At 34.7% G+C, this 57671-nt stretch carries 31 protein-coding genes (1 of these 31 only partly in view); 5 read left to right on the top strand and 26 right to left on the bottom strand.

Going from position 1 to position 57671, the window contains the following annotated elements; all coding sequences use genetic code 11:
* Window positions 1-7 precede the first annotated feature (7 nt).
* From OZP12_RS08890 to OZP12_RS08880, 3 genes are all read left to right on the top strand, one after another.
* Window positions 8-3376: a beta strand repeat-containing protein gene (locus OZP12_RS08890; protein ID WP_281228735.1), complete on the top strand. Its 3369-nt coding sequence runs from the start codon at window positions 8-10 to the stop codon at window positions 3374-3376.
* Window positions 3377-3472: 96 nt separating this feature from the next.
* Window positions 3473-4126 (top strand): hypothetical protein, encoded by a 654-nt coding sequence (locus tag OZP12_RS08885; protein WP_281228734.1) that lies wholly within the window; start codon window positions 3473-3475, stop codon window positions 4124-4126.
* 168 nt (window positions 4127-4294) lie between these two features.
* Complete coding sequence (locus OZP12_RS08880) at window positions 4295-4537, top strand: hypothetical protein (RefSeq protein WP_281228733.1); 243 nt, start codon at window positions 4295-4297, stop codon at window positions 4535-4537.
* A 385-nt stretch (window positions 4538-4922) separates the two neighbouring features.
* Here OZP12_RS08880 and OZP12_RS08875 read toward each other — a convergent pair whose 3' ends face one another.
* The 7 genes from OZP12_RS08875 to OZP12_RS08845 all read right to left on the bottom strand — a co-directional run bounded on the left by OZP12_RS08875 (window position 4923) and on the right by OZP12_RS08845 (window position 18651).
* The gene (locus tag OZP12_RS08875) at window positions 4923-5516 is read right to left on the bottom strand and encodes an imm11 family protein (RefSeq protein ID WP_281228732.1); all 594 of its coding nucleotides are present in this window, start codon (window positions 5514-5516) and stop codon (window positions 4923-4925) included.
* On the bottom strand, window positions 5516-6427 hold the full coding sequence (locus OZP12_RS08870) for an RHS repeat-associated core domain-containing protein (RefSeq protein WP_281229044.1): 912 nt from the start codon (window positions 6425-6427) through the stop codon (window positions 5516-5518). Before OZP12_RS08870 ends, OZP12_RS08875 begins: the two co-directional genes overlap by 1 nt.
* Window positions 6428-6860: 433 nt before the next feature.
* Window positions 6861-7376: a hypothetical protein gene (locus tag OZP12_RS08865; RefSeq protein ID WP_281228731.1), complete on the bottom strand. Its 516-nt coding sequence runs from the start codon at window positions 7374-7376 to the stop codon at window positions 6861-6863.
* A complete protein-coding gene (locus tag OZP12_RS08860; RefSeq protein WP_281228729.1) occupies window positions 7373-12094 on the bottom strand; it encodes an RHS repeat domain-containing protein in 4722 nt (1573 codons plus the stop codon). The genes OZP12_RS08865 and OZP12_RS08860 overlap by 4 nt, the downstream gene beginning before the upstream one ends.
* A 38-nt stretch (window positions 12095-12132) precedes the next feature.
* The gene (locus OZP12_RS08855) at window positions 12133-17517 is read right to left on the bottom strand and encodes a porin family protein (RefSeq protein WP_281228727.1); all 5385 of its coding nucleotides are present in this window, start codon (window positions 17515-17517) and stop codon (window positions 12133-12135) included.
* An 8-nt stretch (window positions 17518-17525) separates the two neighbouring features.
* Window positions 17526-18140, bottom strand: a complete 615-nt coding sequence (locus OZP12_RS08850; RefSeq protein WP_281228725.1) for a hypothetical protein — start codon at window positions 18138-18140, stop codon at window positions 17526-17528.
* Window positions 18118-18651, bottom strand: coding sequence for an OmpH/Skp family outer membrane protein (locus OZP12_RS08845; RefSeq protein WP_281228723.1), 534 nt, complete (start codon window positions 18649-18651; stop codon window positions 18118-18120). The genes OZP12_RS08850 and OZP12_RS08845 overlap by 23 nt, the downstream gene beginning before the upstream one ends.
* 631 nt (window positions 18652-19282) lie before the next feature.
* Here OZP12_RS08845 and OZP12_RS08840 point away from each other — a divergent pair.
* Window positions 19283-19549, top strand: coding sequence for a DNA-binding protein (locus OZP12_RS08840; protein ID WP_281228721.1), 267 nt, complete (start codon window positions 19283-19285; stop codon window positions 19547-19549).
* An 829-nt stretch (window positions 19550-20378) separates the two neighbouring features.
* On the opposite strand, the gene OZP12_RS08835 is transcribed toward OZP12_RS08840, so the two are convergent.
* The 3 genes from OZP12_RS08835 to OZP12_RS08825 form a co-directional block, all read right to left on the bottom strand.
* Window positions 20379-20660, bottom strand: coding sequence for a helix-turn-helix domain-containing protein (locus OZP12_RS08835; RefSeq protein ID WP_281228719.1), 282 nt, complete (start codon window positions 20658-20660; stop codon window positions 20379-20381).
* Between the two features lie 319 nt (window positions 20661-20979).
* On the bottom strand, window positions 20980-23001 hold the full coding sequence (locus tag OZP12_RS08830; RefSeq protein ID WP_281228717.1) for a tetratricopeptide repeat-containing sensor histidine kinase: 2022 nt from the start codon (window positions 22999-23001) through the stop codon (window positions 20980-20982).
* Between the two features lie 79 nt (window positions 23002-23080).
* Window positions 23081-23305, bottom strand: coding sequence for a hypothetical protein (locus OZP12_RS08825; RefSeq protein WP_281228716.1), 225 nt, complete (start codon window positions 23303-23305; stop codon window positions 23081-23083).
* Window positions 23306-23815: 510 nt separating this feature from the next.
* On the opposite strand from OZP12_RS08825, the gene OZP12_RS08820 reads away from it, so the two are divergent.
* Window positions 23816-24472: a response regulator gene (locus OZP12_RS08820; protein WP_281228714.1), complete on the top strand. Its 657-nt coding sequence runs from the start codon at window positions 23816-23818 to the stop codon at window positions 24470-24472.
* 156 nt (window positions 24473-24628) lie between these two features.
* Here the strand turns inward: OZP12_RS08820 and OZP12_RS08815 are convergent, their stop codons facing one another.
* The 16 genes from OZP12_RS08815 to lacZ all read right to left on the bottom strand — a co-directional run.
* Window positions 24629-26362 (bottom strand): PQQ-dependent sugar dehydrogenase, encoded by a 1734-nt coding sequence (locus tag OZP12_RS08815; protein ID WP_281228713.1) that lies wholly within the window; start codon window positions 26360-26362, stop codon window positions 24629-24631.
* Window positions 26363-26450: 88 nt separating this feature from the next.
* Window positions 26451-26660, bottom strand: a complete 210-nt coding sequence (locus OZP12_RS08810) for a hypothetical protein (protein WP_281228712.1) — start codon at window positions 26658-26660, stop codon at window positions 26451-26453.
* 77 nt (window positions 26661-26737) lie between these two features.
* The gene (locus OZP12_RS08805; RefSeq protein WP_281228710.1) at window positions 26738-27301 is read right to left on the bottom strand and encodes a helix-turn-helix domain-containing protein; all 564 of its coding nucleotides are present in this window, start codon (window positions 27299-27301) and stop codon (window positions 26738-26740) included.
* 196 nt (window positions 27302-27497) lie between these two features.
* Complete coding sequence (locus OZP12_RS08800) at window positions 27498-32186, bottom strand: glycosyl hydrolase (RefSeq protein WP_281228709.1); 4689 nt, start codon at window positions 32184-32186, stop codon at window positions 27498-27500.
* A gap of 456 nt (window positions 32187-32642) precedes the next feature.
* On the bottom strand, window positions 32643-34859 hold the full coding sequence (locus OZP12_RS08795; protein ID WP_281228707.1) for a glycoside hydrolase family 43 protein: 2217 nt from the start codon (window positions 34857-34859) through the stop codon (window positions 32643-32645).
* 66 nt (window positions 34860-34925) lie between these two features.
* Window positions 34926-37025: a beta-galactosidase gene (locus OZP12_RS08790; protein WP_281228705.1), complete on the bottom strand. Its 2100-nt coding sequence runs from the start codon at window positions 37023-37025 to the stop codon at window positions 34926-34928.
* An 18-nt stretch (window positions 37026-37043) separates the two neighbouring features.
* Window positions 37044-39059 (bottom strand): DUF2264 domain-containing protein, encoded by a 2016-nt coding sequence (locus OZP12_RS08785; protein ID WP_281228703.1) that lies wholly within the window; start codon window positions 39057-39059, stop codon window positions 37044-37046.
* 28 nt (window positions 39060-39087) lie between these two features.
* On the bottom strand, window positions 39088-41523 hold the full coding sequence (locus tag OZP12_RS08780) for a glycoside hydrolase family 2 TIM barrel-domain containing protein (protein ID WP_281228701.1): 2436 nt from the start codon (window positions 41521-41523) through the stop codon (window positions 39088-39090).
* Window positions 41524-41748: 225 nt separating this feature from the next.
* A complete protein-coding gene (locus OZP12_RS08775) occupies window positions 41749-42774 on the bottom strand; it encodes a glycoside hydrolase family 43 protein (protein ID WP_281228699.1) in 1026 nt (341 codons plus the stop codon).
* 315 nt (window positions 42775-43089) lie between these two features.
* On the bottom strand, window positions 43090-44214 hold the full coding sequence (locus OZP12_RS08770) for a glycoside hydrolase family 43 protein (RefSeq protein ID WP_281228697.1): 1125 nt from the start codon (window positions 44212-44214) through the stop codon (window positions 43090-43092).
* Window position 44215: 1 nt separating this feature from the next.
* Window positions 44216-45070, bottom strand: coding sequence for a glycoside hydrolase family 16 protein (locus OZP12_RS08765; protein ID WP_281228696.1), 855 nt, complete (start codon window positions 45068-45070; stop codon window positions 44216-44218).
* 341 nt (window positions 45071-45411) lie between these two features.
* Window positions 45412-47394, bottom strand: a complete 1983-nt coding sequence (locus OZP12_RS08760) for a RagB/SusD family nutrient uptake outer membrane protein (protein WP_281228695.1) — start codon at window positions 47392-47394, stop codon at window positions 45412-45414.
* Window positions 47395-47405: 11 nt separating this feature from the next.
* Complete coding sequence (locus tag OZP12_RS08755; protein ID WP_281228694.1) at window positions 47406-50738, bottom strand: SusC/RagA family TonB-linked outer membrane protein; 3333 nt, start codon at window positions 50736-50738, stop codon at window positions 47406-47408.
* 632 nt (window positions 50739-51370) lie between these two features.
* A complete protein-coding gene (locus OZP12_RS08750; protein WP_281228692.1) occupies window positions 51371-52525 on the bottom strand; it encodes a glycoside hydrolase family 88/105 protein in 1155 nt (384 codons plus the stop codon).
* Between the two features lie 18 nt (window positions 52526-52543).
* Window positions 52544-56638 carry a hybrid sensor histidine kinase/response regulator transcription factor gene (locus tag OZP12_RS08745; RefSeq protein WP_281228691.1) on the bottom strand — a complete coding sequence of 1365 codons (4095 nt, stop codon included), beginning with the start codon at window positions 56636-56638 and terminating at the stop codon, window positions 52544-52546.
* 109 nt (window positions 56639-56747) lie between these two features.
* Window positions 56748-57671, bottom strand: the end of a protein-coding gene (gene lacZ / locus OZP12_RS08740) for a beta-galactosidase, LacZ type (RefSeq protein WP_281228690.1). It continues 2193 nt past the right edge of the window; the window shows 924 of its 3117 coding nt (coding positions 2194-3117); its start codon lies off the right edge, out of view — the gene reads right to left on this strand; its stop codon occupies window positions 56748-56750.

Raw genomic sequence — 57671 nt, 5'->3', positions numbered from 1 at the left:
TATTAACATGAAAAATCTATTAAAATTATTCCTTATATTATTATTACTTTTAAATGCAATTAATACAAATGCACAAAACAATAATGGTAATGGAGCGAATCACCCCTCTGGCGGATTAAGCACAGGTTGGGGTGGTCCAACTGTTATTTTTGCTAACTCACCAACTTCAAATACTAATGTCGGAATTGGAACAACAAACCCTACAGCAAGACTTGAGGTTGTGGGAGACGTAAAAACAGGTCCTTTTACTTCTACAGGTGAAATAAAGGCTAATTCTATCATTTCAATAGGTGACTTCACATCAAAGAATGGTTTTTTTACAAATAGTGTAGGTATTGGAACAAATACACCTACTGCAAAACTTGAAGTGATTGGAAATATAAAAGCAGGCCCAATTACATCTACAGGTTTATTGCAAGCAAATTCTATAACTTCAATCGGTGACTTTAATTCTAACAATGGTTTTTTCATTGGTAATGTGGGGATTGGAACTACTACCCCTACAGCAAAACTAGAGGTAATTGGTGATGTAAAAACAGGTGCAATTACATCTAGTGGTCCAATAAAAGGAAATTCAATTACATCGACAGGATTAATTCAAGGTAGTTCTATCACTTCTGAAGGATTGATTCAAGCTGGTTCTATAAATTCTACCGGAAATATCAATGCTAGCAACGGTCTATTTACAAACAATGTTGGAATTGGGACAGCTACTCCTACTGCTAAATTGGAAGTAGTCGGTGACCTAAAAACTGGACCAATAACTTCAACAGGATTAATACAAGGAAAATCCATTGCTATGGATGGTGACATAAAATCAGATAATGGTTTTTTTATTGGTAGTGTAGGAATTGGGACTACTACTCCTACAGCAAAACTGGAAGTAGTTGGTGATGTCAAGACTGGTGCAATTACATCTACTGGTGCAATACAAGGAAATTCGATTACGTCTACAGGATTAATTCAGGCCGGATCCATTAATTCTACTGGAAATATTAATGCAAATAATGGTTTATTTGCAAACAATGTAGGAATCGGAACTATTACCCCTACTGCTAAGCTTGAAGTCGCTGGAGACCTTAAAGCGGGACAAATTACATCTACAGGATTAATTCAGGGAAAATCTATTGCAATGGAAGGTGATATTAAATCAGATAATGGTTTTTTTACCAATAATGTGGGAATCGGAACTACGACTCCAACAGCTAAATTAGAAGTTGTTGGGGATATAAAAGCTGGTCCAATTACTTCAAGCGGAACAATACTAGCAAATTCAATCACTTCTACAGGATCAATTCAGGCTAGTTCCGTTACTTCATCTGGTTTAATCCAAGCTAGTTCTATTACTTCTGAAGGATTGGTTCAAGCAGGTTCAATCAATTCTACAGGAAATATCAATGCTAATAATGGTTTGTTTGCAAATAATGTTGGAATTGGAACAGCTAATCCTACTGCTAAGCTAGAAGTAGCTGGCGACCTAAAAGCAGGACAAATTACATCTACAGGATTAATTCAAGGAAAATCAATCGCTATGGAAGGCGATATAAAATCGGACAATGGTTTTTTTACCAATAATGTCGGAATCGGAACCACTACTCCAACCGCAAAATTAGAAGTAGTGGGAGATTTAAAAGCAGGTCCAATTACATCTAGTGGAGCTATACAAGCAAATTCAATTTCTTCTACAGGATTAATTCAAGCTAGTTCCATTAATTCATCTGGTTTAATCCAAGCTAGTTCTATAACTTCTGAAGGAACAATTCAAGCCGGTTCAATCAATTCAGTTGGAAATATAACAACTACTGGAACAATACTAGCTAAATCCATTGCAATGGATGGAGACATTAACTCAAAAAATGGTTTTTTTACCAATAATGTGGGAATCGGAACTACGACTCCAACCGCAAAATTAGAAGTAGTTGGTGATTTAAAAGTGGGGCCAATTACATCTACAGGAGCAATACAAGCAAATTCAGTCACTTCTACAGGATTAATCCAAGCCAATTCAATTACATCATCGGGAACAATACAAGGTAACTCTATTACAGCCGAAGGATTGATTCAAGCCGGTTCCATTAATTCTACGGGAAACATCAATGCCAACAATGGTTTATTTGCAAATAATGTTGGTATTGGAACAACTACCCCTAATGCTAAGCTTGACGTGGCTGGAGACCTAAAAGCGGGACAAATTACATCTACAGGATTAATTCAAGGAAAATCAATCGCTATGGAAGGCGATATAAAATCGGACAATGGTTTTTTCGCCAATAATGTCGGAATCGGAACCACTACTCCAACGGCAAAATTAGAAGTAGTTGGTGATTTAAAAGCAGGTCCAATTACATCTAGTGGAGCTATACAAGCAAATTCAATTACTTCTACTGGACTAATTCAGGCTAGTTCCCTTACTTCATCTGGTTTAATCCAAGCTAGTTCTATTACTTCTGAAGGGACAATTCAAGCTGGTTCGATCAATTCAGTTGGAAATATTACAACAGCTGGAACAATACAAGCTAAATCCATAGCAATGGATGGTGACATTAATTCAAAAAATGGTTTTTTTACCAATAATGTTGGTATTGGTACAGCAACGCCAACCGCAAAACTTGAAGTAGTTGGAGATTTTAAATCTGGTGCAATAACATCAACTGGATCAATACAAGCAACCGCTATTAATTCTACAGGTGATATTAATGGTAGCAATGGACTATTTACAAACAATGTAGGAGTAGGAACTACTACACCTTCAGCAAAACTTGAAGTAGTTGGCGATTTGAAATCCGGACCGATAACATCAACGGGGCTGATACAAGCAAATTCTATTACCTCTGCCGGAGACATCTCGGGTAATAATGGACTATTCGCAAACAATGTAGGAATCGGTACTTCTACACCTTCCGCAAAACTTGAAGTAGTTGGAGATTTTAAGTCAGGTGCAATTACATCAACTGGATTAATACAAGGAAATTCAATTACCTCTACTGGTGATATTAATGGTACAAATGGCTTATTTACAACTAGCATCGGAATTGGAACCTCTAATTTTGCCGACGGTGCTGACACTTATAAACTATCTGTAAAAGGAAAAGTAAGAGCTGAAGAAATTAAAGTATATAATACCTGGGCCGATTATGTTTTTGCAGTTGATTACAAATTACCAACTTTAAAAGAAGTTGAGGCTTATATTAAAGAAAATGGTCATTTACAAAACGTTCCTTCTGCTAAAGAAGTGACCGAAAAAGGATTAGCTCTTGGAGAAATGGCAAAAATCCAACAAGAAAAAATTGAGGAATTGACATTATATGTAATCCAACAAAACAAAGAAATAGAGGAATTAAAACTACAGGTTAAAGCTCTATTAAACAAAAAATAGAATAAATATAAAAAAAACAATATCTCGATCTGATTAAAGCCCAATATTGAATTACTTATGATGTATTGGGCTAAACTCAGATAGTGAAAAGCTATAATGAAAAAAAACATACTAACTATACTATTACTTTCTTCCTTAAATCTTGTTTTTTCACAAAAAAAGGAATTAAATAATGTTGTTAAAATTAATTCAGTTACTATTTTTTCTAAGGTGTATGATTTTCAATATGAGAGAATACTTAATGACAAAAATTCAATTCAATTTGGATTAGGTGTTGGGAATAATAACGTTAGCGACGTCCAAGAATTCCAAGATTTATATAGAAAGAATTTCGGAAGAACATTAAACAACCCAACAAATACCTCTTATAATGAAAAGACATTTTCATTGAATATTGATTACAAATATTACTATTTGAAAACTACGACTGCACCAAGAGGTCTTTATTTAAGCCCATCATTTCAATATTTTAAATATCAAGAAGAATTTAATGCTATGGAACAAGGTGAATGGGACAATTGGTCTCAAAGCTTTAATTACACAAAAAGAGCCTATAAAAAAGAGCAAAGTTTAATTAATTTGAGAGCTTTAGTTGGGTGTCAACTAATAATTGCAAACTGTGTCTCATTAAATCCTTATTTCGGGCCAGGTTTTGCTTTTGGTAGTGCCAAAGATTTTTATGGCCACACAGATGATGATGAAAAAGGCTTTATACTGAATTATGGTGTTTATGCTGGATTTTCATTCTAATCTAACGACATCTTATTTATAAAAACAAGAAAACAGGTATATCACGCCTGTTTTCTTGTTTTACACAGTTGTCATCGCAAAGTTACAAACCTTTGCCTGGCTCACACGATAATTTTCGACATTCATAAGAGCGTTTTGTCGAAGTACCATTCAACAAATGAACCTGATATGCTGGCTCGAATTTATCGAGATAAAAACGAGCATGGTCATAAGGTTACCTCTCAAAAGATGTTTGCCGTTGAGGTGGATATTATGAGCGCAGTTATAAAGGATTTGAACGCTAAAGGCGTTTATGTACTGTACGTGTATGATGCGCTTTTATGTGAGGAGAAGGATTGTGATCTGGTTGCAAAAACCATGAACAAGATTGTTCTAGAGCATGGTGTAAAAACGACTACAAAGCTAGACTGAATATATTAATCTTATAAAGTTCAAAAAGGTAATAAACAATAAAAACCAAAAGCCACTCCGATTGAAGTGGCTTTTTTTTATTTTAGACTGTTTGTTCTAACACTCATGTTTATTAAGAATTACTTACATGGAACTCTTTTTATAAAAGTGCCGTTCGAAAAGCAGTGGAATACCAAGTATGGTTTGAAGCCATTTTTTTCAGTTTAAGACATTATAAAATAAAAAAAACAACCCGAAAAGTTGTTTTAATTTTTATGCGATATTACTGTAAAACTTTGATTATCTGCAAATGTGTGATGAAATATTTAGCCACCAACACATCTGATACATTACCTAAGCTGTGTGACTTATCGTTCTGGAGATATATCCAAGCTAATCGTTTTTTTTATACTACAGATATTTCTTCAAAATCTACACCAGTTAACTTTTCTTTTTGGATTGCTTTTTTAATCACTTCACTAACATAAATTCCTGATGTGATTTCCCAAAATAATTGTGGTTTGTGAAATATATTATAATTCATAATTTTTTCATATGAAAAGACAGGTTTAACAATATGCTTTGTTCCTTGCGCAAATATAGTTTTTTGTTCATCTAATACATCCATTTTTTTTTCAAACCGTGGAATAAAATAAACTCTTTTTTCCTTCTCTGACTTTACATTTACCTTCATCCAAACAATAGCTTCTTCTCCTGTCATATTATCACAAACTACATTCTTCATTTTTTCTGACATTAAAGGCCATGCAAGATTATTAGGTTGATAATCCAGCCATAAATATTTTAAGTCTGACAAATCATTACTCACTTGCAATTTAGCTTTACCAAAGACAACTTTCTTTAAAATTAAATCAAATGGCAATTCTAATTTTGTTTTTAACTCAGGAACTAACTCATGAGACAAAGGAGTTTCATCTTCTGTGTATGCAAAAGCAGTACCTCTCTTTACTTTATCCGCTAAAAAAAAATATTCTTTCATTACTTCCAACCTGTTTTGTTTACTATATCTGGGTTTTTTATAAGTGGCTGTATTACATATTCATCATACAGCTCTAGGAACTTAGTTACATTTCCTTCAGCTCCCGCCTCAGCGGCTTGCATACCTTCTAATACAAATTGATGATATTGTTTTGGATGCCTTGAATAATGGCGCACATCTGTAATTAGAATTTTATTCCAAGCTGCATCAAGCTTTAGTCCAAGTTTACTAGCAATAGCTTCATATTGGGGAGTAAATTTAGAAAGATGTTTATTAGATGCAATATGATGCAAGATATATTTCCCTTCTGGTAATAACTTTCCAATCTTAATAAAAGGTACAACAGCCATAGCTCCTTCAAATGTTGCCCCACCTTTGCCCATTTCATTACCAAACATATCATGACCTTCTGTAAATCCTTTATAGGCATTTAATAAGCCCACTCCAGGATGTAAAGAGCCAATTAATTGTCCAAAACCTTGCCCAAATTTATCTGCTAGAATGTCAAATTTATTGCCATATTTATAAAAGTCATACTCTAAGTCTCCTAATGAATAACTCTTAGGTTTCCCTTGAATTACAACTTCATTTAATTGTGCAATATCAGTTGATGAATTCTTATAGGCGCTATTCATATCCCCACAAGGAACAGAATTACCATTCGCATCAGTACAATTCCCACCATCAGGGTCAATCATACTTATTGGATTATTCCCCATTCCCATATATGGCGAATAATTTTGACCATACGGGTCAGGATTCAACCACCTTCCAATCCTTCCATCCCAGAGCCTCAGTTGAAACGCCTCCATTCCTGTTTCCTTATCGAGCTCTTGTCCTTGGAAAGCGTATCTGTAATTTCCTTGGGAATTCCTTCCTGGAAGCTGCTCTCCAAAAGGATAACCTCTTATACACTATTTTGAATCAGGTTTTATTTTTAAGAACGTGAAGCGAATATAAACAAAAAAACCACCTAGTTTGAACATGCCCCAAATAGTGTCTAACTTTTTGGGGCATGTTCAGTAATAGAAGTGGCTTTTTTTATTTTAGGTTAATAGTTCAAACCTTCATGTTAATTGAGAATTCCTTATATGGGACTCTTTTTTATAAAAGTATCGCGCGAAAAGCAGTGCAACACCAAGTCTGGCTTAAAGCCATTTTATTCAATTTAAGACATTATAAACAAAAAAAACAACCCGAAAGGTTGTTTTAATTTTTATGCGATATTACTATAAATTCTTGATTCTCTACAAATGTAGGATGGAAAAATTGACCATCAACACATCTTATACATTACTAGCCTTGATAAAATGAATAATCAAAAAATGCCATTTAACTATATTCCTAGTTTGTCAATTTTGACTTATCCCAAACCTTAAGATACCCAATTGAGTCCCATTTTTTTGAGGAATACTTATAAATTCCTATTTTTAAAGTATCCTTTAAATATGGTTTTTTCAAAAATACCGTTACATTATCAGTTGAATCATATCTGCTTTTATTTAATATTTCATATGAAATCATGTTTACAGAATCTAAAAACTTGTATGAAAGCTGATATGGATACCTATTATTTGTTAGTAATCTGGTATCTTTTGCACTATGGTATCCATATTTATACCCCCTCTCAATAAAAATATGAAAGCTATCTATATCAATACTTGAATAAAATTCTAAATCTTTTATAAAAACCTTTCTTTTAACAGATTCAATTTTGTTTCCAAAAGTCACTCTTCTATATTTCCACTTTTCATAACCATACCAGCCAAAGTATGAATTCATCAACACCAACCCCAAATATAATATCATACACCCTAATAATGTAATGAAAATAATCTTATAATTTGATTTCATTCTCATTTTTCTGTTATTGGTCCGACAATAATATTATATTTAGGAACATTATTATATTGAAATTTATTCACCTGCAAATCGGAATTTATATTTCTCATAAAAAAATTGAAATTATTAAACCATTGGTTAGGTATGAGCATATTAAATCCATACCCCCCTCTATCAAAGAAACTAACTCGATTATTCCAAAAAAACGGGTCTTTACCTGACTGTATATTTAATCTGTGTGCTACAACACGTTCAAGAGCTTCTTGCGGTACATCAATACAAGATGACCCCAATATATTATAATTAGCTCCACTAGCTTGCTTCTTCGCTGCTTGATACGCTATACCATCTTCAAAAGTGGAGGTTTTAATTCTAATTGCTCTGTTATAATTATGGCTTTCATTTTTATTTGAATTATTAACTATTTCCATAACTTGATGTGCTGTTAATTTAGTTCCTCTAAAATCATTACCAAAACCATTTCTATATGGGATATCACCAAGGTCAGCATTTCTACTTCCTCCCGATGGAGCCGCTCCTTCTCCAGTTCCATTCATTGACAAATATCTCCAACCATCGTGGTCATTACCAATTAATACGGCAGCATGTCCAAAATACCCTAGGCCACCAGGTACAGGAACTGAGGTTGATGCATTTAAATAAATTATATCTCCTCCATTAGGGTCTATCGCTCCAATTGGAGTATTTCCCATGCCAAGATAGGGACTATGAAATTCGCCCATTGGGTCAGGACTCAACCATCTTCCCAATCTACCATCCCAAAGCCTTAACTGAAACGCTTCCATATTGGTTTCCTTGTCGAGCTCCTGCCCCTGAAAAGCGTACCTGTAATTTCCTTGGGAATTCCTTCCTGGAAGCTGCTCTCCAAAAGGATAGTAATCGGCAAAAGACTGCATTACAGGACTGCCGCTCACTTTCTGGATTACGGCTCTGACATTGCCTAAATGATCCGTAATTTCATAAGAACTTGTTGCGCTCGCCCTATTGTAAACGCCTAATCTACTAAGGCCAAAGATAGACAAATCAGTTTGAACTATACCGCCTCCAGTGGGTAAATTATAAACGGCAAGAGTGTTTCCGGATAAATCCAAGGCATAAAAAGTGGTACTTTGTAAAGCACCTGTGCTGCTATTATAACTTTCCTTTCTAATACGTTGGCCTCTCTCGTTGTAAAAGAACTTCACCAAGATGCTCGAGCCTTTTTTTACTTCGCTAACTAACCCCTGAGTGTTGTAAAAGTAATATAAATTTTCGGAAATATTTTGTGTTAATTGCCCAATGGCATCATAAACATAGTTATTAGGGTTTTGGTTTTCTATATCAGTTATGTCTGCAGTTGCCGCAGCACTATCGCTTACACTGTTTAATTGGTTTTTTCCTGCATTGGTGTAATTATAAGTCAAATTATCCACTACCGCACCATTTTCATCGGTTCGTTGTAGGCTTTTGATATTTCCATTGGCATCATAGGTCAAACCGGTTTCCTTGTATTTAGAAAGCGGGCTTATCTCAGCGGTGGATTTATTTGCATCACCAAAAGTGGCTCCCGTAAGCCAGTTGTTGCGGTCATAATTGTATAAATAAGCTTTTGGGTTAATGGTCGAACCACTTAAATCCATACTGCTATCTTTGTTCGCCCATCTTGCCGCCTTAATATTACCGTTATAATCAGCTCCGGCAGAAGGAGAAGACATGATGTTTCGACCTGTCCTTAAATAATCTCCCTCGTAATAATCCAGTGTGATTCCAAATACATCAGGCTTTACAAATGCATTTGGAGAGCCTATCAATCCGTCAAGCCCAGGATCTTTTGCTGAGTCTAGACTAGGGTGGTTGATGCTTTTAAGCTGTCCGCCCAAAGTATAAACATAGTCCAAACCTTGCAGTCCCTGTGCAATATTCACACGCTTGAGTTCGCCTGTCTGGTAATAAGAATAATCGGCATGGGTGATAAAAGGAGTTCCATATGTGGCCGTTTCCACTTTGATCAATACCGAATTGGCATCATAGGTGTATCTATGGATAAATTGCTCTGCGTTTTTATCTTTTTGAAATACTACCGAAGTCACATTTCCTTTATGATCGTAATAATAATGAATCGTTTTAGCTCCAATGCCTTCATTATATTGTACCATCCATTCAATTCTGCCATAAATATCATAGCTGTACCAGCTTATGGCTGTAATTGTTGTAGCGGGTTTTGTGAACGTAACAGCAACATTGCCGGAGAGGTTCTGCTGCATGTAATTTGTAGCTGAAATTCCTGCAGAGGCTAAAACATTTTCTAATGTCAGATTGGAAGGCAACTCTTCTACATAGTTAGCGTAATTTTGAGGATAATCATAAACTGTAAAAGTTTGTTCTTTATGAACCACTGTTTCAAACTCATCACTTCTTGATTGCCAATCTGTTTTAGCAACCCCTGAGGCAACAGGTCTTGCCAAATCATCATATTTGGTATATGACACCTCCTTGTTTTGGAGCTGTAAAGCACTTTGCGAAAAACTAATCTGTCCGTCATCCCTGTAATCAAACCTACTAGTTCCTTCATCGACACTTGTCGCTTCTATTAATTGTCCCAACCCATCATATTTAAAAGTAGATGCAAAATTATTATTGGTGGTCTTCATATGGTCAGGTGTTCCTACAATAGTAGTATTGGCAACATAACCGTTGGGCTGTATCGATTTTATGAGTTGGCCTGTTTTGTTATATACATTTACGGCATAATCGTAATAGTTTACACTATATGATATTCCCAGCGCACCTGAATCATAGGTAGGGGCTCCATTAGAAATATAGACTTTGGGATCTGTCACAGGAGGGTTATATGCTTCAATACGATAAGCGTTCCCTCCCGTTAAAGGTCTATTTGCATACGTTCCTGTTTTGAGATCAAATATTTTATACAAAGAGATATCCCCTATCAATGAAATTTGGTCTGAAGAAATTCCAGCTGGAATATGTACATCTATAAACCCTTGAGTTCCGATTAGTGACACAACCGGATAAGTTAATGCCCCACCGGAACGGGCAGTCGCCAATACTTTGCCTTCGGCATCTGAAAAAGAAACGTTTTCCACTCCATTAGCATCAACAATAACCGTTTTAAAGAATTTCGAGATCACTTCCTCTCCGCTTTCAGTGATATTTCCGTCATAGAAATCTGAACCAAACACATAGTACAATTCCTGAGCCGCTGGAACAATATAAGAATAACCTGTTTTCCATTGCCCGTTAATTCTATTTCCTCCCACAACGTTGATGACATTATTGGGATTAAGGATATCATAGTTGGTTTGGGTATAAGCCTGATCGGCAGTTGCCTGATAAGGCTCCATGGTGTTATTATCGGAATAATAACTAAAAAACGGAGAATCGGAAGAGGATGTACTACTAGTCGTTTTTTTTGCGATAGCCGTAAAAGTCCCGCCTGAAGCTCCGCTAACACTAAAACCGTTGCCCAAAATTATACTATTCGCCTCAAAAGTGACATTTAGTCCAGGACTTATGCTTCCGGTGGCCGTAACGGTATATCCAGCCTGAACATTCTGACTGCTAGTGATGTTATCAACGGATTGATTAACAGGAATAGTTGATGTTTCCGGAGTTGGGTAAACAGGATTAAGAAAAGAAACTCTGCTAAAGTTTGTCAAATTTGACGGTGCTATAAAAGAGGACTTGTCTGGTCTTCCAAAATTATCATAGCCAATCTCAGTTCCCCAAATTTTTTTTGAAACCATATCTTTTGATAGAACAACGGTAGATTTCCCAAAGTCGTCAAAAAAGGCTCTAGAAGCACTGGTAAGATTACCATCTATATCATAAGAAACTTCATGGATCCAATGACTTCGATCGTCTGTTACGGGTACATAATTAGCATCAGGCTTTATGCAAGAGCTAACATAAGTTGGCGTTCCATCAAGATCTGAAATTATTCCATCTCCATTGACATCAAGCGCCCAACTAGCAGTTCCATGTACGGAAGGATCAGTATCATCACAGTCAGTATTATTAAGGGCATAACTAGTATCCCCTGGTTTAGTGCACGAGTCAACATATCCAGTAGAACCATAACCATCATTATCATTGTCAAAATACCAACGCCGGTACACTACAGTTGCATTAGAATCATCACAATCAGAATTATTGGATACATAACCATTTGGTTTAAAACAATCAAAAATAGGAGTTTGATTTGGATCACCATAGCCATCCTGATCACTGTCTGCATACCAGTTTGTAGCACAATTTAAATCAATCTCGAAACCTAAATAAAAAGTATTAAAATAAGTACTACTGTTCGGAGTTAATGTATAAATCACTAATTTATTGTCTTCAATTTTAGCAAAATAACCTGATTCTGCGTTATTACCATAAATTTGACCTAATTCCATATTAGGTAGTGCCGGATATATGTTAAGAGAAGCAATTACCCCGGTCACAAAACTTTGGTTGTACGTCCAAGAAGCATCAAAATTAACAGACAAATAATTATTGGTCACCTTAATTGTTCCTATTGCGCCATCCGAAGTCCAGTCAGTTGAACCCACCAAAAAACGTGATTCTATTGATTGATAGTAATCAGGGTATTGTTGAGGATTTGTTATAGTTTTATGACAGCCTGTTTTAGGATGCTTGTTTGTTTTTGGGTGTCCGTATCCAAAAACAAATATTGGCACTAACACTAAAAGATAAAGTATATTTTTCATCATTTCATCTGCATTGGTTTATTAATAAAGCAGTACTCATTTTAATTTATAAATCTATTATGATAAGTATTTGTTTTTATTAACTTGAAACCTCCTTTATAATCGTCAGGACATTCACAGACAGAAGAGTCATCAATTACTTCGGTGTAAGTTTTTTCTAGTCTTCCCGCCTTATCGTATATGAATTTGGTAGCTAGACCGTTATTTCCAACGATATAAGTCAACTCATCCCATTCATTGTATACATAACCCTTAATTGAAGATGAAACAGGCCTAATCATTAAGTCGTCATAATAAACTGGACTTGAACTACGTGAATTTAGATATATAGTACAAAGTCCTGCTGGGACATCTACATAAGCAGATTTTAGAACCCAACCATCAACTGGAATACTCTCTGTAAAAGATACGTTGTTGTTGTTTACTTTAAGGAGAGCATCTGGAGCACTATTAGCTTTTACCCATACTGATAATTTATATTTACCCCCCCTATGTTTACCACTTTGCATTTCTACACCAAACTGAGAACTAGAATTTGTTGCTATACATTGTTTTCCTGTATGAAAATCAGTTTGAGTGAGGGAAGCATTTATTAATCTAATTTCAGGCTCAAGAAAGTCTATGCCATTAATCCCTGTCAAACCATTTTCTGCACTAGTATAAAACATTTCATGATAACCTGCATTTGCAGTTGCAATTACTTTAGAATTGTTGTCTCCCATTTTAGTTACCACATAATTGTTATTAATATCTTTCAGCTCTAATGGATTTGAGAAATGATCGTAAAGTCTTATTTCAGAGGTTTGTTTCCACTGTGGTAATTGCGTAATATTTAAACCAATACCCGAAACTTTCCAATTAAACCCATCATCATCAATACCATAGTTTACAAAAATACCATTGGCATCTCTTTGTCCCTTCCAAACAAAATTTTTGTGTTTTCGCCATATCTTTTGATTCGAAACAGATGGACTTGAAGTATTCCCCGCCATATCAATATATTCCCATTCATTTTTCCAAGTTGTAATTCCAACACCTGTTTTTTTCCAATCACCATTATCAAAAATATAAGAGTAGTCAACAGCTGTTTGAGACAACATGTTTTTATTATTAATATTATCTACTTTACTTCCCATGGCGGAATATTTAGTATAAGCAGGAACTCTTTCTTCACGCGTCTTAACACCATTAGACAATGTTTTTTCTACAACTAGGAAGGCGCCCGTTTGAGGGTCTGTTTGGCTATATTCCTCTATATTTTTACCATGAGGCCCTGTTGTAATAATGCTTTCCAAAACACTGGAGTATTCTTCTTTACTTGAAATAGAAAGCAACCTGTTTTTTAATACTGGATTCTCATCCGAAGAATTGGTAGTAAAAACTGATTTCATTGATTGAAACGATTCAGTCATACTTCCTCTGTTGATTCCTGATTGTTTAAGATTTACCCCACTTTTGTATTTTCTTTCAACTTTTGATAATAATTGTCCTTTGCTGTTAAATTCTTCAATAGATTTAAATTGACCAATAAGAGAGGTGTTTACGTCCAATTTAATTGACTTAGCTTGAATTTTATTACCTTGGTTTAAATAACCTCCTTCCGAATTATGATTAACAACATTTGCTTTGAAAATTACGGTTCCATCCACATCTTTCATTTCTATATTTTCATTAAAAATATCAAAAACAGGTTTAAGCACATAAAAGTGATATCTGGTTTGTCCCAGTGTTTCTAAACTCTCATTTTGGGACTCCATAGTCACATATTCATACATCACTCCAGGACTTGGTAATTCTGACTGAAAGGGAACATACTGGGTACCCCTTACTGGACTATATGAAGTTATACCTGAAGAAATATAGTTCCCTTTATTTTTTTCTTTTGTAGTACCAGGTACATTGTAATAATAATTTGTTTTATAGTGATGATTGCTTTCATCATTTAATGTTATCGATTTAACACGTATTCCGCCTCCACTTTTGGCAGTCGGTACCTTGTTGGCTAGTATTTTATATTTAATCCCCCAATGATCAGGACAATGAATACCTGCAACACAATTCGGAACATCTGGAAACTGTCCCCTTTGTACCACATCATATGATTTAGAACAAGAAGAACCTCCCAAAGATGCACTGAAAAAACAATTTTGTACATAATCAGGATGTAAATCTTTATATGCAGCTGGGATGGATGATACTACTTCGTAATGTATTACACCGTTAACATCTACCGTTTGTTTAGTTTCTATTGGAAAAGGTATTTTACTTGCTAAAATCTTCACACTAGTTGCGGTAACTTCATAAACTTTACAATAGGTATTGGAATTAACATCCAAACCTCCTCTTCTAGAAGTGTCTCCTCCTTTTGTCCTAGCAATCCATAAATCCATATAAACCCTTTCATTAGGTCTAAAATAGTCTCTAAAATCATTTACACCTAAACCAGCTACTAATCCATCTTGATTTTGTATCTCAATTAAAACATCATTCGCAAGATCAGTTGTGCTAAATTTTAGATTAGTATTCCAGAAACGTCTGGAAAAAGCCTCCTGATCAAAATCATCTTCTTCATGTTCAAAATCAATGGATGAACCCGTAGGCGTAATAATTCGGGTCATAGTCCAAGCTGCTGCTCTTACTTCAGATTCTTGATTAGGTAAATCTTTTAGAAAACCCCATTCGTCTTTTGCCCTTATATCGGCTATTGGAATTGCCGTGTTACTTGGATAATTAATATATTTACCGCTAAAATTCTTTATATGAACTCCATCATCCAATTTTTGTACTAAAGCATTTGCCGGATACATAATATAATTAGATTGAGGACCCAAATATTCGCCTTTGTATTGAAACTGGTACGGAGGCATGTAATAAAAATTATTCCTTCCTAGAAAAGTCACACTTTTCAAACATAATTTACCTGCATTTGGATTTTGTGAACAAGAAATTGTTCCAGGGCTTCCAGTAGCTAAATTGTAATTATAATCTAAATTAACAACTTTAATCGCATTGTTGTAATTAAAATTACTGAAATCTTCTTGGTCGTAAACACCACTCTCATTATTAAGGGTTATATTAGGCTGACCTCCATTTTCTTCATAAAACCCACCTGTGCTAGCAAATGGAAGTTGGTAACTTTTTATTAAATCATCAGAACTTGGATAACTGAGTTTTAAGTTATCCGAAGTATTTCCTTTCGATACGGTTGCGTTTTCATTTTTTACTAAAATTATTTTTTTGAGCATTAACTGCATCTGTCTTTTATAAATAAAATCCTCTTTTGGATTCACGGTATTTCCTGCAAATGAATTATTTGGATTAGTAGTTCCATCATTTGTCATGGTAATATCAGGGTTAAATTCATAGTGCAAATCAGAACCAACAGAATCATACCTTAGGTCTTTTACGAAATAGGCCGTATGAGTAGCAGATACAATTCGATCCAAATAATACAATTGTTTACGACCAAATTGATACGTACCGAACTCTTTTTCCCCAATATCCCCTTCTAAATTAGAATTATAATCTTTAAGATTTTTATCCGTAGGATTGCGCCATACATATCCATCAGACCATTTACCATAATCCATTCTAACCCAGTATCCATAATCGGCTGCATCAGCAATGTTATTATTATTCACATCTATAAAATCTGGGCCTGTTATTGCAGTAAGCAACCAGTGAGTCGCATAAGCCGTATATTGACGTTTCTCACTAACATTATTTTCCGAAACATCTTTTAGTACAGTTCTTTCTACTTCTTCAAAATGATAAACAGGTTGAGAAAAATGATAAACCTTGCCATCAGGAGCGGTAATTTTATAGCCACCTATACCGTCGCTTTGATATTCTGAGGTATTCCGATTTAGCGCTTCTAAACTCAGACCATTTGATGTAGGACTTAATGGTGATAATAACCCGTCTGCTTGATTATTCTTTATTTGTCTATTTGTAAAAACCTCTACATAATTTCCTTGTCTCAATCTTTGATTATTTAAAACCTGCCTTGTACTCAATATACCTTGCAAAGAAGTATTACTGTTTGACAACGGCGTTACGCTAGGTATTAATGTATTTTGTGTAAATTGTCCATTAAAGTAGAATTCAATATCATTTGCTGTATTTTTCCCAAAAGTTTTGTCTGTTGTCAACGAATTATGGCTATATATTCTCATTTTCCCATCGGAACTTTTCGGATCATTTCCTTTATAACCTAATCCAAAAATTGTTGCATTTTGTAATATTCTGGGATTCATCACTCCAGACACTCCAGTTGCATTTACCTCAAAAGAATCATATCCTGCGAAGGAAAAATTTAATTTTTCCCTGTCTGCATCACTATCTGCAACAAATTCTTCTTCTGGCTGAGGTAAAGTTTGCTCATAAGCATCCATATATCTATACCTGTTTTGATAATCTGTAAATTGAGAATCTATTCCATTATCATTTTCCACTACATCATTATTTGTATTATCTAAATTTGAATATAAAACACCAAATCCTTTTTTATTATAAGCTTTAGCAAGGTTATAGGTGATTTTTTGTTTCCCAAAACTAAATGAAATAAAATAGATTTGAATTGGCACAAACCATCCTTTACTGCTAATATCCCAATCCCCTGCTGAAAAACTATTCATTGAAATTGACGCTGATCCAGCTTGTCCTTTTGCTTCTAAACCAGCATCTTTTACACCTGAAAACCCTAATGAAGCGGATAACCCTCCATCTAGACTTGTACCTAATCCAACACTCATTCCACTGGAAGACCTGTAATTAACGCCAAATCCAACACTAGTTTTCCCTCCATTAATGTTTCCGGATACACCAACACCAGCACTGAAGCCACCTGATTTTTCTCCACCTGCACCAACTCCTAATGAATAGTTTCCATTTGTGTCAATACTACCTGAGACTGATGCTACTCCTTTTATACCAAGACTTGCAAATACAGATCCTGACATGCCTTTATTCGACCCCCATGATGCTCCAACTCCAACTTCAGCAACTTTACAGATTCCTACACCAACGTTTACGTTATAAATTGTTTCTGAATCTCTATAACGAATAAAATCTAATGAATTTCCACCATTCCAATCATCGGGAGTTGCATTTAATCCTCTGTTAATGGCACCTGTATTAAGGTTCCAACCTAGACCTGTCCACGTTGATTCCAAATCCATTGGAATTCCACCGTGATATGAAAGTGAGACCGGAAAACCTCCCACATCCATTAAGGGAAGAACATAAGCCATATCACCACTAGACAGATTAACCATATCTGTTGCATTTACGGATTCAAAACCAGATGCTTCCGGAGCATTAGGCCCATTATTTGAAGCATAAATAATATTTAAGGGAAATATACTCGGAATAAAAATAATCAAAAAGAATGTTGCAATTATTCTAGTACGTATGAGTTTGTTCATAAAAACAATTATTTTAATTTAAAGTTTTTTTGATTTATTATGCTTGTTGTATATTTAAACTTAACATCTCCAGTTTGTAATCCTATATCAGCTAGATTAAAATAAATTTCTTTACTTCCATTAAAGTCTTTATTCTTTTCAAATATGAGAAGTATGTTCGTCGATCTTGCGAAACCATAAGTACGAGAAAAGTTAGAATCAATAAAAGGAATCGTATCCTGAGAATTATTTGTTAACGTCACCTTGTCATTCATTTCAAATGTCAATGTATTTTGAATTGAGTTAAATTCTTCTCTACTTTGAGGTATTGTAGATAATATCTCCTTATCATCTTTGCTATAACTTAATAAAAAATATAAATATTTGTTATAATTTTTCTTTATTGAGTCTTTTCTTTTCTCAGAATAATTTGAATTTTTAAATTCATTAATAGCTACTACTTCTGACGGTTTATAAGTAAGATTTATTTTGATCCCATTTATTATTTTTGTCTGAGAGAATCCATGATTTGCATCCTTAATATAATCATTGATTTCCTCCACAGCATCAAATTTTTTATCACAAGAAGACACAAACAATACTAAAAGAAATACTACAAGGCTATTTTTCACCATATTCTGCATTCAATCCCTTTAAAACTTCTTCAGTTAAATCTGTGGATTCGTCGGCATACATGATATTACCCCCTCCACTGGCACCAAAAATTATTTTGTAATTATGATCTTTGCCGTACTCTTTGATATAATCGTTAATATCATTAATCACAGTTTGAGTTACCCTTTTGTCTTCTTCTTGGATTTTTTTCTGGATCGCTTCCTGGTATCCATTAATTTGCTGCTGCTTGTTAGTCAACAGTTCCTGCTTCAACTTTAATTCCTTTGGCGAAAACGTTGTTCTCTCCTTTTCGTAATTTTTCAGTTCCTTTTGCCAATTAGCTACCAACGAATCCACATTTGATCGCATTAAATTGGCTTTTTTATCGAATTCCGCTTTGGCTACTTTGGTTTTCTCATAACCCGTAATCAATTTATTTACATCAACATAGACCAACTGAGAACTTGACTTGGCATAATAAATCGCTAAAACACTTAAAACAACAGCCGCAACAGCAACTAACATAGGGGGATTTTTCATTTTTTTCTTACACTAAATTTCGTGCAATTTTAAACATTTAATCTTTATTTAACAAGTTATTTTATGTTATTTTTAAAATTAAAAAGTAACAATAAGTAATTCAAAACACTAACCTCTTTATAATAAAAAAATAAGATAATAATATAACTATTTATCCAGATAAGCATACGTAAATTAAAGCACTATTGTGACAAAAAATATTGAGACTGATCAAATAATTCCAATTTTAATAGATCAATAAAAATTAAGAATCAACACATTTTCAAAATCATTTTATCACCATAAAAAATCAATCAATTACAATTAGGCTTCTATTAAAAACTATACTAGAATTAAATGGTCAATTTAAATTGGAATTAGGGGATCAATGACACTGGAGTTTACAAACTACACTTCAAAACCATCTAAAAATATCAAAAGTAGCATCAAGTGTTCGACTGTAATACCTCTTAGCCCGCTAAGAGGGTCTTCATTGGAATTAGGTGATCAATGACACTGGAATTTGCACTTTAGAATGCTACAAACGGACTTCGGATGCCAAACAATACCTCAGACAACACTTTTAAGTAGCAAAAACAATTAAACAATAGCTTAGCTATTTATTTAATAATAAAGAATAGGAGGCGCGAAGATGGACGATAATATAACAAAGGACGATTTAAGGCAATTTGGGGTATTCCTAGTTGAGCAGTTCAAACAAATCATAGACAACAATAAAGAAGAAAACAGCTTAAATCCGGAATGGCTTAAAAGCCGTATTGTCAAAAAATTGATGGATATGTCTGCTGCATCGTTACAGAATCTCCGGATATCGGGGAAAGTGCGCTCCAAAAAAGTTTTAGGATCTTATTATTACAACAAATCGGATTTAATGAATCTATTCAACGATAAAAACTAATATGAGTCTGCAAAAACTTTCAAAACATCTTTCCATCTTAGAGAAGGATCCCAGACTTAATGTTTGGCACTTCGCTCTTTTAAGTGCTATTCTTTGTCTAGGGTACAGACAAGGGCAAAAAAAGATAATTAACGTAAGTCGCAGCAAAATAATGTCCCTTTCGCATATCAATACCTTACCAACCTACCATAAATACTTTAAAGAGTTGCAGAAAATGGGGCATATTATTTACCGTCCATCTTACCATCCAGGATATCGAAGTCAAGTGGAAATAACGATAAAACCATACAAATATTCGTAATTTTTTCTATGATAAATATTCTACTACTTAGACTGCAAGTAGAAATAACAGATATGATTTAAATGCACTAATTTATTTTCAACAACTTTATTCGTGAAGAAATAATGTTTATTTTTGTTATAATAGTAATGAATTATGTCGTTCTTATAAAGTCAATCTGTTTAGTGCAGGAAATATAAAAGTATAAAGATTCGGATATCTTTTGAACTTCTGGCAAAATCATGGCACACCTTATTTTATAAAATAAAATATCGGTAATAATGCTGTTTTTTGGCTTAGGTTCGATTCCCGGCGATTCCACTGAGACAGTTTAAAGCCAACTTTACAAAGTTGTCAAAAACGCAAAAAATGTCTCGAAATCCTTTAAAAGCCAGCAAATTTTTGAATTTGCAGGCTTTTTTATTTTTCCTTCAACTTTCAAAGTTTTCAAAAGTGCTCCAAATTGATTTACAACATGTAAACCAACTTAACATCTTGACTAAAAAACGACATAATTATCTTAATTAATTATTTGCTGTTATTCACTTTTTAATATTCATTGAAACCAGTGAAAAATTCTTCCAGTGTAACATTCATCAACTTCAAAATTCTTATAAGTGTATTTAACTGAATATTTGCTCCAGCCTCATATTTGCCATATTGCGGTCTACTTATTTTTTTATCATAAGCAAAGGTGTCAGAGTTTGTGTAGCCAGCCTCCTTTCTAAAATATCTTAATCTTTCTCCTATTTTTTTTAGATAGATTGATTCTGCGTTTTTTTCTGATTGATTCTTATTGACAAATCCAAAAAAACAAAAAAAGGTGTTCAACAGCCGAACACCTTAAGGAATTTTATAAATTATATTTTCACATTTATTGTGAAAATATTTCAAAAGCTAGATGAAATTACAGCTCAAAATAAGTTAAAAATTTTAAATGTACTTCGACTTTATCTTTAAATTTAAATACTTTAAGAGCCTGTTTAAATTTTATTTTTGAGATTTATTATTAGAGGATTTTTGAGTGAAACGAGGCAAATTTTTATAAAACAACAGAGCTATTGTATAAAAATTTAACGAAGTTGTAGCCAAAAATCGTCATAAAAGAGTCAATAAATAAAACTTAAACAGGCTCTAAGAACAATGCCTTTTAAAACACAACTTCTATCGTTGTTCCTTTTCCTATTTCGGAAGTTATTTTTAATTCTCCATTCAATGCATTTGTTCTTTCTTTCATATTCCTAAGTCCAATACCTCTTCTCGCCTTTTCGGTATTGAACCCAACTCCATTGTCCCAAATGCGAATAGTTATTTTATTTTCTGTTTTCAGTATTATAATGAGACACCTTTTTGCTTTGGAGTATTTATTGCAATTCTGTATTGCTTCTTGAATAATGCGATAAATATGCATTTTATTGGCACTTGAAACTAATGGCCACTCTATAAATTTGTCAAGCGATAAATCAAATTTTGTATTGCTCTGATTTTGCTGGGATTTCAAAAGATCAGTTAGCATTTCAGTGAAGCTTTTATCTTCAAAAAGTGAGTTTTTACTTAAATCATGAGAAACTCTTCTGATTTCGATTTCAGCTTTTTCCAGCTCTTTAATCAACAACTCTTTTCTTTCTTTTTCGTTAGAATCCAATTGCATTAAATTAAAACGAGTAGCAAAAACACTATTAATTACACCGTCATGTAATTCCATAGCAATTCTATTCCTTTCTTCATTACGAACACGCTCTGTCTCTGATTGTTGCTTTAACAGTAATTGATATATTTTTTCGTTGGCTTCTTGCTGCTCTTTAATAAGAAATAGTTCTTTGTTTCTGGTTTTAAGTCGGTAAATAATTAGAAACCCGAAGGAAAACAATAATATTAATGACGCAACAACAATAATTCCCGCATTCTGTTTGGATAGTGTATGGTTTTCTTCTTCAACCAAATCAGTCTCATAGGCAATACGGGCAAACTTATCCCTCGTTTCTCTTTCAACTTTTTGCAAACTGTCAGAAATCCTTAAATATTCATTGGTAAAATAGTTTTTATCTTTACTATCATTACTCATTAATAATTTTAATGATTCTAAAGTCAATTCGCTATACTTTATCTTTTTGGATAACGCCAATCCTTCTTTTATAGTACTTAAGGCCCTTACGGTATCTTTTTTATAAAGATAATAGCGCCCTATATTATTTTTCAAAGATGCCGAAATAGACTTTGCATCTATACTATCGCTTACTTTTAATGATTCGGTCAATATTTTATATACGTCACGGTAATCTCCCATTTTCATTTTGGAATAGCAAAGATTATCGTGCAGCATTACATAATACCTTGGCAATTCATTTTTTAAATTTTGGGTTTGTAACCCTTTCTTATAAAATTGTATCGCCACAGGAAAATCTTCCATTTTTTCATATATCCTCCCAATATTATTGATACAGGTCAGCCTACTGATAAGTATTTTATTTTTATCATATTTCGCTTTCTCAAGGACATCCAATCGATTTAAAGCCAAATCATAATAACTCAATGCTTTTTTATAGTTTTCTAAACCTTTCAAAGCACAAGCTAGCTGGAAGTAGCAATGGTATTTTAAATCATTTCTATTAATTTTTGAAAAGAATCTTAAAGCTTTAATCGCCTCAGTTTCCGTCTCAGCATAATTTCCATTCTCAAAAAGGACAGATGATTTCAAAAGTGCCATAGTTCCCAACATTAAGGAATCTTTCAAAGCAACATATAATTTTTCAGATTTAACGTAATAGCTGAAAGAACTATCGTATCGTGATTTATCATAGTAATAATTACCGATATAGCATAATGATTTTGCTATATGCGAGCTGTCTTTTTTTAGATTTGACAGCTCCAAAGCTTTTTTAGATGCTTTCTTGTATTTTTCAAGTTCACCCAAAAAATAATATTTATTGGCTGTTTTAAAAAGCAAATTTCTGTTGACAGAATCATTTTCATGTTTTAACAGATAACGATTGAGAGTGTCCAATGCAATTATCTTATCAGAATCTTTTATATCTAAAGTATCTATCTTATTTAAAAGATTGACAACTCCTTTTTTATATGCATGTTTATCCTCTAAATCAACATCTTTTTGACAACTTATCGTCAATAAGAAGAAAATTAGAGACCAAAGTATTTGATATTTTATTTTCAATTTTTTGATAAATTAATTTATCAAAAATAAATATTTAAAACCAGATAATACCTATTATCTGGTTTTAACTTATTTTACATTAAGGCCTAATAGGATTTCCTCCATCAATTGGTGCATCATCCATTTGCTGTATACTATTATTAGTGATAGTATCTTGAAGCACTGTGGTTGTAGTCGCAGATGGAGAAATTTGATTTTTACTTACTGCATTTTCTTTTTTTACATCATCTAAACTGTCATCAGAACAGGAAGAAACAAGAATCATAGCTGTAATGAAGCTGATAGCAAATAATAGTTTTTTCATAAAAATTAAAATTAAATAATTAGACAATAGTTTTATTTTGGCTTCTCAACTTAGAGTTACCTTTTCTTTTAATAAAGTCAGTAATTAACTTTTCAGAATTACTAAAAATGGATCTTTCAAAGTCTGGCTGTATTACATCAAGAGCCTAATTCCCAGAAAATGTTAAACAAATCAAATTAAAGAACGCATTTCAAAAACTTAAATAACACAGATATAATTTTGAAAAAAGTAGTAGCATCATTACTTTTACCAATAAACTTGAACAATTACCAATTGTAGATTAACTTTTATAATTTAATTTATAGCCGTTTAGACATCATTGTTCGCTCAAGTAAAAAAAAGAAAATTCTTAAAAAGTTATATTTTTAATTGACTAAATTGTTGTCGGTAATAAAAAAGAAAACTGGATAAAATTATCCTTTGAACATTACAGTTATGCAATGTAATTAGATCGCTTTTTTTTCTGTTGCAGAAAAACTGCCTATTTTGTTAAAGTTAAATTATGTTTAAATGAATATACTCGTAGTTGATGACCATCCAATGACTGTAGAAGGCTATATTAATACGCTTTCAAATGCTCCTTTTGGATTAAATTCACCCATTTTCTCAAGAGCACATAATTGTAAGGAAGCCTACTTAAAAATATTGAATTACAGAGCTATAAAAAAGTCATTTGACATTGCTATCATTGATAAAAATTTGCCAGCATATGAAGAAAATGAGATTTTATCTGGAAGTGATTTGGCTCATTTTATAAGAGAAATGATGCCTGATTGCAAAATCATCATGATTACAGCACACACCGAAATTATTATTGTTTATGAAATTTTCAAAAACATAAAGCCAGATGGATTTTTCATAAAAAATGACATTACTCCTGAGAAATTGCAAGAAGGTCTTATGGAAATCATTAAGGGTGAACCGTACCAAAGCCCTATGGTAAAAAGCTGTATTAATGAGATATGGAAAAAAAAGCTGATGGTTGACGACTACAATCGGCAAATTTTAATCTATTTATCTAAAGGTTTTAAGATAAAAGAGTTAGAAGATATTATTACTCTAACAACAAGCGCTATCCAAAAACGTATCATCCGAATGAAAGATGTCTTTGAGGTTTCTGACGACTCAAGCCTTGTAAAAGAAGCAATTAAGCAGGGTTTCATATAAAATTTATCGCCTTCCATATAAAATGTTGTGACAAAGCAATAAGAAAATATGTTATTCTATAGTTTCGCGCTAACTCCAAAATAATAATTTCTTCCAGGAGCCGCATTATAAAAACGATTTCCAGCTGCATTAATATCATTTCCTAAACTATACTTTTCATTCGTATTTTTTCTTAGTCCTTGCGCTTTTAACTTGTTCAGCGGTAACAGCACTGGCTTTATTACCAAAACTATTTCTCACATAGGTTAACACATCAGCTATCTGCTTATCTGTAAAATAACTGAATGAAGGCATTACATTACTGTATATTTCACCGTCAATGGCTTGCTTAGACATTCCTTTTAACAAAACATTTATAAGACGGGAAGAAGAACCTAAAACATAAGTCGTTTTTGCAAGAGGCGGGTTTAAACTTTGCACACCTCCACCATCAGCCATGTGACAGGTTACACATGATTGGTTATATATAGTTTTCCCAGAAGCGATTGATTTTGCAAGAGAGTTTGGCACTCCAGCTTTTACAACTGGCTTTAGTGCAACTGTTTTTGCTGGAACTTTTACGACAGTTGATTGCTTTTTAACATCATTCGTAACAATAGCTTTTGATTCTGGCTGCTTTTTAGATTCTACATTTGCACCTTCATTATAAGAAATCTTAAATATTCCTCCTTTTGCATCATCACAAACATATAAGGCTCCATCTGGTCCTTGAGCCAAACCACAAGGTCTTCGTTCTGCCCTGCCTATAGCTGCCTTCTCTGCTGATCCTGCAAAATTATCAGCGAAGATTTCCCAATCCCCATAAGGTTTACCATCTTTAAAAGGCTGAAATACTACAAAATACCCCTTTTGAGGTTCTGGAGCACGATTCCAAGAACCATGAAACGCTATAAAAGCACCATTTTTATAACGAGCCGGAAACTGATCTCCCGAATAAAACAATAAAGCATTGGGTGCCAAATGCCCCGGAAATGCGACAACCGGATCTATATATTTGGATGAACCTTCTTTTTTACCATCACCACCATATTCAGGAGCCTGAATTTTCTTCTTTTGAATTTGATCATAATAAATATAAGGCCAACCGGCATCATCATTTTTATTCAAAGCAAACATACACTCTGCAGGTAATTCTGCATTTTGTTTCGAAGTATAAAGTTCTGGGAATATAGTATTAAGTTGGTCCCTGCCATGCTGCATCACATAAAGCTGGTTATTTTGTTTATTCCAGTCTACTCCAACTACATTTCGTAAACCCGTGGCATAACGAATTCCATCATCATAGGTTTGATTTAACTTATCACTGCGAAACATCCACACACCACCGGAATTTTTCAACAAGGGACAATCCGGAATACCCATTGAACCCATCTGGCGATCCTGTTCCTGACAGGAATTGGACGGACAACCAATTGGAATATACATATTTCCGGCATCATCAATTGCAATTGATTTTGTTTCGTGGGTCCCTTTATCCACAAGACCTGTTACCAACTTTTCGGGATTATCAGGTGCTATTACCTCAAACCGCTCATTTAACTTGTAACGAAAAATTTCACTGTTGGAAGCGGTGTACAGGTAGCCGTTTTTAAGAAATACTCCCGTTCCTCCGAAATTACCAAACTTGGCTTTAACAGTTGCTTTTGAATCCTTTTGTTCAAGATATAAAGTTCCTACACCGTCTTTTAATCGGGCTAAACGAACATAAATTCCATTCGAAGGAGTTATCACCAGATGACGTGTCCGCCCAAGATTATCGGCTATTAACTCTGCTTTGAATTTATCCGGAAGTATTAATCCTGCATTCGGCTTTACTTCAATTTCCTGAGCAAAAGAATGATTTGCCAGAATTGTTAACAATATTATTTTACAAATATTACGTCTTAACATCGTTTCTATTTTTATTAGTCTGTTTTTTTTTGTCTAAAAATGAATTATTTCTAAAATCTAAATTAGCTAAAAAATTACTTCATTTTTTTTACCAGTCCAATTTAACAAGTGCTACTGCCTGTCTTTTTAATTCAAGAGGTACAACAGTTTTCCCAGCCGAAATCTTGATTTTCTTATTCGTAATCTGGCTCAACTGACCAGCCTTTTCAAGAGCGGTGATCTGATCTTCTGTTGGATTTTGTGGTGATCCCTTTTTTTTCCAAACCTCATACGAATTGCTATTTTCGTCATCAATCAAAAATATGTTTTAAAAAGACAATTTTTTATAAAACCGACTCTCAATTCAATTTGGTTTTCCAAATAATCATAGCCTTTTTAAACAAAAATATCTATATAAGTAACCTCATCTGAAACAGGCATTATACCATGACGTTGTGTTGAATTAAAATACAAACTGTCCCCTGTTTTCAACAGATATTCTGAGTCTCCAACCTGCATTTTCATAGCGCCATCAACTACAAAAACAAATTCTTCTCCATCATGGGAAAGTAAATGAGGAATTACTTCATCCTTTTTTACCACAAAGAGAAACGGCTGCATTTTCTTTCCATGAAACTCCGAAGCATATGGAAATATAGAATATCCTTTTTCTGTTTTTACCAATCCTCCTTCAGCTTCAATCCTGGGAGTTACAATAGCTTTTGACCAACCTTCCTGCTCCAGTAAATTTGACACATTTGTTCCAAGGACTTTGGCGATTTTGACAAGAGTTGCAACTGATGGTATAGTCTTATTATTTTCTATTTTAGAAATCATACTTTTTGAAAGCTCACAAGCATCTGCAACTTCCTGCATAGTTCTGTTTTGTGCTGCTCTCAAAATTTTAATGCGGTCTCCTACGCCCAAAACCCCACCCTGTGTTTCGTTATTATTATCCATGATTCTAATTCTAGATTCAACATTACTAAACAATCCTTTTAATTGACCTTACAAACAAAAATTCAATTATTCAATATTGTTGAATAAAAATAAACTTAGTTTTTCTATAACTCCAACTGCTCTAACTGATATAATACCAAATAAAAAATCGACTCTTGTTTTCACAAGAGCCGATTTTCTTTAACTAATTTACAACCTATTTTTTGACAATCATCTTCTCAATAATATCGTTTCCATTTGTAATATGTAACGAATACGATCCCAAAGGCAAGCCTTCCAAAGACATTGTTTGCAAAGTATTTGCCAATGTTTGAGTACGCACTTTCATTCCCAAGATATTGTACAATTCCAGTTTTGCACCCGAATATACTTCATTCACTTTTACATACAATGTGCTCGAAACAGGATTTGGGTAAACTACTACATCACAATCTTCTTTACTTGTAGCACCAGCCATACTACAGGATCCTAATTTATCACCATGATTCAAATGTGCCTGAACCGCATTAGAACTCACGCAAATCGTTTGACCATTATGACAAATTGTAACCTTATCTCCAGAATTTCCACATTGTACATTTACTAAATTAACAACAATAAAAGCTGTTGATTGACAACCTTTAGCATCGGTGATTATTACTGTATAAGTTCCTGTACCGGACACAGATATTGTTTGTGATGTCTCATTAGAATTCCACAGATAATTATATGGTGCTGTACCTCCTGATGGAATTGCTGTTATGTTTAAGAAAGGAGATCCGTAACCAATATAAATCGTATTCTTCTCACTAGCTGTGGTGCTTAATGCATGAACATCTGGAATCGTCACTGATAACTGAACAGGGTTTGTATCATCACAATCCGTATTGTTTTCAACTCCGCAAGCTACCGCTGGACCTGCACCCAAACCATCACCATCAAAATCAGCATATAATAGTTTACCATCATCACAATCAGTATTATTAGTAACGTATCCTTCAGGAGCTTCGTCCACCGGAAATAGCGAAACTGCAGCTACCCCAAATCCATCACCATCTCTATCTGCATAGTATTCTTTATTTACCGTTAGCGATTGTGTCATCGAAGGCGCTTCAACGTATATCTCATCTCCAGACTGTGAAGCCGTAATTGTTGTAGTACCCACAGCAACAATATGAACTTTACCATCCACAATAGTGGCCACATCAGTATTCGAACTGGTATAAGTAATAAGAAGTCCAGAGCTTACTTTTGCAGGAGAAAAATCTACCTCGTTAATCACTTTTTGAGAATCCGAACTAAGCGTTATAGTTTGGCTTAATTTAGTTTTTACAGCAATTGCATCAGAATCACTACTTTCTCCTCCTGTATTTACGGCCGAAACTTTATAATAATAGGTTGTTCCTTCAGTTAAACCTGTATCAGAATAAGTTGTTCCTTTAGTAAATGCAGCTATTTTTTTATAAGCACCATCTACGGCATTTGCTCTTTTCAAATTATACGAATTAGCATTACTCACTGCTGACCACGCTAAATCAATAACTGATGTAGATTTTGCAACACCAGAAAGATCAGTTGGAGCTGCCGGCACAGGATCTTGCGTAAAAGTAAGTATAGCAGAATATGTTGATTCAACATTATCTTTTCCAACCACTTTCATTCTATACTCCGCAGAGGAATGCACGACATCATTAACTTCTAAAGCAGTGTAATCTGAAGATTCGTAAAAAACCGAGAAATTTGCTTCACCTGCAAGCCTTCTTTCAACAACATACTTATTTACCAAATCATCATTGTTTCCAGTCCATTTCAAAGTAATACTATCAGAAGCTTGTGTAACAACATAACTTAAGGTTTCTACCTTTGGAGTCCAGGTAGGAATATATTCTCTAGCAGGATTAAACGCCTTTTTGGAAGCGTTACTTGCATAATATTGACCAGCCGGAGTAAGAACAGTATAATCAGTTGCTGTGTTTGAAATCACCGGTGCTGTTTTAAGCCAAACGTAATTTGCCCAATCTGGATTTCTAGTTTTAAAAGCATCATTTATCGTAACGTACATCGCTCTTGAATCTTGCACCCAATTGTAAATCGAATAACGCTCTACATAATCGGTATTATCCAAAACTTTCAATACAGCTGCCAAATCATTTTTATGCTTGGTCGCATTTGCATCCGTTAGCTTATCAGGACCGTCAGGAAATGAATTCCCTGTCCAGTTTGCTCCAACATTCCACTCGGTTATCCAAATTGGCCTATGATATTTGTTGTAAATACTTTGCAAATCACTAGCCCATTGTGTCGCAGATTTATACCAGTAACAATGAAGTGCCATGTAATCAACTCTATAATTTTTGGCTTCTGCCTGAGTCATAAAATTCCCCAACCAAGAATTAAATGGGTCTGATGTGGCGGGTGATCCCAACCTTAAACCAGATTGCATAAGAGAAGGCCATACACCAAGAGCTGTTTCAACTGTCATATTAGACTGATCCGGACGATCCGGCTCATTAAACCCTAATTGATGAGTGTAGCCTTCTTTAGTATTTGCAGGTCCAAAACTAGGCCAATATGCTGTTTGTCTAATTGGCACATACTCTACATTAGACGTCGTAGTTCCTCCAGTATTCCAGTTGTAATACCATGAAATATTTGTCGCATCCATAGCTGATGTAGCTCCACCAGCAAGCCCTTTTTTACTAACTTCATGCCATCTCATCGTTCTGACAAACGAAATAGTTCCTTTCAAATAAGGTGGCAAAACCGGTATTTCTATATCTTGATTTTCGGCTATAAAAACCCTACTATAACCTGTACCGTTCGAATTGGAAGCAAACGTAGCCATATATCCTTTTTTCAGTTTAAAGGATTTGATTTTGTTATCCAATCCTCCTAAATTGCTGTATGGGGTAACAATATCAAATTGTTGAGCAGTACCTCCAAAATTTTCTTCAGTAAATACTTCTAACGGTTTAAAGTCGTTTGTTTGCAATACAACAACAGAACCGGAACCATAATTAGACACATAAACATTTACATTATTACTAGCAGGCACACCATTAACAGTAACAAATTGCAAATAGGAGTCAATAACCACAGAAGGCTTGACCGCATCAAAATAAAGTCGGGCGTCAGCAGAATTTAATTCGACTTTGCTATTAATTAACGGATTAAAACCACTTGTAAGATGCAAAGACACTCCCGAGTTCAAAACCACATTTGATTTAGAATAGGCACCAACAGAAACCTCCGGATTTGTAATAGTTACATTTACAGTTGATGGCGAATCAATTTTAATCGGTGCGTAAGCTGCATCTTCATAAGTCACCGAACTAACACTCATATCTACTGCACCATTGACATAATTTTTCCCAATAACAATTCTTGAAAATCGCTGTCCCTTCAGTTTCAAATCTCCAATACCAAAAAGCGCCCGATCTCCAGTTATTGTCACATAATAGGTACCTGCGTTTTGAGAATGAAAAGAGAAATCACCTTTTCTTAATTGATTTATAGCACCAGTAACAAAATTTTTAGCCCCAATCACTGTTCCCGTACCATCAGCTGAAGTATTAATACTCACCGTCATTCGATTTCCCGGATTACCGTTAGATATGTAATCATAAATCCATGAAAATTGATAATCCTTAGAAGCTTCTAATTGTACTGGAAAAGAATAGACTGAATTCTCAACTGTGCTACTATCCCATCTGATATACATTAGCCTTCCCGAATAATTCGAACCATCTGCTTCAAATGTATGACCTGTTGTTACATCCATATATCGGGAACCGCTAGTACTATTTGCAGTATTAAAAACAGTAGCTGCACCGGGATTAATCCAGCCGTAGTCCGATGGTTTTCCAGCACTATTTTCAGGCATACCATCCCAAGTATTAATCAAATTTGTTGACTTCAGTTTTAATTCCCCAATACCAAAAAGCGCCCAATCACCGGTAATTGTAACGTAATAAGTTCCCTCAGAATCCGACAGAAAAGACATATTCCCTCTTCGCAATTTAAACGCATTTCCAGAAGTAAAAGTCTTCGAAATTATTGCACCAGATCCATCCGATCCAGATGAGATCGCTACATTCATTTTTACACCAGGCGAAGCATTTGCAACAAGCTCATAAATCCATGAAAATTCATATTGAAGCCCTTTTTCCAACTTTATAGGAAAGCTGTAAGTAGATCCCGAAATACTATTATTATCCCAACGAATATAAAGTAACCGACCTTTATAAGTTGATCCGTTATCCTCAAAAGTATGTCCTGAAGTTACATCCAAATACCTTACTCCACTTCCGCTATTAGCTGTATTGAAAATTGTGGAAGCGGCAGGATTTGCCCAACCATAATCTGATGGTTTTCCAGAAGTATTACCAACAATACCAGCCCATTTACCTACTGCATTGTCAGCACCATAGACTATTGGCTGATTCGCCGAATTCTCATCAGCCACATAATCAAGTGCTTTGGATGTTAAATAATGTCCATCCTGATAAATATGTGCATATCCGTCTTTTACGGCATATCTATACGTTTGTTCCTGAGCATTGTCTGCCGAAGCACTTAAATTTTCCACCAAAGGCAAAAGCGTTGTATTATTGAAAGTTGTCTTGTCTAAAGAAGTTCTAAACCCAACTCCATTCTTATCAGACGCCTGAACATCAAGTCCTCTTCCTGAAGCAGAATTAATCTTAGCCTGTACTTCAAGTGTAAATTCATTTGTCCCAGAATAAGGCAAAACTATTGTATCCAAGGCCGTGGAGCCTGTAAATGTCCTATTGCCACTTAAACTAGTGGCAAGACCTACTTTTGTAGGCAGATTTGGAGCCTGTGCATAGATTTGGCTTGCAAAGACTGCTAAAAACAATAATAAAATTGTGTAATTTTTTTTCATCTTTAAATCATTTTTAATAATTATAAAACTTCACTCATTTACTCATCTACAATATTGACAATAAGAGAAATACATCCTACATCAGCAGAAATTCCGCTATCAATAAATAGTAAACATTCCAAAATTACCTTAACATTTTTTGTAGGAAGGGGGAGATTATAATATTAAAGAAGGGTCATATTAGCATTTAAACAATTAAAAACACTATTTTTTACACCATACACAAATAAAACCTAAATAATATACAAACATTCAAATTATTTAACTTTTAAACAAAGTAACATTCCATTAAAGAGTGTTATAAAAAAACAGCAATTGCAGCCATTTAATCAAAATAAAAAAGCTGCTCCTTATAAAAGAAACAGCCTTTACTGACTAATTTAAAAACTAATTTTCGAGCTTGCTAAAATGACTTCAATCATTACTGCAAACAATACATTTTTGCTATTGAGAATATTATTTTTTCAAAGGTTTAATTCCCTCGTGTGTAGGTTTCACCGTTAGGATATTCCCTTCTTTGTCAAACTCCATTTTATCGATGCAAACTTCTCTGTTGAATCCAGCAGGTCTTCCCATTGTAATTCCCTTTGGATAATTGAAACGGTGATACACAATGTACCATTCGTCTTTGCCCGGTATTTGAATTATCGAATTATGACCTGTTGCATAAATCTCAGCTTCTTTGTCTTTGGCTATGACCAAATTATTTTCAGGGATGCTGATTTTTCCGGTAGGAGAATCAGAAGTTCCGTAACGTACTTTATAATTCTCACTTCGGGTATCATCTTCTGACCATAAAAAGTAATATTTTCCGTTTCTGAAAAAGACAGTTGTACCTTCGCGGAAAGTCTTATCCGGTGTTATCACTTTGACAGTTTCCTCATTGATGGAAATCATATCGGGGTTAATTTCGGCGCAAGCCATATAATTATTACCCCAGTACAAGTAGTTTTTCCCGGTTTTTGGATCGGTGAAAACATCGGGATCTATTTGTTGTCCACCTGTAACTCCATTTGGATATTTTTCCACCAATGGTTTTCCGGAGTCCACAAAAGGGCCTTTTGGACTATCGGCAACAGCCACACCTATTTTCTGTCCTGCGGTAAAATAAAAGTAATACTTGTAGCTGTCACCCACTTTTTTCTCCAAAATACAAGGAGCCCAGGCATTTTTCTTTGCCCAACTTACGTCTTTTTCCAAATCAAGAATAACTCCTTCATCAGTCCAGTTTACCAAATCGGTTGAGGAAAATGTTTTAAAATAAGTCCCAGACCAATTGTCAAAACCATCGCTCGTTGGATAGATATAGTATTTCGAATCTTTTTCGGAATACAAAATATCCGGGTCAGCATAAAGACCGTTCAAAACAGGATTGTTTGCCACCGAAGCGATAACAGACCAGGTTTCTGATGGCTGCCCATTTATTGCAACAGTATATTTTACAGCTCCTTTGGTAAAATTCTGAGGCGTTTTTGGTTCAATCGTTACACCTGCATATTTTGTAAAATCAGGTTTGAATGATGAAAGATTGGTTCCCTGTTTTACCGGTAAATGAACTTGTTTTAAAGTTTCATCCGCTTTGACATTCGTTTTCTTAACTTCTATTGCTTCAGGCGAACTCATAATATCTTTTGCGGTTCCCCATTTGCTTTCTAATCTTGCAACTTCTTCAGCAGTAATTGGCATTACGGTTCCGTGTCTCGGGTGAAAGTTCATCGAAACCGCATTGTCAATAACCGAGAAATTTTCTAAATCACTGGTTCTCGTAAACTGATATTTCCCTTTTGTATAAAGATCATACATCAGTATATAATCATTCGAGTTATTCAGTTTGAAAACTCCTGCTCCTTCTACCGGATATTTGGTTTGCTGTACATATTTGTCCCTCAAAACATAACCTTCGGTCAATTTATCGGAAACGGCGATTTTTATACCCGCTCCTTCCCCTTCTGTCTTAAAGAAAAGATGATATTTTCCATCTTTAAAAATAATATCCCCGTCGATACAAGATCCATTCGTCGGACTGAAAAACAATTGTTTCGGCTCGGTTTCCAAATCCGTGAAATCTTTATTGGCGTAAGCGTAATAAATAATATCAGGGTTATTGCCATTTTTCATGGACCAATAAATCATATACTTCCCTTTTTGGACATCGTAAATCGTTTGTGGCGCCCAAACCCGTTTTAAATCTTCATTTCCGGGAAATCTTTTTTGAATGTTAATTTTACTGGAAGTCCAATGAATTAAATCGGAGGATTTCAATAAAGTCATTGCTCTATTGGAATCCCAACCTTTGGCCGAAACCATATCGGTTACCACCATATAAAATGTTTTCCCATCAGCTCCGCGCAAAATATGAGGATCTCTCACACCGCCAGTTTCACTAATATCAGCAGAATTAATAATCGGTTTATTGTCGTTTAATGCCCTGAAATTATAACCGTCATTACTGATCGCAAAGCGAATCGCTTCTTCATCATTGGAATTCCCTGTGAAATAGGCAAATAAATAAGCTGATGTTTTTAAATTGGAATTCTTAGTTTCCGATTTTGGTAATTTCTTTTTCGAAACCTGCTGTGCATTGGCCGTGCCAAAAAAAGACAAGGCAACCGCCAAAACAGCCAACTTGCAAATCTGCTTTTTGGGAGTAAATAATATTAAATTCGAATTCATTATTTATAGTTTAGATTAGTTATAGACTTTGTGATTCTACTATTTTACAAATAGCTTTCTATAGCATTAATATTTCCAGACAAGTACATCGGCGGTTTTTATTGATTGGGTTCCGATAAGAATCTTAGCGCTTTTTGGTAAATCCATATTGAAGACTTTATCAGAATAATTGACAGCGATTCCAAATCCGTCACGATATTCTACCATCACGCCTTCCGGATAATTTTCTATTGGAATATTTTGCTGTTGGTATAATTTCGTCAATACTTGTTTTTCAAGATCTCCATTTTTTGAATCCAAACCAATATAAGTTACAGTCCCCTTACCTAATTTATGCGAAATAACAGCAGGAGTTCCCGAATAAAAATCACCTTCGTAAGTTCCCCAAATTTCTGTTTCCTTATTTGGCTTTAACAAATCTCCCCAACTGATCCACTCATATTCCTTATCGTTAAACTTAATTATTCCCGGCGAATGTGGCATTAACAAATCATAGGAATCAACTTTGGAACCTATTAAATTCCACATTGGTTCATAAAATTTAGCTTCCCAAAGATGACCTTTCCTGTTTTGAATTCCTGATCGGCAACTTAGTACTAAATTCCCCCCATTTTTTGCATACAAAGTCAGTTTGTCAATCATTTTTTGGTCAATCATTTGATAAGCAGGCACGATTAAGACTGGATAATTTGAGAAATTAGTAGTATCACGAACAAAATCAACAGGTGCGCCAAAAGATTTTGCTGCTTTATAATATTTTAGGAAATGACCGATTGTATTCCATTCTTTTGTTTGCTTGTTTAGATCAATCCCCATGACATTATCGCCATTAAACAGTATGCCAGTTTTTCGCTTTAGATAATAATCCGGTAGTGTTGCCTTTGCATCATATTTTGTTCGCAACATACCAATTTCTTTAATGAACTGGCTAAACTCCATACCACCAGGAGTAGGTGTTACGCCATCTGTACCAACGATTCCATAATGAAATTGCTCATAACCATATAAAGGCGCACGGTAGCGATATGTACAAGTGAATTTGCTGCCTCCGGCAAAAACATGCCATAACCACATACGAATACTTCCCGGCAATGGCTGCGGATTAATACTTCCCCAGTTTACCTGACCCGGCTGCAGTTCCATAACACCATACATGCCTTTTGTAGGACGAAAAAAATCATTAGCCATAGCAATATTTGAATAATCGCCTACGCGATAACCTTTCGGACCTATTCCCAGACTTCCTCCGTAAACCATATAACGTGTGTAACAATCAAAATCTAATTCTTTGCTCATACCAACATAACTTACATTGTAGTTTGGTATGTAATTAGAAGTAATCCATTGATCTTTGGTTGCAAACTTGCGTATTGTTAACGCCTGTTCATCCAAAAAGGTTGCAGTTTCCTGATCAGCGAATCTAAAATGATCTAATTGAGAATGCAGGTTCATCCCCCATTCTTTATGCAGCGGAATATTAATTTGGTCAAAACTAGTATAAATTCCGCTCCAGAAATTGTTTCCCCAAGCTTCATTTAAGGTGTCAATGTTTTTATATTTTTCCTTTAGCCAATCGCGGTAGCGCTGCTGTGCATCGGCGCCATAATCAAGAAAACGACTTGGTTCATTATCTACCTGCCAACCCATTATACGTTTGTCATTGCCGTATCTTTTTGCCAATTGTTCAACCATTTTCATAGAATAGGTTCGATAGTAATTACTCGAAAAAGATGCGTGCTGTCTAGAACCATGATCTGTTTTGGTTCCATCCTCATAAGTCTCAAGTACATCAGGATACTTGCGGACTAACCACACGGGAGGCGTCGCAGTCGAAGTACACATAATAACTTTTAAATTATATTTTGCAGCAATTTCTATAGCTTTATCAAGCCATTTAAAATCATATACTCCTTCCTGTGGTTCAAGCTGAGCCCATGCGAATTCAGCAAAATGGGTAAATTCAAAACCCATTGCAGCTATATTTTTCAAGTCGCGATCCCATTGATTGGGATCCCAATGTTCAGGATAATAATATACTCCCACTCTTGTAAGGTCTTTTTTGGGAAAATATTTTTCGATTTTTTGAGCAGCCGAATTTATGCTAATAAGTATTCCAAATAGGGCAAATATTATTCTCAAAACGTGTTTTTTTTCTTTCTGTTTCATTACATGCTGTATTACAGATTATTGTTTATCAAAATCAATCAGTTTCTTTGTGCCGTCATTAAATTCAATTACAACTGTATTCTCTTTTTGCTCTAGTTTTTTTACTGGAACAAGTTCATTTTTCTTCCATTTTTCACCCGTTTTTTTCCAAAGCATCAACGTTGCATAAATCCCCGACTTATTTGTTTTTGAATCGCTCATAACATCAATTACAGTGCTTTCATTACTTTCGGGATGTAATCCTTTTGCACTCACAGTTTCTGTTTTATCCCAACCTAAAACAGAAACCATCGCTACTTGATATTTTCCATTATCAATTATAGTAATCTCATGACCTTCTACATTTTTTTTGGTGGTGACAATTTCTTTATCCAGTTTTGGTAAAGCGTAATGTCCTAAACGCAGCGAAATAGGTTTATCGCTGTTATTTTTATCGACTCTCAAAATTCCGTTCGTCAAAGGAATATCGGCTAAATTAAATTTAATATTTTCATCGGTTTCCAAAACCACATCTCTGTAATAAATGCCGTTTTCAAACTTTTTAAACGTATATAATCTAAAGGCTTCCCATTGATCATTTTTGTTTTTGACAACGTAATTCATCGCTACCTCTCCATTTTGGCCATCAGCCTGCCAAGGGAAAGCACTGTTATAAGACAATCTGTTATAGTTTTCTGTTGATCTAAATTTCTGCCAATCGCTACTTACTTTTTCATGGCACCAGGCTCTCACTTCAGAAGCGCCGATGTTAGGATAATCGGTAATTAAAATTCCCGAGCCTTTTTGAAATTTATTATAAACCTGATCTTTCTTGAATTCGGTTTCCCAGTTTCCTTCATTTTCTTTTGCTGTCCAAAAAGGATTATCATCCGGCAATAAAAGACCCAGAAAAGCTTTCCCCATCCAATATACACTTCCTCTACAGCTATACACTTGTACGGCTGGTTCAAATGCCCCATAAAAACCAAGAGTAGGCACATTATCTTTCATAAACTGTGGATGCTCTAGAAATTGTTTTAAAACTCCGGATGATATTCTTCGCAACCAACCATTATTTATAGCAGCATCATTTTCTAATCCCATAAAAGGCAAAGCAGCGATGGTAGCAATTCTATAGCTGATACTGCGCCCAAACATAATCATCTCCCCGTTACGGCTAAACATTAAAGGATAATTGGAATTCATATCTTTGAAATTGCTTCGAAATTTTGCGGCATATTCAGGATAATATTTATTTCCAAAATATTCAGACCACAAAACGCCATACAATTGATAGCCCCACATACTGTAATAATCATAGGCCGGATTATCGTTATACCAACCTTCGCCTCTATAATCGTTTAAAGATTTTTGCAAATATTCCTCTAACAATTTCTCATTAACGGGATATCCCTGGTCTTTGAAAAAACTCAATACAAAAATGTTAAAAAACTTCCAGTTGGAAGGCACAGTAGGCCCGTCACCATAACTCAACATAGATTTTGCCAATGCATCTTTTTGATCTTGAGGAAGTGGTTTCCAAAGCACCTCGGGATTGGTCATCAAAGATATTGTTATAGCTCCGTATTCAACTAAATTCTGACTTGGCCCACCATTTTTGGCACGGGGAACAATATAAGAAGGGCTGCTAGGATCGATCAATTTACTGAATTGATGTCTGTAATAATCCGCCACTTTGATATTATTAATCACCAAATTAGGATTTTCTTTTAGAAGCGGAGAGGCTATAAATAAAGTTCTGCTCAAACCTTCTAATTTCTCCGTAGGCACTCTACTTTCATCTTGAGGATAACTTTTCCCTTCTTGTTTTGGAAACTTCATTGGATCATCAAGAGTATGAATATAACTGAATGCTCCTTCCAACAAATAAAGTGCAGCATCCTTCCAATGCTGTTTTGTCATTCCGGTGTAAGGGCTAATTTTATAATTGGGATCTTTTATCTGAAATACATTAGCAACATTTTCTTTTTGCTGTGAAAATAAAGACACACTGAAAATGATTGCTAAAAACGACATCGTTTTTAATTTATTCATTTTTAAAATATTTTGTAATTCTTGGTATTTACATTTTATTCTTTTTTACTGACTGTATCTTGATATTATTTTTATTTAATCCAGGTGAAGTTACTTCAAGATTGATAACACCTTCAGCAGTACTTTTAATAATTACCAAAGCACGTCCATGCCATGCTTTACGACTATCAGCCACATATAAATCCGTATCTTTTAAATCGGCATTGTCAACTCCTGCTATTGTTCCTGCGCCGGAAACTTTAAATGTAAGCTGGTTTTGTGCATTTGGATTCAAAACACCTTTCTCATCGGTAATTTCGACACTCACATATACTAAATCCTGATTATCGGCAGATATAATTTTGCGATCAGCAGTTAATTTTATTTTTGCTGGCTGACCAGCTGTTTTCAACAAAACTGATTCGGCTTCTTTATCATTTTCCAAACCAACAGCTTTTAATTCGCCTCCTTCATAAGGAATTACGAAAGTTGCTTTAAACTCTTGCGCCACACCGGTTTCTTTCTCACCTACGACTTTTCCGTTCAAATACAATCTTACTTTTTTATATTTTGAATATACTTCAATTTCAATATTTTTTCCTTTATGATTAGGCCAAGTCCAACTCTCCCAGGTTGGCCAAACAGCCCAGGACGTAAGCTTTATGGCTCCGTTTTCAGGGTTTGGCTCCCGAACTGCCATATATATTTTTTCATTATCATTATACAACATGCTTCGGTAATGAGAAATTGGTTTTCGCCAGCCAGTTAAATCTATGTCACCGCAATAAGCACCATGCCATGGGTAAAAATTTGCTATCCAATGCTCTCCTTCTGGCTCTCCCGGGTACACATATCGCCCAATGCCCGACTCGCCCAAATAATCCATTGCCGTCCAGACAAAATCTCCCAAAATATAATTGTGTTTTTGATTCAAATTCCAGTTAACAAAAGCATCTTTAGGATAAGATTCGGTCTGTACAATAATTCGCGAAGGAACTCTTTCATGGTCAGATTCGGCATGATGAAGCTGATAATTGTATCCTGCCACATCGTGAGCTGCCATTAAAGGATCAAAAATTTCCCAGCCTTGGTCCCAAGTAGTCATTGCGGAAGTTACCGGGCGGGTCGAATCAATATTTCGTACAGCATTTGCCAACATTTTGGCTGTTTCAACTGCCTCAGGCTTGGTTCTTTCTATAATTTCATTTCCAATACTCCACATGATTATTGACGGATGATTGCGGTCTCTCAATACCATAGATTCTATGTCATGTTTCCACTGCGCATCAAAAATACTAGCATAATCAAATGTATTTTTCTTCTCTTTCCAGCCATCAAAAGCTTCATCAATTACAAGCATCCCTAAGCGATCACAAGCCTTCAAAAAGGATTCAGAAGGCGGATTATGCGACGTTCTAACCGCGTTAAATCCAGCTGCTTTCAGTAATTCTACTTTTCGCTCTTCGGCACGATCGTATGCTGCAGCACCTAGCGCTCCATTGTCATGATGCATACAACCTCCATTCAACACAATTTTTTTTCCGTTTAATAAAAATCCTTTTTCTGCGCTGAAATCAATTGTTCTGATTCCAAAATCTGTTGTCACCGCATCAAGAATCTTTGATTCTTTTTTAATTATTGATTTAACCTGATATAAATTAGGCAATTCAACCGACCATAATTTAGGATTTTCAACTACTATAGTTTGAACTATTTCTTTTTCCTCGTTTGGTTGTAATTCTATTTTACTGGTTGAATCTGCAGTATTTTTATCCTTTGCATTTTTAATGGCTGTCGTTAGCAAAAGATTTTGCAAAACGGCTGTTTCGTTCTTCACAATTGTTTTAACCTGGACAGTTGCCTTGTTATTTTTGACTTCCAAAGTAGTAATTGCAAGACCCCAATTTTTAAAGTGAACAGGGTTTCTTACCATTAACCATACGTTACGATAAATACCTGAACCACTGTACCATCTGCAATTTTTCTGCTGTGAATTATCAACCTTAACCGCTATTGTATTTTTTTGTCCAAATTTTAAATAAGGCGAAAGATCATACTCAAAAGAAGTGTAACCATACGGCTGAATACCAACTGATTTTCCATTGACAAACACCTCTGAATTCATGTAAACTCCTTCAAAATAGATAGCAATCTTTTGACTCTTCCATTGCGCGGGCACTGAAAATGTTTTTCTGTACCAGGCTTTCCCCATTGGATAAAAACCACCATCTCCTTCGCTTGGATTATTTTTTTCGGATTTGCCTTCAATGCTCCAATCGTGGGGCAGATTTAATTTTCTCCAATTGTTGTCGTCAGAATTTGGCAAACTATTTTCAGGAGAATCTCCTAAAGAAAATCTCCAATCAGAATTAAAAAGTTGCTTTCTTTCAGCAATCGCATCTTGCGCTGAAATTTCAGAAATACAGCCTATTAGCAATAAATTGATTACGATAAGTGTCTTTGTAAATCTATTTTTTCCAATCATTGTGAACTGGTTATTTTTTGATTATTTAAAAAAAATGTTTTACACACTAACTGTATAAAAACCATAATACATAAGTGTAAAAACAACACTTTTCAAATATATAACAATTAGACTTAACTTCTTCCTCCGAAAAAATTCTTTAATTTAAAATTCTGCGCCTAAAAACATTTATACCTAATGTTTAAAAGCTATAAAAAACTGCCTTTATAGTTGAAAAGGATTCCTCTATGGCGTATAAGGTTTTAATACAACTAATTTATCTCCAGACAAATCAACCTCAAATAATTTTGGAATTCTAACGGTTTTACCATCAATTTTCCTATGACTGTGAACCGACATAAGCCATTTACCTTCAAAAGTTTTAAATAACATGCCATGACCAAAATTTGGTGGTGTAATGGGGTCTTTTTCTTGAATCCATGGGCCATCTAATGTACCACTTTTAGAATACGCTACTCCTTGTGTATAAACATCATAAATCCAGCTGGTCCAAAGCATTCCTAAACGTCCAGTGCCTGTCTTAAACAAATAAGGCCCATCTGTAACTTTATTAGGCTTATCATTGCCGCTAGCATCTTTTTCTCTGCTCCAAGGTGAGTCACTTGCTTTAAAAAGCAATTTCCCTTCCCCGATTGAACCGCTTAAATCTGATTTTAGCTCTATTTTTTCAATAGTTCCATTGCTATTTTGCAGCCATTCATAACAATAAATCATATAAGGTTTCCCGTCTTTATCAATCCAAAATGTGCCGTCTAGTGTTGGCTTATTTGCAGGCAGATAAATTTTGTCTTTCATAGGCAAATAGGGCCCCTGAGCATTATCGCTGACCAAAATATGACTCGCGCGGCGTTCAATAATATTACCGCCAACTGTATCTATTTTTACGTTTCTATTTGTAAATGTGGCGAAGTAGTAATATTTATTTTTATACTGATGAAATTCTGCTGCCCAAATCATGGGGTTTGCTCCCATCCAGGAATTTGGGTCTGTTTTAGCGATATCATACCGGCCATTCCATAATTTTAAATCTTTGCTTTTCCAGAGCAGTCCGCCCGTACCGGTCATATAATACATATTGGTTTTCTTATCTGCTAAAATAGCCGGGTCGCTTAATCTAATGGAATCCAAAGTAACAGCTTTTTTTACTGGTCTCTTTTTTTGTGCCTGCACTGCTGAAAAATATAAAATACATATACACATAGAAAAAACAAGACTTAATTTCTGTTTAAAATAATTTTGCTGTGTTTTCATTTTCATAATTCTTTAAATTAATACGCTAATTACAACTGCTAATTTGGCTTCGCCTACCTACAAATTTATTAATTCAACCCGTTGGGTGAAATTATTTTTAAACACATAGAAACATAGATTTTTTTTTACGTTTAAAAGAGTTTGATAGACGTTTTACTTTTCTCATAGTCAATCTATGTGAAAAATAGTGCTATTTTCTATCTATTCTTTGACGATTGATTATTATTCTATGTGTCTATGTGGTTCATTTATTATTTAATTCGAATTTCACCCAACAGGTTAATTCACCGACATCTGATTCTATTTTCAGCATTATTAATTTCTTTCAAAATCCAGAAGATTCCATTTATCAAACCAATTCAAAACAGGCTTCCCATTAGTTATTATTATTGGCAACCAAATATAACTTCCATCAATTGGATTATCCGGTTTCCAACGGTCGGCCATAAAAATAAATTGATCTTTTTTCCCTTGAACAGGAAAAATATAAGTGCTTTGTGAATGGAATGTCAGCTCCGCATCTTTGCCCACGCATGGATTTCCTAAAGCTTCCCATGGACCCCAAATAGATTTAGATTTAAATGAACGTGCTTCATTGGGATCCCAGCCTGTACAACCTGAAGTTATCATGTAATAAAACCCATCTTTTTTAAAAATTGCTGGTGCTTCATTATGACCTGCCGGAGCAACTCTTCTCCATTTTTCAGTAAAATCTAAATAATCATCTGTAAGCTCCGAGATATGAAGTGTCAAATTATCTTCGGAAGAATGTATTAGATAAGCTTTGGCATTATCATCAACATATATTGTCATATCTCTGGACATTTGTCCTTTATCAAAATCCCTTCGAACCAACATTCCGTTTCTTATTGCGGTCAACCATTCCGGGCTCCAGGACTTCAAATTGCTTTCATTACCCGAAGCTGATTTAAATTCATCTTTAAAATCCATTGGCCAGATTCCTTTATTGGGACGATATGATTTTTTGAATTTAAAAGGTCCTTTGGGTGTATCACTTATAGCAACAGCAGCCCTTGCGGCATCATAACCTTGTCCTTTCAGCTCCAAATGAAACCACATCACATATTTACCCGTTTTTTTATTAAACACAACTTTTGGACGTTCCAAAATACACCCTTTTGTTATTTCAGAATTAGGATCTTCTTCAACCTTTAATACAATCCCTTCGTTATGCCAGTTGTATAAATCTTTTGAAGTGTAACAACTAACTCCTTTCAAAGCAGTATTCCCCTCGGGTCCGGCAGTCTTAAATTCGCCATACCAATAATAAGTTCCACTAACAAAAATGACACCGCCGCCATGAGCATTAATATGTACTCCTTCAGTATCTTTCCATTCTTTTCCCGGAATAAAATAATTGTTCTGACTGTAAATAAAAGAACATACAAGGCTTATAATTATCGAATATTTTAATTTCATTTTACTTCTTTTTTTGATAAACCCTGATGTAATCTATTATATATTTTGTTGGAAAATCTGCAACGGAAAAATTTCCCCCATTAATTCCTCCTACTGCAAGATTTACCAGCAAATAATGCGGCTGTTGGAATGGAATAATTTTTTGATTAGCATTTTGAATCGTTTCTTTTATACTAGTCTCATTTAATAATTGATCATCAACATATAATTTGATCCAATTCTCATCCCAATCCATTCTCCATACATGAAATTCATCTGCCCAATCTTTTTTAAAATCACTCAACGCAACTGTTTTACTATCCCAAGCTGTATCAGGTTTATTTGATTTCCAAGCGGTGTTTGCCAAAATTTTCCCCATATAGTATTCCATAATATCAATTTCACCATTTGCAGGCCAATTCCCCTCTATACCCAAAGTCCAAAAGGCCGGCCACATTCCTTTTCCAACTGGAATCTTAGCCCGCATTTCAAACCTTCCATATTTCCAGGAATGTTTCCCCTGCGTAATTAAACAGGATGATGTAACTTTTATAGAATCTCTATTTTTGCTCCAATCTTTATCTTTTTTTGACACAAAAATTGGATTGACTTTACTTTCTTTCCTTGCCTCAATAATCAAAAAACCCTCTTTACAATAGGCATTTTCTTTTTGATACCATTGGTCTTCCTGATTTCTGACAAAACCAGTTTCGTAGTTCCAATTCTTTTCATTGGGAACACCATTAATATTAAATTCGTCACTCCAGACTAACTTATATTTTCCTTCTTTCAGCGCTTTTTCTTTGTTTGGAGCAAAAGCAAAAGTCAATACCAATGCCATTCCAAAAACCAAAAAACCAAAAAGAGGAAATCTCATTTTCTTTACTTTTCTTAAATCAAAAACCTTCATAAACCATCAATAAAATCATACTAATAACTTAACCAAATGCTGCTCCTCTTCCAGATTTGAAATTCTAAAAAAGGATATAAAATTTTTTAAAATTTGGCCAATAAAAGCCTAGAGCATCATTTCTGTACAATGACAAAAACGATACTTTAAATTCAACTTTTTAAAATTTGTAAGGGAACTGAAAAATTTCAGAATAGATCAATAGTAGTTTAACAGCTCACAAAAAAGAACTAATTATGAGCTGTTACTACTATCTAGTTTAAAACTAATCCTAACTAATTAAACTAATATATCTAAATCAAAGAATATTAAATTTTACTTTCATCTTCAACGGCATCTTGCCATTTAGTCCAAACTTTAACGTTGGCATCATAACCATCATAACCGAAGTTCTGACTTAATGTTCCTTTAATATTAGCCGTTATCGCACTGCTTGGAATAGGCCAGTAATTATTGCGTTTGTCCATGGTATAAAACTTAGTCCCATTTGGAACCACAATACCGGCTGGATATTTGTTATAAAGCGTATAATGTACAATGCGCTGCCACCAATAACTTCCTCCAGCTGCATCTCTTCCAGATTGTTTGTCCCAATTGGTTTTACTATAAGTATTACCCCACTCATCTGGTTTTCCGCTGAGTGCAAGACAGTGTGAAATACGTTTTAACTCAACATTTCTCCACTCTTCAAGGTAAAGTTCTCTTCCTCTTTCTGCACAGATATCTCCAATAGTTACGTTAGTGTACATTTGAGAAGCTCCAGCTCTCGCTCTGATGACATTCACATCCTGAGCCGCTCCAGTGGTATTGCCTTGATAAAAACGTGCTTCGGCTCTTAACAAATAAGTTTCGGCTAAACGGTATAAGTACCAATGTGCTTTACCTCCTGTACTTGCTCCTTGAAAATCAGTCGCATTTGGATTGGTTTCATTTACAACATCGTGCAAGTAGATTTTATACAAAGGAAAATCAAACCATTCGCGTAAAGTATCTTTTGATAACAGAACGTTATTAAATTTCATTCTAAAATTTTGTTGATAGTAAGCAGAATTCTTGTCACTGTATTTAAGATCGGTCATATTTACCCAGTTACCAACAGTGCTGTTATGTCTAAGATCCTGCTTGTCCTCCACACCATTTACAACCCACATAGGTCGTTGAGAATAATAGGATGCACTAATCGTAGCGATACCACGTCCAAGTGCTCTTGCATAATCATATTTTGCTTGATAACTAGCGCTATTCGAGGCAAAACGACCAGCTGCTTGTTTACCATCTGGTGTTGTAAGCGTACCGGAATTCCAGTTAGGTCCAAAAATTCTCATCGAAGCAAACGGTAAAAATGATTGTACCCCGCCATTTGGCATTACTAATATGGCTTCTCTATTGGCAGCGATAATCTTGTTCTCAGGTCGGTGCAAATCCCAAATCACATTTCGGCTAATAGTCCATGTTGTTGGATTTCCTCCGGGATCAAAAGTCCCAAAAGTGTTTTGCATCAAAGAATAACCTGAACTATTAATCAGGATATTGGCCTGTGCTTCGGCCTCTGCAAATCTTCCGGATGCCAAATAACACTTAATCAATAACTGACGACATGCCCCTTTGTTCACTACACCTAGATAAGGTAATTTTGACTGCTCCGGCACCCATTCTACTGCCTTTTCCATATCGGCTGTAATCATTTCAATGATAGCTTCTTTTTTAGTAGAATAATAACTCTGTTTTGGAACTTCCAAAATTTTAGTAATTAACGGAACATCTCCAAATTGATATACTAAATTAAGATAACGGTATGCTCTATGAAAATAGGCCTGACCGATATATTTGCGTTTAACATCTTCACTTAAACTTTTTACGTTGTCAATGTATGTCAATACGGTATTGGCATGTTTAATTCCCGCGTAAGCTTGACCCCAATAAAACCCGAAGTAAAAATCATCATTTGTATCTGTTTTAAAACTCATAGTGGGCACCATAGTGTTAGCAAAATCAGAAATAGTACTACTGTTATCCGTTTTCCCATATTTTGCCATATCAGAGAAAACATATTCCGTACCGATAGGCACACTATTACCGGCGGAATTATAATGGATATAATTATTGCGCAGTTGTTTATCGGCACTTGCTAAAACTGCCTGCAATCCTGTCTCAGTACTAAATGTTGTTTCCGGTTCGTAAAACGAAAGTGGATCCGGCTCCAGAAAATCCTTTGAACAAGAAACCAAAAGAGCCGTTGCCGCTACTAAAGGTGCAAGTGTTGAGATTTTATTTTTTATATATCTTTTCATCGTTGTAATTATTAAAGTGAAACGTTAAAACCTAAATTAAACATTCGCGTTGCCAATCCCCCAGTTTCCGGGTCTCCATAGTATTTCCATTCACCGGAAGCAGCCCATGTTGCAGCATTCTGAACCGAAGCAAAAATTTTGAAATTTCTCAGATGCAAGCGTTCTATAAGATCTTTAGGAAGTGAATAAGCTAGAGAAATATTATCTAAACGAATAAAACTACGATCATACAATTTTGCTGTTCCAGCGCCTGCAGGTCCTCTGGCATCAAGTCGCGCCCAGTCATTGGTTGGGTTATCAATTGTCCAATACGGATTTACAAACGGGTTGTAGTTGTTTGTGTACAAACTTCCGTCATTGTAAGTATTCATATAACGACCATCAAGTGATTTATGCCCCATATAGGAATACATATTAATTGCTAAATCCCAATTCTTATAAATCTTAAATTCATTACGCATCGACCAGTTAATCGGTGGAGCTGTCTGTCCTAAAAACTGTTTGTCTTTTTCATTATAAGTTGGTTTTCCGTTAACGTCATCCGCAGTATAACTGTTTTCTACTTTTGGATCACCAGGGCGTTGTCCATATTTTGCAGCTTCAGTCGCTTCGTCTTTTTGCCAAATTCCGATTACTTTATAATCCCAAATTTGAGAGATTGGTTTACCAATAAACCACCCGTTAGTTTTATCATCTGACTCTTTCTGTCCGATAACATTACCATTAGCGTCCTTAACGTCTTCCATATTGCCATAAAGTGCTTTTATGGTATTTTTATTATATGAAAATGCAGCGGTAGTAGTCCATTCAAAGTTTGGATTTTTCATATTCAAAGTAGTAAGGCTTATTTCAATCCCTCTGTTTTCAACCTCTCCTAGATTGGTTGCAATTGATGAAAATCCAGTGAAATCAGGTAAACGTTGACTCATAATCATATCATTGGTAATCATTCGGTAAACATCTATCGTACTTGTGATTCTGTCATTTAAGAATCCAAGGTCAAGACCAATATTTGTTGCCGTAGTTTTTTCCCATTGAAGATTTGGATTTGCCATACGGTCAATTCCTAAATATTTCATATCAACAATATTTCCTGAAGCATCTATATATCCCATTGTTGCTCCGGTACCTGAACTTAAATTTGCCAAAGCCAAGTAGGGATCGGCAAGTGATCTGTTTCCGTTCTTACCCCATGACAAACGTAGTTTACCTGTACTCATAGGCTCCCATTTAAACCAGCTTTCTTTATTAAAGTTCCATGCGAATGCAACAGAAGGGAAAGTTGCGTAAGGATAGGATGCTCCAAATGCGGAATATCCATCACGACGTATTGTTCCTGTCAACATATAACGGTTATCATAGGAATAGAAAAGTCTTCCCATTAATGCATCAGCCGTCTGATGTGTATCTGTTGTAGAAAATGAACTGTTTAAAAGCGTTGCATTTTGTGTATTGTGAAAGCCAAGGGCATCTGAAGGCTGAATATTACGAGCATATGTAATATCAGACCATGATTTAAGGTCTTCAGCTTCCTGAACAAACGTTGCTATGATATGGTGTTTCTGAGCAAATGTATGATCCCAGGCTAATGTATTATTCAGATTCACATTGAATTTTTTACCATTACCTCTATCTACTCCTATAGTTGCAGCGTTCCAGTTTTTATTACCTGCTGACTGAAAATAACGGTTGTAAAAGAATTCATATCGTGGCGCAACGTTAAAGGTATATGTGATACCAGCAGGCAAAGTTACCTTTGTATTGAAAATGGTATTTAATATTGTATATCCTTTTTCAAGCTCCATAAACTGGCGGTCATAGTAATAATTGTACCCCCCGATAGTTGCTCCCATAGGCTGTCTGGCATAAGAACCGTCTGCTTCTGTAAAATTAGAGAATGGGCTGTTTCTTAACATATTTGCATCCCAATAATTAGTACCAACTCCAACAGATATGTCTCCGTCTGAACGGTCTTGAAAATTAACGTTTGCTCCAAAGTCAAGCCAATCCGTAATTTTGGTATCCACTTTCATATTGGCACGAACTGCAGAATAATCGTTACCCTGGATAGCTCCTTCAGCTGTAAAATAGCCTAAAGACATATAATAATTTACTTTATCACTTGCTCCGGAAACGCTTAAATTATTGTCATGATTTATTCCAGTTCTAAAAGTGCTGTCATACCAGTCGTGTGTTTTTCCTGAAGTAAAATTCTTCAAAAGTGAAGCATCAGTAATACCCAAACGGAGTCCCCATACTTCATTTAAACTCTTCCCTTGTATTTGTGCAGCAGGTTGATAAGCTAACCATTGCGCTTGAGTTAATCCATACTGTTCTAGTTGATTAGGATTAGTATAGTACCCCGGTTTACCGGCTGCTGTACCTGTTATCCATGCCTCGTAATTTCCGGTTGTTGCATTTGTACCATAGGTTTTAGCAGTTTCCCAATCTTGACGATATTTTATATACCCCTCTGGAGAATACACATCGCGATAGGCACTTTTGTTAACAATCGTCGTGTTTGTTGTAACATTAATAATAGGCTTACCATTCTTACCTCTTTTTGTCGAAATAACGATAACCCCTGCAGCCGCCTTAGACCCATACACAGCAGTTGCCGACGCGTCTTTTAAAATATCGATCTGACCAATATCGTCAGGATTGATTTCTGAAAGTTCACCATAAAACTGCATACCGTCTAAAATAATAAGCGGTGAATTATGATTCGAACCATTTTCATTGTAAACAGAAGTCTGTCCACGAATCTGTAAAGAGCCTCCTCCTTTTGCATCAGCTGTATATCCAACTTTTAAACCTGGAACACCACGCAATAAATCTTGAACTGTCTGCGGGTTTTGATTTGCCAAAGCTTCTGGTTTAACCTGAACAATTGATCCAGTCAAATCCTTTTTCTTCATTTTACCGTACCCAACCACAACTACTTCATTTAATGAGGAGGCCTCACTTAACAATTTCACTGTAATTGTAGTGTTCCCTTTTAAAGCGACCTCCTTAGTTGTAAAACCCATAAAGGATATTACCAACACAGAATTTTCATCTGCCTTTAAAGCAAATTTCCCATCAAAATCTGTTGTTGTAGCAATTTTAGTTCCTTTTACCGTAACTGTCGCACCAGCTAATGGAATCCCATTTTCATCATTAACTTGCCCGTTTATACTTTTTTCTTTCTGTACATTTTGCAGTTCGCTTGAGCTTTTGATACTAACAGCATATGCATGAACTTGAGACAAAGAAACGAATGCACAAAACACAATAAGTTTCTTTTTCAAATCAAATACAGATACATAATCAGAAGCTTTCTCCTTCTTAATAAAATTTGTCATCTCTGTTTGTAATTTTTTGGTTATACTAATTTTGGTTAAGTCCGCAAATCATATAAAATCTTCAAATAATACGATCACTTAAAAATTTAGTTTTAATCGTTTTTAAGAATTCATATACTTTATGATAACATATAATTAACATTACAAATGTATCATAAGACCTATAAGCAAAAGGGGGTAATTCTAACATGATAGAAGGGGTAAATCATGATTTAATCATTTAAAACCATTTTTTTTATATCTATCACAAAAAAAATATAAGAAAAATAAACAAAACGTAATTTTCACAAAACTCTACAATAAGAGTATCAATAAGTAATTTATCATCTTTTTAATAAAAATGACGACAATAATTGTCTAGATTTAAAAAATACACGACATATTTATTTTGCTCCATCTATAAAACATCCTCAAATCCCCTCTTTTGAAAACAAACCGTTTTAAACAATTCTTAAAGTGCGCGAAATAAGCGTTGTTTTTACAATTAAAAAAATATTCAAGAGATAAAAACAGAGGAATAAAATGACTATTTGTTATATTTTTAAGAAAAAGAATTGTCAACTTTTTTAGAAAAACAAAAAGGCCGTCTTTACAGACAGCCTTCTAAATTTTTCTAAAATTTTACGCTCAAATCATTTAACAAAACGATACATCTCGGATGCTGCGAGTAAAAAAGCACCAACACCAAAATCTGATGTGGAATTTTTATCTACCACTTGCCCAGGAATGGCTTTTTCGCCAATTGGCTGTACATACCCTACTGTCCCATCCGCTTGAAGCGCAAATGTCGTTAAGTAATTCCAAGATTTTTCAACCACAGGCAAATACGTTTTTTTATCTAAAATACCATTATTGATTCCCCACAAATAACCGTAAGTAAAAAAAGCAGTCCCACTTGTCTCTGGTCCTGGAGCATGCTCCGGATCTAAAAGACTTCTTGTCCAATAGCCTTCTTTTTGTTGTACAGCCGCCAAAGCTTTGGCCATGTCTTTGAAACGATCAATGTATTCTTTTCTATGTTTAGCATTTTTTGGCAAATCCTGAATAATTTTGGCATAACCTGCAAAAATCCAACCGTCTCCTCTAGCCCAAAAGTCTTTTTTCCCATTGGCACTTTTGTGTTTTGGATACACATATTTTGCATCGCGGAAATATAATTTTGACTCATCATCATACATAATACTATTGGCATACGTCAAATAAGAATGTAATTTTTCCAAATACATTTCATTACCGGTTACTTTATACAACTTAGTCATAACAGGCATTACCATGTACAATCCATCTACCCACCACCAGTAATCATTGGCTGGAGTGCTCATTTCATATTCCATCACTTCACGGGCACGTGCAATTTTGCTAGGATCATTCTTTCCTGTAAAATTGTACAAATCAATATAGGTTTGAAAACAAATCTGCCAATCGCCAAACAACACATGTTTATCGTCTTCTCCATAATTATATTTCCATTCAGACTTATCATTCGATTTGGCCCCCATCCATTGATTTTTTTCAGCCCAAGCCATCGAATAATCTAAATACTTTTTGTTCTGAGTTACTTTATAGGCTTCCATATTTCCGGTATGGTAAGCAGCAATATTCCAAAAGGCATTTCCAAATTCTGGATGTGTACTTTGCCAGCGGTTATTTACTTTATCTATAATAGAAATAACTTCTTTTTTAGATTGTTTTATTGCAGTTTCCTGCTTTACGGCACTGCTTTGAGAACTTACTGTTATGAAAGAAACAGCAGTCATTACAATAGATAATGTTCTTTTAAAATTCATAGTTATGTTTTTTAATTATCATGTTGATTTCCAAAAACTCTCATTCAATATATACTTATTATCCCTAACGTTTTGATACTTCTTCTTAAACTCTGAAGGGTTCAAATTATAAAATTGCTGAAAGTGTTTCCTGAAATATTTAATATCACCAAAACCAGCAGCCGAAGCGGCTTCGTTTATCTGCAAATCGGTAGTAATTAACAATGTTGCTACCTTTCGTAACCTAACGTCACGCGTAAATTCTGAAACCGATTTACCAGTAATTTTTTTAATTTTTTTATAAACCAATGAATAACTCATTCCGATTTGCTCGGCTAAATCATTCACGTTAAAATCTTCTACATCCAAATTAGAATCAATGATATCTACTATTTTATCAATCAATTTTTTATCTTCATCAGATAACTTTGGACTGGCAGCTTTTTTGGTCACCGAATTAAGAAGGTAATTCTGTTCGCTGTCACGACGATTGAGAATTCCGTTTATTCGCGCCAACAAATAATCATTATCAAATGGTTTGGTGATGTAATCATCGGCTCCAACTTCGGCACCTTTAAGCTTCACATCTTCCGAAGTTCCTCCGGTAAGCAAGATTACAGGAATGTGTTTTAGTTCTTCATCAGCTTTTATCTGCTTACAAAATTCAACACCGTTCATTTCTCCCATCACCACATCAGAAATTACTAAATCTGGCTGAACTTTTTTAATTATAGCCAAGGCAGCTTCTGCATTTTCTGCAACGGTGATATGATATTTTGTGGCTAATATTTGCTTTAAATAACTTCTTATATGAACATTATCATCTACAACCAAAATACTTTTTGCATTCTTTATTAAACCGCTAACATTTTCAGGCTCCTCAATTTTTGGCAATACCTTTTCCTGTATTACCGTATCTTCCAAAGCCTCTTCCAAAAACAAAGTTCGATCACTCAAGTCTTCACGGATTTCTATATCTCCAAAATGTTCTTTCCCAAGCGGTAATCGGATCTCAAAAATAGACCCTCCATTTTCATTATCAATACAACTTACTTTCCCGTGATGCTGTGCAACAAACTGTTTTACCAAATAAAGTCCAATACCAAAGCCTTTACGGTTGTTCTTGATGTTCTTATTTGACTGGAAAAACAAATTAAAAATCTTTTCTTTATCAGTACCCAAAACCCCTTCTCCATTATCAATAACCTGAATAATGACTTCTTTATCTGAGCTGCGCAAATTAACAGCAACAGTTCCGTTTTCTTTTTCGGTAAATTTTAAGGCATTCGAAATCAGGTTAAACAAAGCCATTTCTATTTTTTCCCTATCCACATATACAAACAGCTTTTCTTCGGAAATACTAAAACTATAATCTATTTTCTTTGTTTTAGCATGATGCACAAAGCAACTAAAGACTTCTTTGCATAGTTCTGTAATATCAATTTTTCCTATTTTAAGTTTTCCGGTCTCTGTCTCTGTTTTTCTAAAAAGAAGAAGCTGATCTACTAAACTCAACAATCTTCTGGAATTATTATACACCATCTCAATGGCTCCCGGATCGATTTGTTGATCTGAACCATAAATGATGTCCTTCAAAGGATTAATAATCATCGTTAAAGGCGAGCGGAATTCATGGGAAATATTGGTAAAGAAAGTTATTTTTTTCTCATTCAATTCCTTTTCCTGCTTCGCTAGATCCTGTGAAAGCCTTACCTCATATTTGAGCTGTGCTTGCTCACGTTGGTATTTGTTAACGATATAAATAATAAATGCGATAATGACAAAATAGATCAAATAAGCCAACACGCTTCTGTACCAAGGTGGCAATATGGTAATAGGCAATGAAATCGATTTGGTATTCCAAACACCATCAGCGTTAGTCGATTTAATTTTTAGCACATAATTACCTTCGGTTATTCTTGAATAATTGGCACTTCTGATATTATCGACATAATGCCATTGCGAATCCCATCCGTCCAAAAAATAAGCATAGGAAATCTTTTCGGGTAAGCTGTATTCCAATGCCGCGAAGTCTATATTCAGCATCGATTCATCATAAGGCAATTCCAATTTATCAATCCCAAAAGCCCCTAAACCCGATTGATCGTAAACTTTATTATTAACTTTAATTGAAGTTATGACCACTTTTGGAAAGTCGTGAATTTGTCCGCTTATTTTAGTGTCAATGATATTAAAACCTTTAATTCCTCCAAAAACTATTTCTCCTGTCGATAATTTTAAAGCCGCATTGTAATTAAATTGATTGCTTTGAAGTCCGTCAGCATCATGATAACTTGTAATTTTTCTGCTATTTGCATTATAAACAAATATTCCATTATAGGTACTGCACCAATAATCTCCTTGCTTATCCTGAACAATATTTAAAACTGAATTATTTGGAAGCCCATTTCTCTGGGTCAGAAAAGTTTTTTTAAAAGTTCGAGGATTAAAAATCATCAAACCTCCTCCTTCAGTACCAACTAACATTTTGGTATCAGAATGGGAAACAATGGATCGAACAGGGTATTTTACTTCAATCTCTTTACGTCTCAAAGTTCTTGGATCGAGTTGAATCAATTTTGAAAAATTCCCTATCCATAGATTCGAATTCTTATCTTGGGCTATCGAAATGATTCCTTTAATCTTGGCATCTACAAAATCGAATTGATCGCTTACTTCATTATAACGGTACAATCCTTCTTCATCAGGAGAAGCAGCCCATAAAACATTGTCTTTTCCCCGAAAAAGCACCCAGATATTCTTTTGATTCGCCTTTAGTTTAGGATTAAAAAAGTTGTATTTTTTAAAATTATGGGACTGAGAATTAAACAGGCAAGCCCCTCCTCCATAGGTTCCAAACCAAGTTCCTTTTTTATCTTTTACAATCGCAGAAACGAAATTATTACTAAGCGAATTTGGATTATTTGCTTCATACGAATAGTTGGTAAATGTATTTGCCTTTCTATTCCACAAACTCGCACCTCCTCCGTCAGTACCAATCCAAAGATGATCGCTGTCCTGTTCCGATAACGACAGAATAAAATCGCTAGGCAAAGTATTTTTTATTTTCTCATTCCTTGAAATGGTTGTAAAAGGGCTTTTTCTTTCTTCTATCGTATTGACACCTCCTCTTAAAGTTCCAATCCAAACTCGATTTTTATTATCTAAACATAAAGATGAAATAGCATTACTATTCAATTTTTCCTCAGCCAGTCCGGCATTTAATGATGAAAAAGTATCCGAAGCATAACTGTATTTAATAACTCCATTTCCATTTGTAGCAATCCAAAGTTCTTTGGCATCAGGCTTGAACATCAAATCTGAAATAGGATACTGAATTTCTTGATTGGTATAAACGTGGTAGGTTTTATTTAGGATATTGTATTTTAACAAACCTTGTTCCGTTCCAACCCATAAATTTGAAAATTTATCAAATAAAATACAACCTGCGCTATCAACCTCCGAAAAAACTTCAAAAAGTTTCTTTGCCGATGAATCCATAATTACAAGTCCAACTCCCGAAACAGAACACCACAATTTACCGGATTGATCAAAATCCATTCCCAAAACATGGTAATCCCATTGCAATTTCCCCTTTACATAAAGCGGAATCTGAACAATTTTCTCTTGCTTACCTGCACAATAAAGTAAGCCTTTACCTGCAGTACCGATATACATATTGGATTTATAATCCCTGACTACATTGACAACAAAGTCTATTAACTTCATTTTTGAAGTCTTGGCATTTAGATAACTCTTTGTTTTAAAACGATTTGTCAAATAATCGTAAACACTTATTCCTCCTTTTGTAGCAATCCAAATCTCATTTTGAGTACCACAAATAGAATTAACCCTGTTATTAATTAACGAATTCGCATCATTTGGTTCATTTCTAAAACTCAAAAAATTATAACCGTCATATCTGCTTATACCGTCATAAGTCCCAAACCACATTAAACCTCTTTTGTCCTTATAAACAGAAGTAACGGCATTATTGGCAAGTCCATTTTTTATACCAATATAACCAAGATCATATTTTTCATGGCCATATTTTTGAATAGAAGATCCTACAGCCTGTGGTTTAGCCGTACAATAAACTAAAAGCATTAAAACTAATAGGATTCTATGTTTCAAAATAGTATTTTTTAGGATTAAAGGTGTTCTCAAAATATTTTATAATTAGAAAAACCTATGAATACAAACTCATAGGCTTATCTATACAAACATAAAGAAAAACGGCAAATTAATTGATCAATGAAATAATATATGAATAACTATATTGCTTATTCAATAAACGATAAGGATCATGTGGAAGTCTTCCCCAGCTATCATCTCCACCAAGACCTCTTTGTTTGTAATCCAAATGCAAATACACTGCTTCTTTAGAGTCTAAATCCAAATCAGAAGGATGACGCTGTGCTTTATTTTTACCGGGATCCAAATCTTCGGTAGGGATATTCAAAGCACTGAAACCAATAGGTTGTAATCCTTCTATTTTCATTCCCTCACCTTTACTGTTTTTTAAAGTCAGCCAGCGAACATCTGTTTTATAGCCGGATTCCTGAGGACGAATATAATTTCTTGTAAATTGATTAATAACCTTATCTGAATATTCTCCCATAAAAGAAGCTGAATTTCTATCAGAATAATTTTCCCAAGGTCCTCTTCCATAATAATCCAAATTATCAAATGCTCCGTTTAGTTTTAAACGCATTCCGAAACGAGGCATTTCCGGCAAATCTTTTCCTTTCATATCAATGGCTGCAGTAACTTTTATTGAACCATCATTTTGAATAAGATAATCAACTGTATAAGGAACATCTACTTTAGCTAATTGATAAGCAACTTTTACTAGCAAACCTTCTGACGATTTTTTATCCAAATTAACGCTTATAACTTTTGGATCTTTTGATGCTTCTTTCCAAATTTCCAGCTTACTTGGCATTCCGCTTCCAAAATCATTGTCTGTTGGAGCACGCCAGAAATAAGGTGATGGAAAATTGGTAAAAATTACATTCGCGTCATTTTTACGCATATATTTCAAAAGCTCGCCTTTTTGCAAATCAAAATCTCCCGTAATTTTTTCATTTTCAAAAGAAAGGATATTGTTTTTAACTGAGTATTTCAATTTTACTTCATTCTTTGCAACACTAGTATTCTTAAACCA

It is taken from the genome of Flavobacterium aquiphilum, from assembly GCF_027111335.1.
Classification (GTDB): Bacteria; Bacteroidota; Bacteroidia; order Flavobacteriales; family Flavobacteriaceae; genus Flavobacterium; species Flavobacterium aquiphilum.
Note: the sequence above shows the minus strand (reverse complement) of the source record. Positions and strands in the feature narration are given on the sequence as shown.

Bases quoted from the DNA above. Each gene is read 5' to 3' on its own strand.
- OZP12_RS08885 (WP_281228734.1), top strand. From the start codon at position 3,473: ATGAAAAAAAACATACTAACTATACTATTACTTTCTTCCTTAAATCTT.
- OZP12_RS08855 (WP_281228727.1), bottom strand. From the start codon at position 17,517: ATGAACAAACTCATACGTACTAGAATAATTGCAACATTCTTTTTGATT.
- OZP12_RS08890 (WP_281228735.1), top strand. From the start codon at position 8: ATGAAAAATCTATTAAAATTATTCCTTATATTATTATTACTTTTAAAT.
- OZP12_RS08865 (WP_281228731.1), bottom strand. From the start codon at position 7,376: ATGAGAATGAAATCAAATTATAAGATTATTTTCATTACATTATTAGGG.
- OZP12_RS08875 (WP_281228732.1), bottom strand. From the start codon at position 5,516: ATGAAAGAATATTTTTTTTTAGCGGATAAAGTAAAGAGAGGTACTGCT.
- OZP12_RS08750 (WP_281228692.1), bottom strand. From the start codon at position 52,525: ATGAATTTTAAAAGAACATTATCTATTGTAATGACTGCTGTTTCTTTC.
- OZP12_RS08770 (WP_281228697.1), bottom strand. From the start codon at position 44,214: ATGAAATTAAAATATTCGATAATTATAAGCCTTGTATGTTCTTTTATT.
- OZP12_RS08790 (WP_281228705.1), bottom strand. From the start codon at position 37,025: ATGAAACAGAAAGAAAAAAAACACGTTTTGAGAATAATATTTGCCCTA.
- OZP12_RS08850 (WP_281228725.1), bottom strand. From the start codon at position 18,140: ATGCAGAATATGGTGAAAAATAGCCTTGTAGTATTTCTTTTAGTATTG.
- OZP12_RS08760 (WP_281228695.1), bottom strand. From the start codon at position 47,394: ATGAAAAGATATATAAAAAATAAAATCTCAACACTTGCACCTTTAGTA.
- OZP12_RS08820 (WP_281228714.1), top strand. From the start codon at position 23,816: ATGAATATACTCGTAGTTGATGACCATCCAATGACTGTAGAAGGCTAT.
- OZP12_RS08800 (WP_281228709.1), bottom strand. From the start codon at position 32,186: ATGAAAAAAAATTACACAATTTTATTATTGTTTTTAGCAGTCTTTGCA.
- OZP12_RS08755 (WP_281228694.1), bottom strand. From the start codon at position 50,738: ATGACAAATTTTATTAAGAAGGAGAAAGCTTCTGATTATGTATCTGTA.
- OZP12_RS08860 (WP_281228729.1), bottom strand. From the start codon at position 12,094: ATGATGAAAAATATACTTTATCTTTTAGTGTTAGTGCCAATATTTGTT.
- OZP12_RS08825 (WP_281228716.1), bottom strand. From the start codon at position 23,305: ATGAAAAAACTATTATTTGCTATCAGCTTCATTACAGCTATGATTCTT.
- OZP12_RS08815 (WP_281228713.1), bottom strand. From the start codon at position 26,362: ATGTTAAGACGTAATATTTGTAAAATAATATTGTTAACAATTCTGGCA.
- OZP12_RS08845 (WP_281228723.1), bottom strand. From the start codon at position 18,651: ATGAAAAATCCCCCTATGTTAGTTGCTGTTGCGGCTGTTGTTTTAAGT.
- OZP12_RS08775 (WP_281228699.1), bottom strand. From the start codon at position 42,774: ATGAAAACACAGCAAAATTATTTTAAACAGAAATTAAGTCTTGTTTTT.
- OZP12_RS08840 (WP_281228721.1), top strand. From the start codon at position 19,283: ATGGACGATAATATAACAAAGGACGATTTAAGGCAATTTGGGGTATTC.
- OZP12_RS08805 (WP_281228710.1), bottom strand. From the start codon at position 27,301: ATGGATAATAATAACGAAACACAGGGTGGGGTTTTGGGCGTAGGAGAC.
- OZP12_RS08765 (WP_281228696.1), bottom strand. From the start codon at position 45,070: ATGAGATTTCCTCTTTTTGGTTTTTTGGTTTTTGGAATGGCATTGGTA.
- OZP12_RS08780 (WP_281228701.1), bottom strand. From the start codon at position 41,523: ATGATTGGAAAAAATAGATTTACAAAGACACTTATCGTAATCAATTTA.
- OZP12_RS08880 (WP_281228733.1), top strand. From the start codon at position 4,295: ATGCTGGCTCGAATTTATCGAGATAAAAACGAGCATGGTCATAAGGTT.
- OZP12_RS08785 (WP_281228703.1), bottom strand. From the start codon at position 39,059: ATGAATAAATTAAAAACGATGTCGTTTTTAGCAATCATTTTCAGTGTG.
- OZP12_RS08795 (WP_281228707.1), bottom strand. From the start codon at position 34,859: ATGAATTCGAATTTAATATTATTTACTCCCAAAAAGCAGATTTGCAAG.